Below are 57,671 nucleotides of genomic sequence, written 5' to 3'. Positions count from 1 at the left end.
TTTTACGAAATAAGAGTGCTCTGTACTTGGCACGTTTGGTAAATGGAATTCTTCAATTTTCGTTGTTTTATATTTTTTCTCTTTTCGGTACCAATCGATAAAGGCGTTGTAGGCAATTGTAAATAACCATGGTCTAATTTCTTCGCCTTTATAATAGTCAATATGGACGAGCATTCGGTAAAAGGTTTCTTGCATGAGATCTTCAGCAAAATGAGAATCTCCGGTGAGGGAGAGAAGATAGCGAAATAAATCATGCATATGCTCTGTATAAATGTCTTCTAATGATTGTTTGCGTTTCACTAATTTCCCTCCCTTCATACATAACAACGAAATACATATAAAAAAGTTACATTTGTTTTTAAAATTATAGTAAAAAACGTCAAGAATTGGATAAGATTCTCTTTTATCATAATACATATAAGGCGGGTGAACAGAGATGGAAAGTTATGAAACACAAATTCAAAGATCCATTGATTATATTGAGGAAGATGTAATGGAAAAACAGACGCTGCGTAATTTAGCGCGTATTGCAGGTTTTTCTGAGTCGCATTTTCATCGTGTATTCCAGGCGTTAGTAGGTGATACGGTAATGGAGTATGTTCGAAAGAGGAGGCTAGCCCGGGCAGCTTATCAACTTTCTCATACGGATGAAAAAATTATTGATATCGCATTTGAGCATGGCTTTCAATCTCACGAAACGTTCACGAGAGCCTTTAAAAAATTATTTCAAATGACACCGAGTGAATATCGAAAGCAAGAAATAGAAACACCGATATATTACAGTGTGAATGTAAAGCAAAGAAAATTAAATCCGTATTTAGGAGGCATACAAATGGAATATCGTATTGTAAATAAACCAGAATTTTTAGTGGCGGGTTATGAACTGAAGACGACGAGTAAAGAAGGAAAAAACCATCAAGACATTCCAGCATTTTGGCAAGAATATTTACAAAAAGATCTTGGAACGACAATTCCGAATCGTAAAGATACGAGCCAATGGGTAGAGCTTGGATTATGTACTGATTTTAATTTAGAAACAGGGGACTTCACGTATATTATTGGAATGGAAGTTACAGACTTTGAAAATGTACCAGATGGAATTGCGAAGCGTACGTTCCCATCGGCTACATATGCAGTATTTACAACGCCGAAAGTTCCTCATGAAGAAATGGTATCGTCTATTCACCAAACGTGGAACGCAGTATTCTCAGAATGGTTCCCCCATTCAGGCTATGAACATTGCGGCGTTACAGAGTTTGAACTATACGATGAGCGTTGCCACGAAGATAAAAGTGAGTTCGCTCAAGTGGAACTTTGGATACCGGTGAAGAAAAAATAATAGAGTGAGGGCGAGTCATTGAGAAATGGCTCGCTTTTTTATTTCGTGAAATTTCAATTGGCGTGGGCGGAATCGTTGTTTTTCAGGAGCTTTGCATATAAGATGGGGTGCTATTGTTGTCGATTTTTGTCGGTAAGTCGATATATTCAGAAAATCGCTGATATATTTTGATTTGCGCCGATATATTTGAAAAATCGCCGATATAATTCGAGTTGCGCTGATATATTCGCAAAATCGCCGATATAATTTCATATACCGCTGAAACAACTCATAAAGATGGTCTACATCATTTCATATACCGCTGAATTCTCCCAGAATAGAAAAAAGAAAAGACGCCACATAGCGTCTTTTCTATGAACGAAACGGAAACACAAGTATAATTGTTGTTCCTTTTCCTAGTTTGCTATCGATAGAAATCGTTCCGTTATGAGCATGGACGAGCTGTTTCGTAATAGCGAGGCCAAGTCCCGTTCCGATGTTGCTTTCTTCTGTATTTGTTCCTCTGTAATATCGCTCAAATAGAAGCTCTTTCGTTTTATCATCCATTCCTTTTCCGTTATCGGAAATAGATAGTGTAAATGAATTTTCATTTTGCGAAAGTTTTACGATGACATTAGTCGTTTCGTTATTATGTTTTACCGCGTTTACGAGTAAGTTTTCGATAATACGCTGGAACCATTTTTCTTCAATGAAATATTGAATTTTGTTTGAGCTTGGTACGAATTCAATATTTTGATTTTGAAGTGTCGGATTATTAATGAATTGTAATAATACTTTTTGAACGAATTGATTCATTTCAATATTTACGTGTTGCGCAGGAAGACTGTTATTTTTTAATTGATACGTTAAGCTTAAATCATCAATTAATGTCGTCATATATTGAGATTTCTCTTTCATAACACTACCGAATTGTTGAATGTCACGATCAGTCCAGTTGTACTGCTTTGATTCTAGTAATAATGCGTAACCATATATAGAGCTTAGTGGTGTTTTTAAATCATGTGTGAGACCGGTAATCCATTCCTCACGTGTTTGCTGCAGTACTTGCCTCATCGCATCATTTTTTTTGAGTGTAATAGAAAGGTGCTCTAGTGAACTTGTAACATCTCGAAACAAGCGGAATGACCATTTTTCTTTACCAGATCGCCTGAATCTGATAGGTTTCCCTTTTTTACTAACAGGTTCTTCGTACTTTCCGCCAGCTATGTTTTTAAGCCAGCGCATCGCATGTAATAACGGTTTTCCAAATTTATTACCGTACCAAATAGAAAGAATAACTAAATAAACAAATACGATAAGAAGGATTAATCCGCATCCAATTAGAAACTTTTTAGTAAATACATCTTCTATTTCATCATCTGGGTAGTAGTGCTCATTTTTGGCAGTTACAACAAGGAGATGATTGCTATTTGTGTCATAAAAGCTAGACGTGTTTTCTTTATGATTCCACGGTTCTTTTTCACTAAGAGCGGCTTGTATAACAGAAAATGTTTTTTTCTTTCCGTTTGGATAGGAGAATACTTCTTCGCCAACGCTATTAAAGATTTGAAGTGTTGCTTTTTCTTTAGTAAGTAAATGCTGTTCTTCTTCTGTTAATGTGAACGAATCTGTAGATACAGAAGGGTGCGTTTTCTGGATTGTTTTTAGTAATTCATTGCTTTTTAACATACTGCCATAAATAACAAGCACATTCTTGTCTTCTAATTCAATTTCCCAATACGTAAATGTATAAGGGCTTTCTATGTGATTCTGTATATATGAGAATAAAGATGCCTTCGTATAAGATGTCGGTACGTCACTAGGTGTATTAAAGTGATAGAGAACTTTTCCGTTTTCCTCTACAACTTGAATCCAATCATTTTTCTCTTTCATTAAGTCTTTTACTTCAGTTTTTAACGAAATATCGCCATCTTCTGAAGAGATATATCTTGCAATCATAAAATTATCAGCATCTGGAATATTCGGTTCATATGAAGTACTAGTAACAAGAAAAATTAAATAAGTGAAAGCAGCTACTACAGCAATTAGTAATGTAACTAAAACAAATACGTGTTGCAGAATAAACTGGATAATGAGTCGTTTATTAAAATTCATATCGTCACCTTACTTTGTAATGAACTTATAGCCAAGTCCGCGAACGGTTTTTATATATTCTGGTTTACTTGGGTCTTGTTCAATTTTTTCACGTAGTTTTCGAATGTGAACCATAACAGTATTGTCATCGCCATTATAGGCTGGTGCTCCCCAAACTTTTTCGTATATTTCTTCCTTCGAAAATACATAGTTCGGATTCTCGCAAAAGAAGAGTAGTAGCTGAAATAGCTGGGCTGAACATTCGACAACATGTCCATTCACTGTCAGTTCTGCGGAATCGCGATCAATTGCAAATCTACCAAATGAACTAGAGTGTGCTTTTTGTTCATGTGTCATTACTTGCTTCATATGTCTTCGGAGTTGTGCTTTCATACGAGCTACTACTTCAAGTGGATTAAATGGCTTCGTAATATAATCATCTGCACCGTGTGCAAATCCAGATATTTTATCTAAATCAGATGCTTTAGCTGTGAGGAAGAAGATAGGGCAATCTGTTTTCTGTCGAATGATGGGACAAATATCAAAACCAGATTGTCCAGGAAGCATGACATCTAAAATAATTAAGTCGTAATCGTTTTGCTGCGTGAGAGATAAAGCTATTTCAGCTGATGTTGCAGTTGTAATATGAGAAAAACCTTCTTTTTCAAGAATGGTAGTTAGTAATTGTAAAATTGCTGTTTCATCATCAACGAGCAAAATATTTGCTTCATACATAAAAATCCCTCCTAATTTCCTCGAATATCATATCATCTTTCGGTAACTTATGGAATTTTTAAGGAAATTTTAAGGTTTTCTTTCTCAAAAAATTAAGAATCAAATGATATGATAAAAGTAACATAGGGGAGGAGATGAGTGTGAATCCGTTTCAAACGATGCGAGCTAGATATTTTTTAATTGTATTTGCACTATTAACTGTAGTTGCAAGAGCCAGTAATGAATTGATAGAAAATACATTTCATATGCAAAATTCTACTTTTATAAATATTCTTATATTCTATATCCTGCCGATTACGTGGATTTATTTTGCGTATAAAAAACACCGTGTTGCATTTTCATTATTTATTAATAGAAATGAAACATTTAACCTGGTGCAAGTTTTATACATTACGATCATGTTATGCGTGTTTAGTTATGGATATCTTATTTTGTACATGTATAGCTTTGCATGGATTACACCGACATTTATTATGAATGCATTACGTGAACCGATTATGGATAGCACTGGGGGATATGTTTATCAAGTTATTATGGTCGTATTCATTGCACCAATTATTGGGGAATTTGTTTTTCGTGGATTTTTACTGCAACGCTTCGCAGCAAAATGGGGAACGAGTATAGCGATCATTGTTGTAGCAATATTGTTTGCATTGTTACACGTTGATTTCCTAGGTGCAATTGTATTTAGCGTTGTACTATCAATCGTATATATTCGTACGAATAGTTTACTCATGCCAATTGCTATTCACATGTTAAACAATGCATTTGTAATCGGTGCTTCTTTTTTAATAAATAAAGAAGAGATAATGAGTTTTGCAGATTTCTCAAATTATACGACGTTCTTTCCAGGACTTATTATTTTTATAACAGGATTAAACTTAGTACTCATCTTTTTATTTGTTAACCGCAAATATTGGAGTAAAGAAATGCCCGCTATATATGTAGAGCAGGAAAAAAGCTTTTCAGACGTCGTGGGGAGTAAATGAGATCAAGAAGACGATTGGAAAAATATTGAAAGACATTATAGATGCTACGTCTATTACAGATATGTGTGATAAAAGCGTTTGTCATTGGCTTCAACCTGTAGTAGATACGATTGTGTTTCCGGAGTATTATTTGTTCTCTAGTAATCATTTAAAAGAAAATATTATTTCTCTTCTTATTGTGCTAGGGGTTTTACTAATATTTGGTCTAATAGTAGAAGAAATGATGAAGCGCATATTCAGAAAAAATGAAGAGAAGTATATGTGGGTTCATAAAGTATTCGAGAAAGTAATAGTGGCTTTCCTTTTGTTTTATAGTATGAAAACAATCATTTACTTTATAGCTTTGAAACATCATTCATTCTAAATTTGAAAGGGATGTATAAAATTATATGAATGAAACAATATCATCAAATAAGTTTTTTTATTTGATTGTGCTTAGTATAGTGCTAATAACGACAGTCAACGTTATTCTTCGCTGGGAGGAAGCTTATTTCTTTATGTATTTAGCACTTCATTTGCTAGGGATTTTATGTATTAGTGGCGGTGTAGTTGCTGAAAAAAAGAGTGAAGAAAGTGTTAATTATATGTGTGTGACCGGTCTTATTTTACTTTTAGCTGTACAAGGTATTATGAAATATAGTTCTTTTTCTTTACAAGATTTTAGCTTATTAATGGATATACTTCCTTAAGGAGGCACGCTATGTTATCTAAGAAGCAAATAGGATATGTACTAGTTTTAATTGGATTTTTTACGCTTATTGTAACGACTTTATTTTTTCAAGACTATGAATATATACGCTATATAAAAGGCGTTGGTTTAATATGTTGGGTTGTAAGTACGTTTCTTATCCCAGAGTATGAACCGAAGAAAGCGTCTAAAGGTAGGTAAAACTCTTCTATTTGTAGAAGAGTTTTTTATGTAAATAAAAGGCTCTCGAGCAATTCGCGTAATAAGCTTGTTCTAATTTAGCATGTACGAACTTACAATAATAATAGACAGGCAGCATAGAGGAGGGAATAGCGTGAGGAAGGTTATCGGGTGGTCGCTTTTTTTGTACGTTGGGTTTGCGTTATTTATATATTGGTATTTATTTGGATGGAATCATGAACTAATTCCTGACATGTACAAAGGAACGAGTGCAGATCCAGAAACGTTTATGAATGCAAGAGAGCTTACGCTAAGCCAAGATTATTCGCGCGTGAAAAATTTACTGTATTTTTTAGCGACGCCTCTTGAATGGATTATTTTATTATTTGTACTTGTGCTCGGTATTTCAAAAAAGTTTGAGAAATGGTCGAAGGAAACGACGAAAATAAGTGTCCTGCAAGTTGCGATTTATTTCTTTTATTTATCATTACTTACAACAGTTCTTGCCTTGCCGATGCAATGGATTAGCCGAAAAGTTTCCGTTGATTACGGCATTTCAACGCAAAGTACACAAAGCTGGATAAAAGATCATGTTATCGGTTTTTGGGAAAGTTATGCAACTATGTTAATTGTAGTTACGGTTCTTCTCTGGCTTATCCGTAAATTCCCGAAGAGATGGTGGTTAGCAGGCTGGGCACTCTCTGTTCCGTTTACAATCTTTTTAACATTCATACAGCCTGTCGTGATTGATCCACTGTATAACGACTTTTCGACGCTGAAAGATAAAGAATTAGAAACGAAAATTTTAGCGATGGCAGACAAAGCTGATATTCCAGCAAAACATGTATATGAAGTCAATATGTCGGAAAAAACGAATGCATTAAATGCCTACGTAACAGGAATAGGACTTAACTCGCGTATTGTAATGTGGGATACGACGCTTAAGCAATTAAAAGATAAAGAGATTTTATTTATAATGGCCCATGAAATGGGGCATTATGTTATGAAACATATATATTGGGGCGTTGCGAGTTATGTGTTGCTATCGTTTATAGGGATGTACCTCATTAGTCGTATTATCAATATGTGTATTCGAAAATGGGGAGATACGCTGCAAATTCCAAAAGCAGCATGTTTCTCAATTTTACCTTTATTTTTCTTAATTTCTTCTGTCCTCTCTTTTGTATCACAACCAGCAACAAACTACGTTTCTCGTATAGAAGAACGAGCAGCAGATCAATATGCTTTAGACATGACGAAGGACGGGAAATCTGGTGTAAAAACGTTTCAATATTTATCAAAAACGAGTTTAAGCCAAGTAAATCCTCCTGCGTTAGTGAAGTTTTTCTTATACACACATCCACCAATTTTCGAAAGAATTCATACGTTTGAAAAATATGAAAAGGAAAAGAAGCGGTAGTGTACTGCTTCTTTTTTATGCGTTATTCGAGTTTTGGAAAATTATAGTGTATAATATATGGAATATTCAGTGAAATGTTTAGGAGGTTAATATTTTGTTTCATTCAAAATCAATGCCGGCTATAAAAATGATCCTTTCGATGTCTATTTTCGGATCAATTGGATTTTTCTCTATTCAAACAGGTTTACCGTCTTTTGAATTAGTATTCGTTCGTTGTATTTGTGCGACTATATTTTTAGCATTATGTTGGCTCGTAACAGGACAATATAAAAGTGAGCAATGGAATAAAAAAGAAATCATGCAAATATTAGCATGCGGTGTATTTCTCGTTTTTAACTGGGTATTTCTATTTAAAGCGTTTGAAGTTATGTCGATTACAATTGCGATTTCAGTTTATCATCTAGCACCCATTATCGTATTAATGATTGGTAGTATCGTATTTAAAGAGAGACTTACAATGTTTGCTGTTTTGTCCATTGTCATTTGTTTTATCGGTACAGTGTTAGTGGCTGGAGTAGATGGAAGTCTATCACTTGAAAAACTGATGTCATCTGGCATGGTATGGGCACTACTTGCGGCACTATTTTATGCTTTTACCACTTTACTAGGAAAAGGAATTCAGCATACGAGCGCATATGCGATGACATTTTTACAAACGTTTTTAGGTATATTTTTATTGCTACCATTCGTAGATTTTGGCAAGTTTCAAGGATTAACAGAGATGAATTGGATGATGATTACAGCGACAGGTCTTATACATACTGGATTTGTATATTACTTATTTTTTGACAGTTTAAGAGATTTATCTACTAGAATGATTTCTGTATTAGTATTTTTAGATCCTGCGGTTGCAATACTATTAGATACCGTCTTTACTGGGTTTAGACCGACTAGTATGCAAGTAGTAGGGATTATCCTTATATTTGTAGGAATGGCATTTACTTTTCGAAAAACGAAGGATGAGGAAATAGCAGTAAAAGAAAAATTGTATTCGTAATTGTAAATAATTAGGTTTAATTGCATTTGAAATTTTCAGATTTATTGTATAATATAATTTGCAGGGAAATAAAGGAAAAGGTAGATGAGAGGGATGAAAAAGCTAGTAAAGATCGCGACATCACTAACTTTAATGGGGGGAATATTTGTAAGTGCAAATGGTGTGTCTGCAAATACAGATGTTATCCAAAAATCTAGTCCTAATATTATGATAAAGTTTGATGATGTAACAACAGATTATTGGGCATATGATGAAATTACAAATTTAGTATATCATCGCATTATGTATGGCTATGGAAATGGTAAGTTTGGGACAGAAGATCATATAACACGTGAACAAGCGGCGGCAGTATTGTACCGCGCACTTCATGTAAAAAGAAGTGCGACTATTGGAAATCCATATGGAGATATTAGTGCGAAATCAACCATGTTCCCTTACGAAATTTTACGCTTAACACAGCTTGGTATTTTTAAAGGAGACGAAAATGGGAATTTCCGTCCGAAAGATACATTGACTCGTGCAGAATTAGCACAAATTTTAACGAAAGCATATGAGTTGAAAACAAAGAGTCCACATACATTTACAGATATACCAGAAAATCATTGGGCAAGGGATGCAATTAGCGCATTGCAGTCTAATAAAGTAGCGGTAGGAACGGGAGATGGCAAGTTCCAGCCTGAAATGCTCGTTACACGTGGGCAATTTGCAAAGTTTTTACAACGATCAATTGATAATTCTCCAGGGAAAATGGAATAGATAAAGAGAAAGCTCATAATTTGTGGAAGAGGTATCTTTCGCTCATTATGAGCTTTTGTTAATAGAGAGGTTACTATTGTCGTATGTTGTAGTTAAGTCGATATAATTGCATTTTTTGTCTAGAAAATGAACTCTTAAAACGTGAAGGATTTCTTTAAAAAAAAGTAGAATATTTATATTATAGAAACACCTTTACATGAATACAGGAAAGAAAATTAGTTTGCGTACAATTCGGTATAAAAGTTGAAATTGAGAGCGAATTGGCTCTCCTTTAGTAGTGATTTTCACAATAATAGATTTTTTAAATGTAATATATTGCATAAATGGTGCAAAGGCAACATATGTAATATTGGAAAGGATTTCAGTCTATTATTTTCCGTTTTTTCAAATGGAGGTAAAGGGGAGAGGGCAATGAAGAAGAATATGTTACGTATAATGGCAACGGTAACTATTATGGGTGGTTTGTTTGTAAGTACGAATGTTCCAAACGTAAAAGCAGAAGAATATCCAGAAATGATTGTGTTTGATGATGTTCCAGTAAACTACTGGGCATATGACGATATAATGGATGTAGTATACAATAAAGTAATGTTAGGGTATGGAAATGGTAAGTTTGGTGTAGGTGATAATGTAACAAGAGAACAAGTAGCAGCAGTGCTGTATCGTACATTGAATTTGAAAAAGGAAGGACCTTTAAAAAATCCATACAAAGATATTTCTGAGAGAGCAACAATGTTTTTAGATGAAATTTTAGTATTAACAGAGCATGGTATTTTTAAAGGTGATGAAAAAGGAAACTTTAGACCAACTGCACCAGTAACACGCGCAGAAATGGCACAAATTCTTACGAATGCATTTACATTTGAGGTGAAGAAGAACCATACATTTAAAGATGTACCAAATAATCATTGGGCAAAAAATGCGATTAGTGCACTACAGTCTAATCATGTCATAGTAGGAACAGGAAATGGGAAATTTGAACCGAATAAAGTTGTAACACGTGAGCAATATGCAACGTTTTTAAATAAAGCTGTTTTTTATTTTCCAGTAAAAGATGAAGATTATGAATGAAAGTTAAAATATAAGGATGTTTAAATTATATTAATATAATATATATCGAGAAAAAAGCGCGGGAATTCCACGCTTTTTTCTTATTTAAAATTATTTGTAATTATATCGATTTTCTATTCGTAATTTAGTTTTTCGAATTTAGTGGATAAGAAGAGATTGAATAAAGTGACTTTTTATTGTTTAAATATACGGTTTAGTAACTTTATTATTAATAAAGTGTAAATAAAAGTATGTGAAATATAGTTCATAAATTAGACAAAACTCACATGAAAATTATATTGTTACGCTTCCATTAATTCTTTATATTAGAAAAAAATATGTTTTTTAGGGAGAGAATACTTTGAAGAAAAAAGTTTTAAAAGTAGCAACAGCTTTAACAATTATGGGTGGAGTAGCATTTAGTGCTGAAGGGACAACAGCAAAAGCTGAATTAGCTGCAAAGCCACAACAAGCAAGTCAGGCATTCTTTAAAGATGTACCAGCAGGACATTGGTCTTATGAAGCAATTCAAACTTTAGCAGAACAAGAAATTATGCTTGGTTATGGAAATGGTGTGTTCGGTTTTGGACATAACGTAACACGTGAACAAGTAGCCGCTTTAATTTATCGCACAATGGATTTCAGTGAAGTATTCGAGGAAGGCGATATTCTTGAAAATCCATATAAAGATATTAATGAAAGATCAACAATGTTCTTAGAAGAAATTTTAGTATTAACAGAATTAGGTATCTTTAATGGTGATGGAACTGGAAACTTTAGACCGAAAGATACATTAACACGTGCAGAAATGGCACAAGTGCTTACAGTAGCATATGAGTTAGAAGTAAAAGAAACAAAAGGATTTAAAGATGTACCAAAAGGACATTGGGCAGAAAATGCGATTAATGCAGTAGGTTCAAATGGTATTTCAGTAGGAGATGGCAAGGGTAACTTTGCTCCAAACATGAAAGTAACACGTGAACAATATGCGCAATTCTTATTTAAAACAATTTTTGAATAAATAATAGAACAAGAAGCTGGTGTTGTATAACACCGGCTTCTTTTTTATGTGTAAGACCGGTGGAAGAATACAGTTTTACAAAAAAAACGATTAAATTTTCAAAAAAAACTTCCTTTTCTGAAGATTTGTTATATAATATAAAACATAAAATCAAATCTGTTATAAAACAGTTTAAGAAGGGGATGCTAATATGTCGACGCAAACTTCACGGGTTACACTCGTGGGAGAAATGTTACCAGCGTACAACGAAATATTGACACCTGAGGCGCTTAGTTTTTTAAAGAAATTACATGAAAATTTCAATGAGCGCCGCATAGAACTTTTACAAAAGCGTGCGGAGAAACAAAAGAGAATTGATGCAGGAGAGTTTCCGAAGTTTTTAGAAGAAACGAAGCACATACGTGAAGCGGATTGGACAATTGCTAAATTGCCAAAAGATTTAGAGGATCGCCGCGTAGAGATTACTGGTCCAGTAGATAGAAAGATGGTTATTAACGCTTTAAATTCAGGAGCACATCTTTTTATGGCGGATTTTGAAGATTCGAATTCACCAACTTGGGAAAATGCAATTGAAGGTCAAATAAACTTACGAGATGCAGTAAAGGGAACGATTTCACATAAAAATGAAAACGGAAAAGAATATCGTTTAAATAGTAAAACAGCAGTATTAATTGTGCGTCCAAGAGGATGGCATTTAGAAGAAAAACATATGCAAGTTGACGGGAAGAATATGTCTGGTAGCTTAGTAGATTTTGGACTTTATTTTTTCCATAATGCGAAAGCTCTTTTAGCAAAAGGAAGCGGTCCATACTTTTACTTACCGAAAATGGAAAGCTATTTAGAAGCAAGGCTATGGAATGATGTTTTCGTATTTGCTCAAAAATATATCGGTATTCCAAACGGAACGATTAAAGCAACAGTATTATTGGAAACGATTCACGCTTCGTTTGAAATGGATGAAATTTTGTATGAGCTTAAAGATCATTCTGCTGGATTAAATTGCGGAAGATGGGATTATATTTTTAGTTTTTTAAAGGGTTTCCGTAATCATAATGAATTTTTACTTCCAGATAGAGCGCAAGTCACGATGACGGCGCCGTTTATGCGCGCGTATTCTTTGAAAGTCATTCAAACGTGTCACCGTCGTAATGCACCAGCTATTGGAGGAATGGCAGCACAAATTCCAATTAAAAACAATCCAGAAGCGAATGAAGCAGCTTTTGAAAAAGTGCGTGCGGATAAGGAGCGCGAAGCTTTAGACGGTCATGATGGGACTTGGGTTGCCCACCCGGGACTTGTACCAGTCGCGATGGAAGTATTTAATCACATTATGAAAACGCCAAATCAAATTTTTAGAAAACGTGAAGAAATACATGTTACAGAAAAGGATTTATTAGAAGTACCAGTGGGAACGATTACAGAAGAGGGTCTTCGTCTGAATATTAGCGTAGGTATTCAATATATTGCATCTTGGTTAAGCGGCCGGGGAGCAGCACCAATTTATAACTTAATGGAAGATGCAGCAACAGCGGAAATTTCTAGGGCACAAGTATGGCAATGGATTCGCCATGAAGGTGGAAAATTAAATGATGGTCGTAATATTACACTTGAATTAATGGAAGAGCTAAAAGAAGAAGAGTTAGCAAAAATAGAAAGAGAGATTGGTAAAGAAGCCTTTAAGAAAGGGAGATTCCAAGAGGCAACAACGTTATTTACAAATCTCGTTCGGAATGATGAATTTGTACCATTTTTAACATTACCGGGTTATGAAATTTTATAAAAAGTGAAAAGGGGATGGAACAAATGAAAAACGAAAGAATCGAGAAATTACAAGAGAGCTGGGAATTAGATACGCGTTGGAAAGGGATCACACGTCCATATTCGGCAGAAGATGTAATTCGCCTGCGTGGATCAATTGATATTGAGCATACATTAGCGCGCCGCGGTGCTGAAAAGCTTTGGGCGTCGCTTCATACGGAAGATTATATTAACGCACTTGGCGCATTAACAGGAAACCAAGCGATGCAACAAGTAAAAGCTGGGTTAAAAGCAATTTATTTAAGTGGATGGCAAGTAGCGGCGGATGCGAACCTTTCTGGACATATGTATCCAGACCAAAGTTTATATCCAGCGAATAGCGTACCTGCTGTAGTAAAACGAATTAATCAAACACTGCAACGTGCGGATCAAATTCAGCATATGGAAGGAAGCGGTGATACAGATTATTTCGTGCCAATTGTAGCAGATGCAGAAGCTGGATTTGGCGGACAATTAAACGTATTTGAGCTGATGAAAGGTATGATTGAAGCAGGCGCATCAGGTGTGCACTTCGAAGATCAATTATCTTCAGAGAAAAAATGCGGTCATTTAGGCGGAAAAGTATTACTACCGACGCAAACAGCGGTACGTAATTTAATTTCAGCACGCCTTGCTGCTGACGTAATGGGAGTGCCGACAATTATCGTTGCAAGAACAGATGCGGATGCAGCTGATTTAATTACGAGTGATATTGATCCGGTTGATAAAGCGTTTATTACAGGAGAAAGAACACCAGAAGGATTTTATCGTACGAAGGCGGGCCTTGATCAAGCAATTGCACGTGGTTTAGCATACGCTCCTTATGCAGACCTTGTTTGGTGCGAGACGTCTGAACCAAATTTAGAAGATGCAAAACGATTTGCGGAAGCAATTCATAAAGAACATCCAGGGAAATTGCTTGCATACAACTGTTCACCTTCATTTAACTGGAAACAAAAACTAGATGAGAAAACAATTGCGAGCTTCCAAAAAGAAATCGCATCTTACGGTTATAAGTTCCAGTTCGTAACACTTGCTGGATTCCACTCATTAAACTACGGCATGTTCGAATTAGCACGCGGCTATAAAGAGCGCGGCATGGCAGCGTACTCTGAACTACAACAAGCGGAATTCGCAGCAGAAAAACACGGTTACTCTGCAACTCGCCATCAACGAGAAGTAGGAACAGGTTACTTTGATGAAGTAGCACAGGTGATTACAGGTGGTACTTCATCAACGACAGCATTAAAAGGATCTACAGAAGAAGCACAATTTACGAAATAAAAGGAAGGGGCCCCTTTTTGAAGGATGCCCCTTATTATTTTTCGCACGATTCGAGAGTAAATGAAAATATATCAACGATTTTTCAAATATATCGACTTACCGACAAAAAAAGACAATATGATCAAATCCACTCAGCTCCATGATCACGAATAAACTTCATATCTTTTTCATAATGCTCTAAATGTCCTTCATCAATCATTCTTTGGAAATTCAAGTCGCCTTCTTGCGCTTTTCTTTTCATATACGTACATAACGCTTCTAGGCGTAGTAGTACCATTCCTAAGTAATCTTCGTCCATACTTTTCCCGTAGGACTGAACAAACAATTGCACTCTTTCTTTTATACGATCAGCATGTTGTGTTGATTCATAACGAATTGCCTCGCCTGATTCCGTATAATACACTCTACTTAAAGGCACACAAGTATAAAGCGTATAAGCGATATCCCAAATTCTTGGGCCAGGAGCAGCAACATCGAAATCAATAATACCTACTGGTTTCTCGTTATTAAATATAATGTTATATATGGCAAAATCATTGTGGCATAAAACCTCAATGTTATTTGGGGTATGGTCCATAGGTTTCCAATCATCTAATAACGGAAAGTCACTTACCGCATCATGATAAAGGCGAAGCATCTTTGCTATTTCTTTTAACACATCATTAGATCGCATATATTCTTTTAAAGGATAATTTCCAGCATCTCCTTCAATAAAAGATAAAGTCTCTCTATTTTTTTCATCTATACCTAAAAACTTTGGTGCGTAATGAAAACCTTTGTTTTCTAAATGCTGTAATAACTTATGAACTTTTGCACTGTCTGGCTTCAATTCTCGTCGAACAGTATTTTTAGAACGATATACGTTTGAGACGTTTCCCCCTGTAAGCTTTTCTTCTTTGGCGTAGTTTGACATGTGAAAATTCCCCCTGTGATTAAAAAATCCAATTCCAAATAGTGAATAGACCAACAATGGTAGAAAAGAGAAGGGAAGCAAGCAATGCTAGACAGCCAAAAGGAACTAGCTTATCTTGCCATGTTTCTTTATAATCATAAATTAGCTCCTCTGCTACTTTCATCTGCACGGAAGATAACGGTTGAGCTTTATACAAACCTTTTAAATGGTTAGAATCGCCTTTAAACTTTAAAGCACGTGCAATATGATGAGGATTATTTCCCATTGATTTTTCAAATAATAAACATGATTCATGTATAATATCTGTTTTATGCTTCTCTAGATACCAGTAACGTCCAGCCATTTCTGGATATTGTAATTTATAATAAATATCTCCGAGTTGTTTTCGAAGATGTAATTCATTTGGGTATGTAAAGATGAGGCCATGCAATCTATCTCTTGCTTTTCCAAGATTATTCTTTTCAATATCCTCTTCAATTCTTTTTAATGTTTTTCTAGGGATTTTATTGGTCATAAACTCCTCCTTATTTTGGATAGAGATAATTATATTTTATAAGAAATACTAAAAATTAGAAATTCTATTTTCAAAAAAGATTGTACATTTTATTTTAAGTATGCTATGATAGTGTCAGTTGAATAGTTAAATTAAGCAATCCATATATTATCAAGTGCTGAAAACGAACGAGAAAAAGTATGTGAGAACTAGTTTATGTTTCGTATTTGATAATGTGTGGATTCTTTTTTTAGATAGGAAAACTAAAAATTAAAAAAAATGTATTTTCTTAGGAGGAAATAATCATGGCAGTAACAGGACAAGTAAAATGGTTTAACAACGAAAAAGGCTTCGGTTTCATCGAAGTTCCAGGCGAAAACGACGTATTCGTACACTTCTCTGCAATCGAAACTGAAGGTTTCAAATCTCTAGAAGAAGGTCAAAAAGTTAGCTTCGAAATCGAAGAAGGTAACCGTGGACCTCAAGCTAAAAACGTAATCAAACTATAATTTTATAGTTTATTATGGAAAAAGGATGGCAGCTGCCATCCTTTTTTTGTTGTGGAGAAAGTCTTTCCATCTTAAAATTCGGCGGGAGACCAACTCCCTGTTAACGCCCAATTGTTGAGGGCTGATTAAAGTTTCACTTTATAAATAAGAAAGTATTAAGTTTATTTGTTCTTAATTTTTTCTTTACAATTCATTTTTTATCCCGCGTTAACGGGCAGTAAGACCCCCACCTCAAAATTCAGTGGAAGCAAAGAAGTTAGGTGGGGGATCAACTGTCCGTAAAAGTCCGATTGGTTCAACTAATAATCAGTGGGGGATGAACAAAACCCCCACTGATTAAAGGTTCACTTTATTTGTTGTTCTGTCTACATCTGAAATGGGTAAATCTGCGCCATATAGGTTTTGAGTAACATCTTTTTTGTTAGCATTGTTGTTAGAAGTTTGTTCGTCTTGAGATGATGTTTCTAACATTTGTTCTTGCTCCTTACTAGAGGTATTCAGAGCATCTGATGGGACGCTATTAATCTGTTGTCTTAATAGACTTTTTTTCTCCATACTATACAGCTCCTTTTTGGAATTAGATAAAAAACTAATGTAATCATAAATAATTACTTACATATTTTGTGTTTTGAAGTGGAATTATATACAAAACTTATATTGCAGATTTAACGAGTTAAAAAGTTGCTAGTGATGTATAAAGTTGAAGTTCTTAATAAAAAATAAAAACGGGTAACATGTGCAAGTATTTTTAATGTAGTCGATAATTTTTTATCATATTTTTACTATGTAATAATATTAAAAATAAAGGGGATATAGAGACACTTGGAAGAAAATATGAAGAAGAGTAAAAGGCTTTCCAAAATAGAAAGCCTTTTACTCTTCTTTTTCAACTTTTTTCTTCGCGCGTTTCTTACATTCAGAGCATTTTGATTTACGAAAAGGCTTTGCAAAAAATAATAGAATGAAAAATAAAGCGAATATAATGCTAGCTGAGTTTTTCACGATTACGATGTTGTTATTTTTCATGTGAATCGTTGGTTGCATTTCTTTTTCTTCCATAGCGGACCTCCATATATTGGATTTTTATTTTAATTATAGCAAAGTTAATTGTCTTAATGATGCGAAATGAGGAAGTAGTTGTAAATATTTATAGTTAGTATAAATAGATTTTGTATAGGTTTATCATCATAAAAACAATATATTTTTATTTTATAATTTAAAAGATGTTTGACAAATAATAAAGTATTGTAAAAAAGCGGAATCTGTAAGCCATTTCCTTTTCATAGATGCTAAAATTATACATGCAGCTGCTAATATAAATAGAAAAAAGGAGATAGTGGAATATGGAAAGTAAAGTAGAACGCTACGTCGAAAACTATGTTGTAAATAAAAATACAATGGCCTTACTTCCTGTAATTCTCAGTGAAAAGAAAATTGTTACGCGAGTTGTTGAGGTGCAAGACTCTTTTTTCGTATTTCAAAAACCTCTAGATATTATAGAAAGAAGTTGTCGCAAGCATGGTTCTAGTTTCTTAGGCAGAAAAGAAGGAACGAAAGAGTTAACTCATATTACACATAAAGCACCAATTGCAATTAGTCCGACCGATCAACTTTATTTTTTCCCTACCTATTCGTATTCTAGAAAAGAGTGCGCGTGGTTATCTCATTTTTATATTGAAAGCAATAAAGAATTAAAAGATGGAAACATTATTATTAGATTTATAAATGGCTTTGCGGTGAAGTTAGAGATATCGAAAACTAGTTTTGAAAATCAACAAAATCGTACTGCGAAATTGCGAACGGAGTATGAAGATCGTAGGAAAAAACAAGGGAATCCTTGTTTTAAAGAGGTTGATCAAAGGGATGAATCAACATTAAGACCAGCTTATGAGAAAGTGTATTTTGTTAGAGAAGAGGATCTGTAAAAAGGGATTTTAGAAGTAGTTTAAAATATAGTATGGGGTCTTTTAATATATGCGTCTTTCCGAAAAAAGTATTTCGGAAAGACGCATATATTTTTCGGGAGAATATATATTTTTTTATAATATAATATTAAAAGAGATTATGTCGATTTCAAATTATAGAATTAAAAAATAGAAAGTGGGTATTAATTATGAAAAAAGTTAATTATAATTTATATTTCAAGTATATGACTTCTAGCTTTGTTGTATTAGTAGTGGCGCTGCCTACACTGCGTAATATGTTATGGCCATAAACAAATGCAGTTCTGAAAAGGAGTTATATTGATAACTCCTTTTTTTGTTGTATACTCGGCAAGATTTCTTATTCTGGGAGGGTTTTGATGAAAAATATCCATAGTTATAAAAAAGAAATAAATTTTATACTTATTTCTTTTTTATTAGTAGTTTATTTTTCGACTATTATTGTTAAATATCCAATGCTGGGAATTGAAGTAGAGAAGATAGATGGAAATTATCAAATAGTAGATTTGGATGATGATAAATGGGCTGCAAAACAAGGAATTAAGAGGGGAGATATTATAAAGAATTTAGATAGAGAACCCCCGGAATTCAATTCATCTGTAAGCATGTTTTCTAGAGTGGAAAAGGTACAAACTATTCATGTTCAACAAGGTGAAACTGAAAGGAAATATAATGTAATGTATGAAAAGGGTGATAAACAATTTACATATCATTTGTTTATGCCGTTGTTATATTACTTAATATTTATTAGTAGTTGTCTATTTATAATAATTTATAACGGTAGAAAAAATAATGATTGGTCTAACTACTTGTTGCAATTCCTTACATTGTTTAGCCTGACATATATTAGCTCAATTGCCTATGGGAGAATGGATGTATTAGGTATGATTGTTATGTCAAGTAGCTTCAATTACTCCCTAGTGTTATTCCTATTATTTTTAAATGCGTATTTTAACAATAGGAATAAGAGGATTATCAATGCTAAAACCCTTAATTTTCTGCAAAAAACTGTAATTATTCTATTAATATCAACGAATGCACTGCGATTTTTTTATAATAGATTAGGTTCATTAATAAACGGAATTACCTTTTTAATATTGTTATTTACTATAATGTTTCTCTTAGTGCGCTTTATTTTTCGGAATAAACAAAATGTAAAATTGGAGTTTATTAAAGCTATTATTATTAGTTTTTTGATTTCTTTAATACCGTTTATATTCTTTTTTGTTATTCCCAGCTTATTTTTAGGGGAAGAATTAATAGAATTTGAAATATCTATAATATTTTTCTTATTCATTCCAACTTATTTTTTTTATTTATTGATTTCAAGGGATTTATTTGATGTGAATTTTATCATTAGTAGATTTAAATATTACTTATTTATATCATTGATTGTTTCAGGATTAATATTGATAATGGAAATAATTGTTTTTGATAAGAAGTTTGAGTTGGAAAATGTATTAGATTTTATTCAAGTAAATATTGTTACTTTTATTTTTATTATTGTGAGTTATTATTTTAAAGACTATTTAGATTTTAAGTTTCGTAAGGTCTTATATGACCATAAGAAAATTTATTCAAATAGTTTAAATAGATTTCTTCATCAAATGAAAAGTGAGTACAAACAATCTGATTTAATAAAAGTAATTAAACGAGAGTTTATAGACGTATTAGCGATAAAGGAAATAATTTTTCTACAAATTAATAATGCCAACCAAGAAATAGAACCTATTGAGGGAAAAGTGTCGCTAAATTATGAGGTATTAAAAAAAGTAAAGTGGTGCGAATTCACAGTAGGATCCGTGATATGGATAGAAGGATATTTTATCGTTGTGGTTTCAGATTTAAATGCAAGTAAAGTAGTATTAATTTGTGATAGAGAGAGTTTAAGTATTGACGAGATTTTATGGTTGGAAACAATTTCAAATTATATCCATTTGCAATTTGAAGCTGCCAAAAATTTAGAAGATTTTATGGATGAAATATCTCGTGAAAATTCAGAAAAAGAGTATGTCAATCGATTTGCTCGTTTATCTGTAATGATAAGTGAAAAGGAGCGAGGGGATTTGTCTCGGGATATTCACGATGGCGTTTTACAAGATCAGTTACGTTTGTATCGAAAAATGGAAGGATATAAAGAATTATTTGTAGATGAAAAAGTAGTAGAAGTATTAGATGAAATCAAAGAGGAATTAATGGATCAAATATATATTGTTCGAGAAACATGCAACAATTTAAGACCTCCATTTCTAAAGGAGTTAGGTTTGCAACAATCACTTCAGCGATTGTTTAAAAAGATAAGTTTCGAGGCGAATTTTCATTTGAATTATGACATTCAAGAAAAGTTTAATATGAGAAATTTAGAGTATGAAAATGCTATATATAGAATTATACAAGAGTTGTTAAATAACGCATTAAAGCATTCGCAAGCTTCTGTTGTATATCTATATGTGTTCGAGGAAGCGGAATCGATTTATCTTGTATATAAAGATGACGGTATCGGAATGAAGATAAGTGCAATAACTGAATCCTATACAACCATGGGAATATCAGGGGTTGTTACTAGGGTAAAAAGCTTAAATGGGGAAATACAAATAAACTCGAATATAGGTCAAGGATTAGAGATAGATATTAAATTTAATTAAAGACTATATGTGATGTGCAAAAAATTGTTAATAGGAGGATGGAAATGATAGAGGTTCTTATTATAGATGACCATATGGCTGTTGGAATGGGAACAAAGGCACTCATAGAAACAGAAGATATTTGTGCAGATGTTTTGTTTGACAGTGCTGAATATTTAAGTTGTATTACTAAAAAAAAATATGATGTTTATTTAGTGGATTTATTTATGCCTAATTTAAATGGGTTGGAAGTTACAAAGGGGATTTTAAAGCATGATCCGGATGCTGCTATAATAATTTATACAGGTTTTGACATAGAGCCGCATTTTAATCTACTTCTAGAAAATAATATTTCTGGAATTATCAGTAAAACTGCGTCTAAAGAACAGATGATAACTACGATTCGTTGTGCTAAACGAAAAGAAGTGGTTATTCCATTAGGCTTATTTAGGCAATTGCGAATTCAGCAGTTTTCAGCAAAATCAGTGTTACAATCTGAAAAAATAAATGAAATTCCTATTACTTTAACTCAAAGAGAGCGAGAAGTTTTAATTTTTGTACAGCAAGGAATGACTAATAAAAATATTGCAGTAACATTGAATTTAAGCCAACGCTCTATAGAATATACGTTAACGGAGCTATTTAATAAGTTAAGAGTATCTTCTAGGGTAGAGGCTGTAGAAAAAGCAAAGTCTCTGGGGATATTATCTAAAATTAATTTGTGATATATGTAATAAAAGATCAAAAATTTAGTTTGTTGAAATAACCTTCAATCACTTCTTTTTCTTGTTTTCCTACAAGTTTACTTTTTCATTCCCTTTATTATGATGTAGAAAAGTAAATTTGTATTTTTCCGAAACTTGTATTTCGGAAAAATACAATAAACTCTTCGTATGAAACTTACATTGTTTTTAATATAGTTATGTATAGAAACCAAGATGAAGTAACTTGGTAAATATTAAAAACGACGTTATGTCAGTTTAATAGGGGGAAATTGTGATGAAAAAGAAACTATTTAAAGGTACAGCGTTAATGCTCTCAGCTGCAATTTTAGGTGGAAGTCTAGCAAATACAACTTCTGTAAGTGCGGCAGAAATTAATCCACCAACTTATTCATTAGAAGAGAAGGCTGAAATGGACAAAGCATTTAAGGTGTTAAGTGTTATTGAATCAATTCCTGATAGTGTATTAGCAGAAGGTAGTGATTCTGTAAATCAGTGGATGGCGGAAAATAATTATGATGGCTTATTCCAAGTTATGGATGCTATTGAGAATGATGAAGCTGTAGCATATGGGGTGGCAGGTTGTGTTTCAGCTGTCGGGTTTGCATTAGTTTCTAATGTATTCTCAATTACTAAGCTTACAAAAATTAAAAGTGCATTACAAGCACTAGGTGGGGCAAAAACATTTGTGAATAAATTGATTCCAGCATATAATGCAGCTAGAGCTAGTGGACAAAGTAAAAAAGCAGCCGCAACTTCTGCAGTGAAAAAAGCAGCAAGTGCAGCAGGACCAGAAGCTAAACAAGCGTTGCTAGATTTCTTTGCTTTAGGAAGTATTTATTCTGCTTGTTTTGAATAATGATATAGGAGTGAAATATGACTATCATCAGTACGATTTTCTTCTTTAGTTTTTCAGTGTTTTTTGTAATTCGTTACTTAAAATTAAAAAAGATATACGATTTATTAATGATATTTGTAGGTTTGTATGCAGGGCTTATAAATATGAAATTAATGAGTTTAAGTACAACGGTATCATATGTTTTAGATACCATAGTTATTGTTCTAGTGATTATTTCTGTAATTCTTTTTCTTAAGGATAAAAAGAATTATTAAATTTTATTATTAAGATTATATTGAAGTTCAAAAAGAGTTTGACCCAAAAGTAGCTGAATAGCTACTCGGGTCAAACTCTTTTTTATTTATAGGGTGTATTGTTGATATAAAATAGCATTATGCACAGCAAATTTATTTTTGAAAAATACTGATTGTCACTATGTATATCATTCCTTTCTAAATATTGTCGAATATTGATAGATTATCATAGCATAATAATGAAGGAATTCTCATGAAAGATATGGAAACTTAATAATTACATCTCCATATGTCGTATCTACCATTTCCTCTTTCATATAGGCAATGATACAGTAGAGGTAGTACTTAGAGTAAAGGGGTAAAGTGTAGAATGGATTTTCAGACAATCAAAGAGTATTTTTCACCAGAAAATATGGATCATATTGTTGAAAGCTATAAAGCGTTCGGACCACTTCTTGGTATTGGGCTACCGATGATAGAGGCGCTAATTCCAGCATTGCCACTTATCGTATTTGTACTGGCGAATGCTGTTGCATTTGGATTTTGGCTCGGTTTTCTTTATTCTTGGCTTGGATCAGTAATGGGTGCCTTACTTGTTTTTTTCATAATCCGCCATTTTGGCCGAAGTCGTTTCTTTTCTTTTGTGAATAAGCATGAGAAAGTACGAAAGGCAATGGGATGGATTGAAAGGAAAGGGTTCGCGCCGATTTTCGTCATCTTTTGTTTTCCGTTTACACCGTCTGCGCTTATAAATGTTGTCGCTGGTCTATCGCGCATTAGTGTAAAACAGTTTGGTCTTGCGCTCGCGTTCGGAAAGCTTGTGATGATTTTTATTTTAACGTATATCGGTCATGATTTAATGTCATTTATTCATAATCCGGTGAAATCAGTCATTGTAGCGATTGGTATTTTTATTTTATGGTATGTCGGCAAGAAAATTGAAGTAAAGTTAGAACTGCATTAAGAATAAGTCTTCTTTGTAAAGGAAAGCTTCATTATTAAAGGATAAGGGGAGAAGCGGATGAAGAAAACTTTGAAAAAAGAAGGCATAGAGTGGATACGAACAATTTTAATTGGTGTATTATTAGCTGTATTTTTTCGAACGTTTTTCTTTTCAACGTATGTTGTAGAGGGGAAGTCAATGATGCCGACATTGCAAGATGGCAATATGCTCGTTGTAAATAAGGTGAGTTATCAAGTGGGGGACTTGAATAGGTTTGATGTTGTTGTATTTCATGCGAACAAAAAAGAGGACTACGTAAAACGAATTATCGGTTTACCTGGGGATCATATTGAATATAAGCATGATAAACTATATATAAACGGACAATTCGTGGATGAACCTTATCTAGAGAAATATAAGAAAGAGATAAATGGACGACAACTAACAGGTGATTTTACGCTAGAAGAGTTAACGAAGGAAAAAACGGTGCCACCTGGATATATTTTTGTAGTAGGTGATAACCGCCTCGGGAGCTGGGATAGTAGACATTTTGGTTTTGTAAAAGCTGATACAGTTGTCGGTAAAGTTGATTTACGATATTGGCCAATTCAAGAGGTGCAAACGAATTTTTCAAAAGGTTGATATAATAGGTAGAAGTATAGAAAAAGACAAACTACTCCGTTTGTCTTTTTTCGTGTCCTATAATACAATTATAGTAGCAAACTAACGTTCGTTATGTAAGTGAAAGGTGGGGTTACATGTCACTTCGATTTGTGATTGGTAGAGCGGGAAGTGGAAAAAGTACACTTTGTTTACACGAAGTGCAAGAAGAGTTAAAGCAGCGCCCAAGAGGGGAAACAATATTATATCTTGTGCCAGAACAGATGACATTCCAAACGCAGCAGGCGTTAATTGGTAGTGAGGATGTTAGAGGTTCTATTCGGGCACAAGTTTTTAGTTTTTCACGATTAGCTTGGAAAGTATTGCAAGAAGTTGGCGGAGCGAGTCGTCTTCACATTGATGAAGCGGGCGTACATATGTTACTTCGTAAAATTGTAGAGTCTCGTAAAGATGGATTATCGGTATTCCAAAAAGCAGCGGAGCAAAATGGTTTCTTTGAACATCTTGGCAGTATGATTGCGGAGTTTAAACGATATAACGTGACGCCATCAAACGTATATGAAATGTGGCAACAATTAGATGCGCATAGTAGCAGTGCCGAACAAAAGCTATTAGCGAATAAAGTGTATGATTTACAGTTATTATATGATGATTTTGAACGTGCTTTAATCGGAAAGTACTTAGATTCAGAAGACTATCTGCAATTGCTAGTGGAAAAGCTTCCGCAGTCTGAATATGTAAAGGGAGCTGAAATTTATATAGATGGCTTCCATTCGTTTTCACCGCAAGAACTAGAAATTGTAAGACAGCTTATGATTTGCGGAGCGAGAGTGACAATCACGTTAACGCTAGATGAAAAAACGTTAGCGCAGCCAGTAAATGAACTAGATTTATTTTATGAAACGACGTTAACGTATGAAAAAATAAAACAAGTAGCGCGTGAAGAGAAGATAGAAATTGAAAAAACGATTCCACTTATGGAACAGCCGCGTTTTCATTCTCCGGCGTTAGCGCATTTAGAAGCTCATTATGAAGCGCGTCCGAATGAGAAATTTAACGGGGAAGCAAGTGTAACGATTCATACAGCCGCGAATTTACGAGCGGAAGTAGAAGGCGTTGCTCGTGAAATTCGTAGACTTGTGGCAGATGAAGACTATCGTTACCGAGATATTGCAGTTCTTCTTCGTAACGGAGAAAGTTATTACGATGTAATGCGGACTCTATTTACAGATTATAATATCCCGCACTTTATCGATGAAAAACGCCCGATGTCACATCATCCGTTAGTAGAATGCATTCGTTCTGCACTCGAGATTATTAGCGGGAATTGGCGTTATGATGCAGTATTTCGCTGCGTGAAAACAGAGCTTTTATATCCATTAGACGTAAGAAAAGAAACGATGCGCGAAGAGATGGATGAGTTTGAAAACTACTGTTTAGCATACGGTGTACAAGGGAAAAGATGGACTTCTGAGGATCCATGGATGTATCGCCGCTATCGTTCTCTTGACGATACGAACGGGATGATTACAGACAGCGAACGTGAAATGGAAGAGAAAATAAATCGATTGCGTGACGTTGTAAGAACGCCCGTTATTCGTATGCAAAAAAGACTGAAGCGTGCGGGAACGGTTATGCAAATGTGCGAAGCTGTTTACTTATTTTTAGAAGAGCTTGACGTTCCGAAAAAATTAGAAGCATTACGTATTCGTGCAGAAGAGAGCGGAGATTTCTTATTTGCGACAGATCATGAACAAGTATGGGAAGAAGTAATGAGTCTTCTTGATACGTTTGTTGAGATGCTTGGCGAAGAAAAAATGTCACTTTCTATGTTCACAGACGTTATGTCGACAGGTCTTGAGGCGCTTCAATTCGCAAACATTCCGCCGTCATTAGACCAAGTGTTAATTGCGAATATTGATCGTTCTAGATTATCAAATGTGAAAGCAACATTCGTCATTGGAGTGAATGAAGGTGTGATTCCAGCAGCACCGATGGATGAAGGTATGCTTTCTGATGAAGAAAGAGATGTTCTTAGCGCTGCAGGTATTGAACTCGCACCAACGACGAGACAAACTTTATTAGAAGAACAGTTTGTTATGTACCAAATGGTAACGAGAGCAACTGAGAAATTATACATTTCATGCCCGCTTGCAGATGAGGAAGGAAAGACGTTACTTGCTTCTAGCTTTATTAAGAAAATAAAAAGAATGTTCCCTGATGTGAAAGATACATTTATTACGAACGACGTAAATGATTTATCACGTTCGGAACAAATTTCATACGTAGCAACACCAGAAGTAACGTTGTCATATGTTATGCAGCAACTTCAAACGTGGAAGCGATATGGATTTGAAGGCAACTTAGACTTTTGGTGGGATGTATATAATTTCTACGTTACTTCAGATGAATGGAAGCAAAAAAGTAGCCGCGTATTATCAAGCTTATTCTACCGAAATCGTGCGCAAAAGCTAAGTACAGCTGTAAGTAGAGATTTATACGGAGACAAAATAAAAGGAAGCGTTTCTCGTATGGAATTATTTAATCGTTGTGCGTACGCTCATTTCGCGCAACACGGTTTATCGTTAAGAGAGCGTGATATTTTCAAACTGGATGCGCCAGATATTGGGGAACTATTCCATGCAGCACTGAAGAGAATTGCGGACAGGCTATTACGTGAAAACCGTACTTGGGCGGATTTATCAATAAAAGAGTGTGAGCATCTTTCTGCTGTAGTAATAGAAGAGATTGCACCGTTATTACAAAGACAAATTTTATTAAGTTCAAACCGTCATTTCTATTTAAAACAAAAACTACAACAAATCATTTTCCGTACGTCAATCATTCTTCGTGAACATGCGAAGTCTAGCGGTTTCGTACCAGTTGATTTAGAAGTGCCATTTGGTATGGGCGGTACAGGATCGCTTCCGCCAATGGAATTCTCATTACCAAATGGTGTGAAGATGGAAGTAGTTGGCCGTATTGACCGTGTTGATAAGGCAGAAGATGAAAACGGAACATTCCTACGTATTATTGACTATAAATCAAGCTCAAAAGCGTTAGACTTAACGGAAGTGTATTACGGATTAGCACTTCAAATGTTAACGTATTTAGATGTTGTTACTTCAAATGCGCATACGTGGATGAAAAAAGGCGGCACGGCATCACCAGCTGGTGTATTGTATTTCCACATTCATAACCCAATTGTGGAGGTAAAAGGTGACGCATCTGAAGCAGAAATTGAAAAGGAAATTTTAAAGAAATTCAAAATGAAAGGTCTCGTACTAGGAGATGCTGACGTTGTTCGTTTAATGGATAATAAACTTTCAACAGGAAGCTCTGATATTATTTCTGCTGGTCTGAAAAAAGACGGTAGTTTTAGTGCGCGTTCAAGTATTGCAAGTGAACAAGAGTTTAACGTCCTGCAAAAATACGTACACCATACGTTTGAAAATATCGGAAAAGACATTACAGAAGGCGTTATCGATATTGCTCCTTACAAAAAGGGGAATAAAGCGGCGTGTACGTTCTGTAACTTCAAATCTGTTTGCCAGTTCGATGAATCACTTGAAGATAACCAGTTCCGTACGTTAAAAGATATGAAAGATAGTGAAGCGATGGAGAAAATTAGAGAGGAGGTTGGCGGAGAATGATGGAAAATTGGCCTAAAAAACCAGAAGGTAGTCAATGGACAGATGACCAGTGGAAAGCCGTTGTAGCGAACGGACGTGATATTTTAGTCGCGGCAGCAGCTGGTTCAGGGAAAACAGCAGTATTAGTTGAACGTATTATTAAAAAGATTATAAATGAAGAAAATCCAGTCGATGTCGACCGCCTGCTCGTTGTAACATTTACGAATGCAGCGGCGCAAGAGATGAAAAACAGAATTGGGGAAGCGTTAGAAAAAGTATTAATTGATGAGCCTGGCTCTCAGCACATCCGAAAGCAGCTGAGCTTATTAAATAAAGCTTCCATTTCAACGATCCATTCCTTTTGTTTACAAGTTATTAGAGGATACTATTACATGCTTGATGTTGATCCTCGTTTCCGCATAGCGAATCAAACAGAAAATGAACTATTAAAAGAAGAAGTGCTAGATGACATATTAGAAGAAGAGTATGGAATTGAAGATAATACGATATTCTTTGAACTTGTTGATCGTTATACGAGTGACCGTAGTGACGATGATTTACAACGTATGATTTTAGCGCTTCATACAGAATCAAGAGCACATCCAAATCCGGAAAAATGGCTTGATAAATTAGTAGAAGCATACGATGTGGAAGGAAAGACAATTGAAGATTTAGTGTACGCTTCCTACTTATTAGAAGATGTGAAATTCCAACTTGAAACAGCGGAACAGCATATTCGGAAAGCAACGGAACTCGCAATGCTTCCTGACGGTCCAGCGCCTCGTGTTGAAACACTGCAAGCGGATTTAGCTTTACTTGGAACGTTATCATCAGCTGCTCGTGAGTCATGGACAAGCGTGTATGAAGCGATGCAAAACGTATCGTGGCAAACGTTAAAGCGTATTAAGAAAAGTGATTACAACGAGGATGTTGTGAAACAAGTAGACTCTCTTCGTAATAAAGCGAAAGATGAAGTGAAGAAATTACAAGAAGAGCTATTTAGTCGCAAACCTGAAAGTTTCTTACGAGATTTTCAAGATATGCATCCTGTATTAGAAAAACTAGTACAGCTTGTAAAAGTATTTACAGAACGTTTCCAAGCGATGAAGCGAGATAAAGGAATGGTCGATTTCACAGATTTAGAGCATTTCTGTTTACAAATTTTAAGCGAACAAAGTGAAGAAGGTGAAATGAAGCCATCAGCTGTAGCACTTCAATATCGTAATAAATTTGCTGAAGTATTAGTCGATGAATATCAAGATACGAACTTCGTACAAGAATCGATTATTAAATTCGTAACGAAAGATTCTGAGAGTGAAGGAAACTTGTTCATGGTAGGTGACGTGAAGCAGTCGATCTATCGTTTCCGACTAGCAGAACCAGGATTATTCTTAGGAAAGTATAAACGCTTCACGCAAGAAGGATTAGGCGGCGGAATGAAGATTGATTTAGCGAAAAACTTCCGTAGTCGTCATGAAGTGTTAGCGGGTACGAACTTCATCTTCAAACAAATTATGGGCGAAGAAGTTGGGGAAATTGATTACGATGCTGATGCTGAATTAAAGCTAGGTGCTAGTTATCCAGAAGGTGAAGATGTAACGGCTGAGCTATTATGTATTCAGCAAACGGAAGAAGAGGTAATAGACGGAGAAGAAGGTGCGGAAGTAGAAAAAGCGCAGCTTGAAGCTCGTCTTATGGCGCAGCGCATTAAAGCGATGGTCGATTCGGGTTATGAAGTGTATGATCGTAAAACGGATAGTATGCGCCCTGTACAATACCGCGACTTCGTTATTTTACTTCGCTCCATGCCGTGGGCACCGCAAATTATGGAAGAGTTAAAGCTGCAAGGAATTCCAGTATACGCTGATCTTGCGACTGGTTACTTTGAAGCGACAGAAGTAAATATTATGATGAACGTATTCCGCGTGATCGATAATCCGATGCAAGATATTCCGCTTGCAGCAGTACTTCGTTCACCAATCGTTGGATTAAATGATGAAGAACTTGCAACGCTTCGTGCTCATGGGAAGAAAGGCTCGTTTTATGAAGTAATGAGCTCCTTCTTAAAAGGGGCACCGCTTGAAGAAGAAAAAGAACTACATGACAAATTAGAATGGTTCTACAACTTACTGCAAGGGTGGCGTGAATTCGCGCGCCAACAGTCTCTTTCTGATTTAATTTGGAAAGTGTACGGTGAGACAGGTTATTATGACTTTGTCGGTGGTTTACCAGCTGGAAAGCAAAGGCAAGCAAACCTGCGTGTACTATATGACCGCGCAAGACAATATGAAGCAACATCGTTTAGAGGACTATTCCGCTTCTTACGCTTTATTGAGCGTATTTTAGAACGCGGTGATGATATGGGTACGGCGAGAGCTTTAGGTGAACAAGAAGATGTCGTTCGCATTATGACAATTCATAAAAGTAAAGGACTTGAGTTCCCAGTCGTATTCGTAGCTGGACTAGGTCGCCGCTTTAATACACAAGATTTAATGAAACGTTTCTTACTGCATAAAGACTTCGGTTTTGGTTCGCAATTTATTGATCCTCGAAAACGAATTAAATATACGACATTATCGCAACTTGCGATTAAGCGTAAAATGAAAATGGAATTAATCGCGGAAGAAATGCGTGTATTATACGTAGCGTTAACACGTGCAAAAGAGAAGTTAATTTTAATTGGAACGGTTAAGGATGCAAATAAAGAAATGGAAAAATGGCTGGATGCGAGGGAGCATAGTGAATGGTTATTACCAGATCATATACGTGCCGGAGCGTCTTGTTATTTAGACTGGATTGCACCTTCCTTATATAGACATCGTGATAGTGAAATACTTCTTGAATTAGGACAAGGGAGCATTCCAGATGAAATTTATGGATACGACACGAGCTGGAAAGTAGAAGTTGTTGACGGTAACACGTTACTCGCGCCAGAACCCGTTCAAGAAGAGAAACAAGAATTATTAGAAGCACTTCGTGAGAAAAAAGCTGTTCCCCTGCAAAGTGAACGAAAAGAAGAAGTGTATGATAGATTAATGTGGAAGTACGGATATGAGGAAGCAACATCTCATCGTGCGAAACAGTCTGTTACAGAAATAAAGAGAAATTATCAATCTGAAGAAGGTAGCGATAACGCCTTTATTAAAAAATTACGTGCACCAATTCAAACACGTCCTCGTTTTATGGAGAAAAAGGGATTAACATACGCAGAGCGCGGAACAGCAGTACATGCCGTTATGCAGCATGTTGATTTGAAGAAGCCGATTACAGAAGAAGTGATTCGGGAGCAAATTGCTGGAATGGTAAATAAAGAATTATTAACATTCGAGCAGGCGGAAGAAATTGCAATTGAAAAAGTGATTTCATTCTTTGACAGTGACCTAGGTAAAAGGGTATTAGCGGCGAAAAGTGTTGAGCGTGAAGTACCATTTACGATGATGCTTGCAGCAGAAGAAGCATATCAAGATTGGCAAGGGAAGAGCGGGGAATCCATTCTTGTCCAAGGGGTTATTGACTGCATGATTGAAGAGGAAGATGGTATTACGTTAATCGACTTCAAAACGGATACGATTGCAGGGAAATTCCCAGGCGGATTTGATCAAGCGAAACCAATTTTAGAAGAGCGATATAAAGTGCAACTTTCGTTATATGCAAAAGCGCTCGAGAAAAGCTTACAACACCCTGTGAAAGAGAAATGTTTATACTTCTTTGATGGTAATCATGTTGTAAAAATCGAAGAATAGAGGAACTTGAAAATGGCAACAGAAAAAACGTTAAGAACGTGTGAAAAAGGACATGAATACTACAAAAGTAGCGATTGTCCAACTTGCCCAACCTGTGAGAACGAGAGAGCGCCGAAAGAAGGTTTTCTCGCTCTTCTTTCAGCACCAGCAAGAAGGGCGCTAGAACATCATGGAATTTACACTGTAGAAAAACTCTCAAAGTATAGTGAGAAAGAAATTTTAAAATTGCATGGTATGGGACCTGCGTCGATGCCAAAGCTTAGAAAGGCTTTGGAAGAGAGTGGTTTATCATTTAAATAAAATGAAACAGTAAACAGTGGAGATTTTGATAATATCAAATGAGGTAAAAGAAAAAAGTAGGAGATATTCTCCTACTTTTTTTACGCTGTTCCAATCTGATCTTGATCCGCCACATCAGAATCAAATGTATTTGTTGCACTAACACCGTTAAACGTATTCACGACAAATCCAACATTGGAAGCTCCGGAACCATTATAAGCTTTCGTATTTTCTTTCGGAGACACGTTATAAAAATCTCCTAAATTAAAAGAACCATTACTGTTTTGAACGACGAGATTTCCAACAACGGAAGGCATACCATCCACCTACTTTACTAAGCTTTTTAATTACTATATGAATTATGGAGCGGAAGGTTCATCCGTAATATATTGGCGAATTTGCATAATACGAGAGTTATTAAAAACATAATCAACATTTCCAATTTGAAATCCACCAGAGTTTAAAAGTGTGCGCAATTCAACATTGTTTACTTCAATAAAAGGGCATTCATTTAAAATGTTTAATTTTACATCTGTCGTTCGTTTCGGGATTGTAATGTATTCATCGGTAAAGATTTCAAATGCATCTAAGCGACCTTCGTCTTTTATATAACAAGGAATTTCTCGGTGAACAGCAAGAGCTCTACTTTTTAACTCCATTTGATTTGCATCTCCAACTTGAAATACGGCAGCAATACCTAAAGAAATAATAGAAACATTTTCGACAATAGACACATGATGTAACATAATTTTTCAGTCTCCTTAACCTGGAGTAGGAGGGACATCTGTGACTAATGGTACAAATGGCCCCTCTGTAACAGTTTCAAACGGCGTATCAAGAATAGAAGATAGTATGAGGAAATTTGCATCTCCAATTAAAAAGAGTGCGGACGACGATACACCGTTCATTTTAATCTGTCCGACTTTCAATTCACGATTTACAACGTTAACATTCATACATACTTACTCCTTTCGGAAATTGCCCGGTATGTGTTGAATAAACGAGAGGAAGGCCTTGTCGATATCATGTTTCATAGCTTGAATAATGATATCTCGTAAATAATCTGGATCTGTTGAAATCCCTTCATGTGATTGCGCTTGTGATAAGTAATAAGGGAGTCTATGCTCCATCTGTTTTTTGATGTCGTCAACCATCATTTGTCGATACATTTCATCGAGCGGCGTTCTCTCTTCTTGTTCAAAATGGAGAATTCGATTATATGCTTCTTCATCTAAGTAACGATGCATTTCTTGAAGGATGCTTTGGTAAAAATCTGGATTTGTGTCGGTTTCAGGATTGACCTTCAAAGTTTCTGTATCTACTTGAAAATCTTCAATTTGTTGTCCTTTTGCTGAAAACGGATTTAAACCAATATTTAAAGTGCCATTTAAATTTTCTACTTTTAATTGATCGAATTTGTATTCCACTTTTCCTACAGAAGAGGAGGGGCGATTTTTTAATTCGTTAAGCTCTTCTTGTAATAGACGTACTTGATCTTCTAAATTCAGGATGGCTGTTTGTTGTGCTTGAAGAGCTTGTTGAAGTTGGTGTAAGTAAGTATATATATCTTGATTCATTCTGTGAAACCTCCTTTTCAATAGGGAGGGTAAATATATTCCTGCTATATATTTATGACAAGGATGTCTTAAGAAGAACTAGTTGATGGTTTGATAGAAATAATTTGTCCTTTCGCCTGTAATGGGCGAAGGGGCTCTGTAAATCCGCCAGTATTTGAGAATTTAGATAGGGCTTTAATACTTCCAGCAGTACCAATTTGGAATACAGAAGAGGTTGTAATGCTATCGATTTTAATGCTGTTAATGACGATGCTTTGGTTTACATAAAAATTCAATACAATCGCCTCCTCTAAGTTGAACCAATGATCGCTTGATCAATTACATCGGAGTCATTAACGGTCGTTGCGCTTTGATAATTGTAGACAGAAACGTTATCTCCAACATTAAAAGAGCCGGCCCCAGCGAAAGCGCGTGAATAACTAATAGGCCTAATCGCAAATACATCTCCAATATGAAAAATACCACTTGATCCAATATTGACGATACGAATATGTCCGACCATAGCTGGCATACAAAACACCTTTCGTTTTTAAAATTTTCTTTTCTACTATTGTATGGGCGTTTTCAATAAAATGTGTTTTTTTTGAAATAAAAGAAACACACACGTTATTGCGTGTGTGTTTCGAGTGTTTGATTAGGGTGAAAATCCGTATGTACATGCCAAATTACATTTAAGAGCCTGTCCAGTTCTTGGCTACAATCCACTGTTTTTTGAGAAGTCATTCCATAGCGTTCAGCAAAATAAATCATTTTTTCACGTTTTTTTTCAATCGCTTGCTCAAACATTGAAATCGGCTCCATCTCTAAATGAAATTTTTAGTATATATGTAGTACATATTATACAAAAAAAACATAAAAAAGAAATGCATTCGCTAAAAAAAGTAAAATTTCTACATTTTATGCCAAATGATAAAGGAGTAACGAATCGGATATGAGAAGAATATTGTAAAAATTAGCGTGTATGAGAAGGTTTTTTTCTTGCGGATGCGAATACAATTAAAGTGTATGAGTTTTAGGATGGAGAGTGGAAATATTGCGTTTGGTAACGGCGAAAAAAGATGAAAAGGTATTTGTAGGTATTGTGGATGAAGAGGAAGAAAAGGTATTGCATGTAAGAGAAGCGCAAAGACAAAAAGGGGAAAAGGTTACGATTCCAATTACAATGTTAGAGTGTATTGAAAGAGGAACCGAATGTGTTGAAAAAATGTGTGATATTGTCAATTGGGCGAAGAAAAATGAAGGAACCGCGTATTACCCGTTAACTGAGGTGAAAATATTAGCACCAATTCCAAGGCCAAGGAAGAATATTTTGTGCGTTGGAAAAAATTATCGTGAGCATGCGATAGAAATGGGCGGAGTAGAGTCAATTCCAGAAAATATAATGATCTTTACGAAAGCGCCAACGACAGTTATTGGCATGGATGAAAAAATTAATAGTCATCCCCACGCAACGAATGAATTAGACTATGAAGGAGAACTAGCTATCATCATTGGTAAGCGAGGGAAACAAATAAAAAAAGAAAAAGCACTTGAGCATATTTTTGGTTATACCATTATAAATGATATAACTGCTCGCGACATTCAAAGGAAGCATAAACAATTTTTCCTTGGAAAAAGTTTCGATACATTTTGTCCGATGGGACCGTATTTAATTCATAAATCGATGATTAGTGCGCCAAATGCGTTACACATTGAAACGGTAGTAAATGGGGAAGTAAGACAAACTTCAAATACAAATAAAATGATTTTTTCAATAGAAGAAATCATTTCAACGATAAGTAAAGGAATGACATTAGAACCAGGAGATATTATCGCAACAGGAACCCCGGCTGGTGTTGGAAAAGGTTTCACACCACCGAAGTTTTTGCATGCCGGTGATGAAGTAGTCATTACAGTAGAAGGAATTGGTACTTTGCGAAATGTGGTGAAGTGAAGAAAAGAAAAGAGCTATCTTATTAATAGATAGCTCTTTTCTATGGCCATGGGTTATTGAAAAAATCTAAAATAGCAACAATATATAATCCGATGAGTATTAATGTACAAATCCCGATTAGTATAACGGCAAGAGAACTTCTTTCACGGCCAAACCCGATAGCTGTAAGAAAAACGGAAGCCCAAAATGAGATTTTAAGTAGCATGAATGTATGAGGTGTTGAGTAGTGACGGAGTAATGTTGTATATAATAAGAATCCGATGAATGTAATGGAAATGAGAATAGTAGCTAAATAGTTAATATGTTTGCCGTATTTCAAAAGCATATAACTACCTCCTCTATAAAATAAACAGAATATTGAAATTTATTTTACGATAAACTACTAAAAAAAGAAAGAGGCTGCCCTAACATGTAGGACAACCTCTCTATTATTACGATAATACCGCTTTAATTTTTTGGAATGCCCACTCTAAATCTTCTTCAGAGATTACTAGAGGTGGTGCGATACGAATTACATTTTCGTGTGTTTCTTTACATAATAGACCCGCTGCTTTTAGTTGTTCACAGTAAGGACGAGCTGGCTCGTTTAATTCGATACCGATAAATAAGCCTTTACCACGAACTTCAGTAATCATTGGGTTATCAATTTCTTTTAATTGTCCAACTAATTTTTCACCTAATTGAAGAGAACGCTCTGTTAATTTTTCTTCTTCTAACACTTCAAGAGCTGCGATAGAAACAGCACATGCAAGTGGATTACCACCGAATGTAGAACCGTGAGAACCTGGCTCAAATACACCTAAAATGTCGCGGTTTGCTGCAACGCAAGAGATTGGGAATACGCCGCCGCCAAGTGCTTTACCAAGTATGTACATGTCAGGAGTTACACCGTCCCAGTCACAAGCAAATACTTTACCAGTACGACCTAAGCCAGTTTGGATTTCATCTGCTACGAATAAAACGTTTTCTTTTTTACATACTTCAAGAGCTTCTTTTAAGAAACCAGCTGGTGGGATGTTAATTCCTGCTTCACCTTGGATTGGCTCTAAAATGAATGCAGCTGTGTTTGGTGTAATAGCAGCTTTTAACGCTTCTAAATCACCGTAAGGAATTACAACGATGCCAGGAAGCATTGGACCGAATCCACGCTTGTACTCTTCGTTTGAAGACATAGAAACAGCACCCATCGTACGTCCGTGGAAGTTATCTTCACAAACGATAATTTCAGCACGGTTTGCTTCTACTTTCTTCACATCATAAGCCCATCGGCGAGCTGTTTTAATTGCAGTTTCAACAGCTTCTGCACCTGTATTCATTGGAAGTACCATTTCTTTATTAGTTAGTTTCGCAACTTTTTCGTACCAAGGACCTAATTGATCGCTATGGAAAGCACGAGAAGTTAACGTAACACGATTAGCTTGGTCAATTAAAGCGTTAATAATTTTTGGGTGACGATGACCTTGGTTTACTGCAGAATATGCACTTAATAAGTCCATATAGCGGTTTCCTTCAGGATCTTCTACCCAAACGCCTTCTGCTTTAGAAATAACGATTGGAAGTGGGTGATAGTTATTTGCCCCGTATGTGTCTGTAAGTTCGATAATATCCTTAGTTTGAATCATGATTGTTCCCCCTTTTGTTATTACAAGAAGTTTGTAAATACTCTAAATATTATAGCATTTAAATGTAAAAAAGCGAAACATTTCCTGAAAATAAATGAACATGTTATCATATAGAATGAAAAAGTGTGAAAAGAGGAGGCAAGGGATACGATGGTACATATGCATATTACAGCATGGGCGTTAGGTTTAATTTTATTCTTCGTTGCGTATTCACTTTATTCAGCAGGAAGAAAAGGTAAAGGTGTACATATGGGGCTTCGCCTAATGTATATCTTCATTATTGTGACGGGATTCATGTTGTACATGAGTATTGTGAAAACAGCAACAGGTAGCATGCACATGTGGTACGGTTTAAAAATGTTAGCTGGTATATTAGTAATCGGTGGAATGGAAATGGTTCTTGTAAAAATGAGCAAAAACAAACCAACAGGGGCGGTTTGGGGCTTATTTATTGTCGCGCTAGTAGCGGTAATTTATCTAGGACTGAAATTACCGATTGGTTGGAAAGTATTCTAATAAAGAAAATAAAACCACCTTATAATCTCAAAGACTTGGGAGATAAGGTGGTTTTTTATTTTATGTCGCATCGATATGCAACTCTTCTCCGTTCACTTTTGTAAAACGAAACATATTTTTATTTGATGTAGCGTGACGAACGAAATGGTGCTGTAGTGTACAAATCATCTCTTCGTTATCAAACAAAAGAATATTTACTCCTTCACATGCTTCCTCTTTCGGTAAAAAGGATAAATAATTATGACAATACATACAATCATATAAAGAGTAATGAAGTGATTGCAATGCCTCTGTTAATAAGGCAAAGACAGAGTCAGGTAATTCCTCAAGCCATTCTGTATAGCTAAGAAGTAATTTTTTACGAATACGTATCATTTCCCCATTTTGCAAATGGTGCTGTTCGTTGGCGATTTGTAATACATCTTGTTCATAAAAACGAGCTGGTAGCCAGTTATTGTTATATAAAATCTCAAATCCATCTTCGGCAATATCTTCTAATAAAAATGCTTCTTCATTTTCATCATCAAAGAATACCCATTCATTGTTTATATATTCTACATTACCGACCGTATGAGCACGAGGTTGGTTATACAAAATATGTTTACGTTGTATCATACACGATTTCTCCTTTATGAAAAGTAGTTATTTCTGTTATAGACAGTTCGTGCATTCTTTATAACTAGACACATCTACACATAGGTGGGCATACAATAAAACACGTTTTACTGAGTGAAAATGCTATTCCATATGTGGATAGTAGGTTATCGTCAAGTTTTTCATTTTTTAATCCGCACCTCTTAGGGTGGGGATTACTGCACGTTCAAGAAAAGAAATAAGATGGAAGGATGATTTATATGTGCGGGATTACAGGATGGGTGGATTATAAACGCTCATTAGAAGGAGAACGGGACGTCGTTACGAAGATGGCTGAGACGTTAGCGAAGCGTGGCCCAGATGATAATAAAGTTTGGATTAAAGGGAATGTCGCATTTGGGCATAAACGGTTAATCGTTGTTGATCCTGAGGGTGGTAAACAGCCGATGACTTGTTTAAAAGATGAAACGAATTATGCAATTTGCTATAATGGCGAACTGTATAACACGGAAGATATTCGAAAGGAACTATTAAGAAGAGGATATACGTTCAAAGGTCATTCTGATACGGAAGTACTATTAGCATCATATATGGAATGGAAAGAAGAATGTGTCGATCATTTAAACGGTATATATGCGTTTGCTGTATGGGATGAACAGAAAGAACAAGTGTTTATTGCGCGTGATCGATTAGGTGTAAAGCCGCTATTTTATAAATATGACAGTGGGCGATTACTATTTGGATCAGAGTTAAAAGCGATATTGGCGCATCCAGATGTGAAGGCGGAAGTGACGTTAGAAGGATTATCTGAAATATTCGGACTTGGACCATCTAGAACGCCTGGTCACGGTATTTATGCTGGTATAAAAGAATTACGTCCAGGTCATGCGATGACATTTTCAAAGAACGGTTTATGCATATGGAGATATTGGAATGTGGAAAGTAAAAAGCATGAAGATTCTTTTGAAGAAACAGTAGAGAAAACGCGCTTTTTATTACAAGATGCGATTACAAGGCAGCTCGTTTCTGATGTACCACTGTGTACTTTTCTATCAGGTGGTGTAGACTCGAGCGCGATTACAGCAATTGCTGCGAAAGAATACGAAAGATCAGGAAAAGGGCAATTGCACACATATTCGATTGATTACGAAGATAATGACAAATACTTTAAAGCAAATGCGTTTCAGCCAAATTCAGATGCACCATTTATTCATTTGATGACTGAAACGTTTCAAACAATCCATCATCGCTGCGTCATTTCAAATGAACAATTAGCGCAGTATTTAACAGAAGCGGTGCTCGTTCGCGATTTACCTGGTATGGCAGATATTGATTCGTCATTATTATGGTTTTGTCGTGAGATTAAACAAGATTTTGTCGTCGGTCTATCTGGGGAATGTGCAGATGAAATATTTGGTGGGTATCCGTGGTTTTATAGAGAGGATGATTTACAATCGAGTGCATTTCCGTGGATGCGCTCTACAGAAGCACGTGAACAACTGCTAAAGAAAGAATGGAGAAATAAATTAAACTTACAACAATATGTACAGCAGCGCTATGAAGAGTCCATTCAAGAAGTTCCTATTTTAGAGGGAGAAAGCCCAATTGAAGCAAAGAGACGACAATTATTTTATTTAAATATGGTATGGTTTATGACAACATTATTAGACAGAAAAGATCGTATGAGTATGGGTGCAAGCTTAGAAGTACGCGTTCCATTTGCGGATCACCGACTTGTCGAATATGCGTGGAATATTCCTTGGGAAATGAAAATGTATAAAAATCGCGAAAAAGGTCTATTGCGTAAAGCACTAGAAGGATTACTTCCAAATGACATCTTATATAGAAAGAAGAGCCCGTATCCGAAAACGCATAATCCGCACTATACGAAAGCAGTAACGGTGTGGCTACAAGATTTATTAACGGATAAAGGCTCGATTTTACACGAACTATTTGATAAAGAACAGCTGAGCGGATTAATTGAGTCAGGCGGCAGCGCATTTCAAACACCTTGGTTCGGTCAATTAATGACTGGGCCTCAGCTTTTAGCTCATTTAGCGCAAATTCATGTTTGGTTTAAAGAATACGGGGTAAATATTAAAGAATAGAAGAAAAGCGACTTACTTTATATGTAAGTCGCTTTTTATTAAAAAAATTGTCATATAAAATTCAAAATCATATTATAAAAAATCTTTATTTATAATAATTATTTTGACGTAATTATTATTAGTTGTTATAATTGGAAACAAATGTTCTTGAAAAAGATTCTCATTTATCCCGCTTTAATGGGCAGTAAGACCCCCACCCCAAAATTCAGCGAAAGAAAAGAATTTAGGTGGGGGATCAACTGCCCATAAAAGTCCGATTGGTTCAACTAATAATCAGTGGGGGATGAAGAACCTCCCCACTGATTAAAGTTTCACTTTATAAAATTGAGGTGTTATATAGATGGCAAAGAAAAAAATAGGTTTACTCGTAATGGCATATGGAACGCCAGAATCATTAGAGGATGTAGAAGCGTACTACACACATATTCGCCACGGGCGCAAACCTTCTGAAGAAGCACTCCAAGATTTAATTGGGCGTTATAAAGCGATTGGCGGAATTTCACCACTTGCAAAAATTACGAAAGAGCAAGCGCATAAATTAACAGATTCAATGAATAATATATTTACAGAGTATGAATTTAATTGTTACTTAGGATTAAAACATATAGCCCCATTTATAGAAGATGCAGTAGAAGAGATGAAGCGTGATGGGATTGAGCAGGCGATTAGTATCGTATTAGCACCGCATTATTCTACATTTAGCATTAAAGCGTATAATGACCGTGCTATTCGTCTTTCGGAAGAAATTGGTGGTCCTGTTATTGAACCAATTGAACAATGGTATGATGAACCAAAATTTATTTCGTATTGGGCAGATCAAATAAAAGAAACATTTACAAAGATTGAAGATAAAGAGAAAGCAGTTGTCATTTTTTCTGCGCATAGTTTACCAGAGAAAATTATTGCGGCGGGTGATCCTTATGTGAAGCAATTGCAGCATACGGCGGATTTAATCGCAGCAGCTGCAAACATTCAAAATTATACAATAGGTTGGCAAAGTGCCGGAAATACACCTGATCCATGGATTGGACCGGATGTGCAAGATTTAACGAGAGATTTATTTGAGGAGCATAGATATGAATCTTTCATATATTGCCCAGTTGGCTTTGTCGCAGAGCATCTAGAAGTTTTATATGACAACGATTACGAGTGTAGAGCTGTAACGGATGAAATAAATGCTACGTATTTTAGACCGAATATGCCAAATTCACAATCTATATTTATCGATTGCTTAACTGAAATTGTTTCCAAAAAAATGAAAGAAGTAGTTGACAAAGATTTAGTTTTGAATAATAATTAGATTATAATAATTTTAAATAAATAATAATTACTATGAAAGAAAGAGGAGGATCCCCCTAGATGAATCCAAATAATCGTTTAACAACAAACCAAGGTGCTCCGGTTGGAGACAACCAAAATTCTCGTACAGCTGGTCGCCGTGGACCGGTATTATTAGAAGACTATCATTTAGTAGAAAAATTGGCTCACTTTGATCGTGAACGTATTCCAGAGCGTGTTGTGCACGCACGTGGTGCAGGTGCTCATGGTGTATTCGTTACGAAAAATAGCATGAAGCAATATACGAAAGCAGCATTTTTACAAAATGAAGGAACTGAAACGCCTGTATTTGTTCGTTTTTCAACGGTTATTCATGGTCAAGGTTCTCCAGAAACAGCTCGTGATCCACGTGGGTTCGCTGTTAAATTTTATACAGAAGAAGGAAACTATGATATCGTAGGTAATCATTTACCGGTCTTCTTCATTCGTGATGCAATTAAATTCCCTGATATGGTGCATTCTTTAAAACCAGCACCTGATACAAATATTCAAACACCAGATCGTTACTGGGATTTCATGACGTTAAGTCCAGAATCTACACATATGATGACATGGGTATTTTCTGATTACGGTACACCAGCGAGCTATCGTGAAATGGAAGGTTTCGGTGTACATTCATTTAAATGGATTAATGCAGAAGGTAAAATTGTCTACATTAAATATCACTGGAAACCACAGCAAGGTGTACGTAACTTAAGTGCAAAAGAAGTGCAAGAAGTACAAGGAAAAGACTTCAACCATGCAACTCGTGACTTATTCGATGCAATCGAAAAAGGAAATTATCCGAAGTGGGATTTACACGTACAAGTGATGCAACTAGAAGAAACGGATTCTTTAGATTTCGATCCGTTAGATCCAACGAAAGTTTGGCCAGAAGATCGTTTTCCATTAATGGAAGTAGGGACAATGACGTTAAATCGTAACCCGAAAAACTTCTTTGCTGAAGTAGAACAAGTGGCGTTCTCTCCAAGTGCAACTGTAAATGGTATTGAACCATCTGAAGATAAATTATTACAAGGTCGTTTATTCTCTTATCCAGATACACAGCGTTATCGCCTTGGTGCAAACTACTTACAAATTCCTGTAAACTGCCCATATGCAGCTGTTCATAACCAACAACGTGATGGTGCGATGCAAATCAATCAAAACCCATCTACAATCAACTACGAACCGAGCCGTCATGCTGAAAATCCAGTTGAAGACCCAGCTTACCGCGATTCAACTATGAAAGTAGAAGGCTATGTATCTCGTGAGAAAATTGACAAACCAAATGATTTCAAACAAGCTGGTGAGCGTTACCGTTCATTCTCTAAAGAAGAGCAAGACAACTTAATTGCAAACTTAACAAATGACTTAAAAGACGTAAATGAACGCACGAAATTACTAGCTGTTTGTAACTTCTTCCGTGCAGATCAAGAGTACGGTATGCGTTTAGCGCAATCATTAAATGTTGATATTACGCAATATGTAGGAAATGCTCCGAAATAAATTGGAAAAGACGACTGTTAAACGGTCGTCTTTTTTTGTAAAATTATTCTGGGGTATTTTTCATTTTCGACATGTCGAAATTTGCTGGTAAATCGATATCCTGTGTCGAAACGTCGATATATTGAAATAATCGCTGATATATTTGAAAAATCGTCGATATATCCGAAGAATCGCCGATATATTCTACCAAATACTAGATGGGGTATTTCGAGATGCGAATATAAACAATATGTAACGGTTCCCCTACATTCAATAAAGCTAAGCAGCCTGAGTTCTACAATAGATAGGAACTCAGGCCTTTTTATGCGAAAAATTTATGAAATCTTTTTGGGACAAAACTGAGGACGAGGAAAATTGCGATTTCACCTAAAATAGCGACAATGATATTAAATAAGAAGGTGCGGAAATTTGTAGTGATATGATTAAGAATTGCGTATTTCCAATAGGATAAGCTCATGAAAATCACTCCCTGAGGCATTTTTTATAGTATATAAAATTTGTTTTGTAAAAGTGCATGTCTTAGTTTGTGATTTGTAAAAAAACAAAACGAATTCTCAATATAATCTCAATAATTGAGCAAGAATAATGTGGAATATATTACCTGTATACTTGCATAAGAATAGAAAAGTTTACAAAACATTTTTCTGAATTAACATAAAATTTACAAAAAACTAATAAATTGTTGAAATAATGCAAATGAAAATATATACTCGATATATACTTTTTACAAAAAAAGGATGTGACAAAATGGATTACACGTTTACTTAGCTTGGATAGGATTGATTCAGTTTACAGACTCAAAAATAATGAAGTGAGGAGAAATGTACATGTTTCGATTTATGAAATCACCAATCGGTATAGCTGTTGGGGTAGCAGCAGTTATATTGGCGTCACCGAAAGCGAGAACGGGGTTAAGAAAATTAGCGGTAAAAACAGTATCTGCTTTTCTCGGTGCAAAAGAACAAATGAAAAGTGCTGGTTCAGAAATGGAAGAAGCTCTGCCGAAAGTTAAAGAAGCGGCACGAAAAGCGGCGGTAAAAACAGTATCACCGATTATCGGAGCGGTAGAAGCAGTGCCGATTACAATTTCTAAATTCCAGGAAAAATGGGCATCTCGTGTAAATGCATATCATTCGAATGAGAGTGTAGATTATGAAAGCCTACCTGTTACTCCTTAAATAGTAAGTGATGTTATTTCATTTACAAGAATAAGGAGGATGATGATGCAGAGTAAATCATTGAAAACGAGATTTATACGATCGTTACCTGGAAGAATTCGAATTGAAATATATAAACTGAAATACAATACAAATATGGCGAACTTGATAGTAGAACGTTTTCGTGACGTGGAAGGTATTTATCAAGTAAGTCCCTCTATTTCTACGGGAAGAGCCCTTATTACTTACGATATCAACAAGACCTCTCTACATACAATTTGTGAAATAATTAAACTCCTAGAAGAACAAATTACAAAAAATAATAACCTTAATAATATGGAAGAAACGAAGAAAGTAGAAGATTCTTCATCTAGTGTAATTTCTTACGAGAAAAAAGGTGAAGGTGTCCCGTTACCGTTAGCGCTTTCTGTCGCTGGATTAGGTGCATTTGGTATAAAGCAATTATTTATGGGAAGGTCAGCTTTAGCTAGAAGTCCAGGGCTTTTTTATGTATCGGGTGCTTTATCCGTTGTAACAGGATATCCGTTTCTTAAACGAGGATTCAAAAAAATGGTTGCTAGCAAAAAAGTGAATTCTGATTTAGTGCTTGGCATAGGAACGCTAGCGCTAGCACTTGCGCGAGAAAATATTATCGTATTAGCGGGACTTAGTCTATTAAACTATTTAAATTGGAAGCGTAGTCAGGCGAATATAAATGAAGAAACAGATTCGTACAAAGAAAGGATTTTATCCCCGGAGATTAAAGCATACAGTGAAAGACAATCGAAATGGGGTATGCTTTTTGGCGGAGCAACATGGGCATTTACGAGAAATCCGTTACGCGGAATGGCGGTTTTATTAGCTGCGAATCCAAAACCTGCTGTTTCATCTGCTGAGTATGCGTGGCGACAAGGGGATCTCGTTGCGCGAGAAAGAGGATACGTTATTCCAAATGAAGGGTCATTATCTCAATTGTCTCGAACGAGAACGGTCGTATTTGACGATGTGTCTCGTATATTCCGTAATGAAGAAGCGGAGATTAGCTGCGTTTCAGAAGATGAAGGGCAAGTTTTGTGCACGGCAGCTTCGTTACTAGAGAAAAGTGAGCATGATTGGAAAGATGAGGTTGTGCAACGAGCGAAGCAAACAAGAAGAACGTTAAGGAAAGCTTTTGAAGTTGAAGCTGATGATGAAGGGATAAAAGGTGAAATACAAGGTATGCCATCTTTTGTCGGTAGTAAAGAATTTGCAGAACGAAATGGTGTAGATATAAGCCTATATGAGTTAGAAGCGAAGAGACTAAGCAAAGAAGGATTTAACATTCAGTTTGTAGCAAAGGGTCAAAAATGCCTCGGATTGTTAGTTGGATCAAAAATAACAATTGTTCCTGAGTTTGCACATATCTTTCATAAGTTAAACGAAAATAAATGGGCAATAGCTGTTATGGGAAATAGTTTAAATATAAATGAGGATGTTCTTACGCAATACGGTATAGATACAAGCTGGCGACATAGCGATGTTGTAGAACGTGTAGAGCGTATCCGTTTGAATGGGGAAGAAGTGTTATTTGTATGTGAGGAAAAGATTGAATTTCCGTCAGTAGCTCACTATGAAATGAAAAATATTTTCCAATCAATAGCGTATGCAAAACGAATAGATATGCTAGTGAAGGAACATTTTCGAGTAGCAAAAATGTGGAATATTGCTGGAGAGATGTTGGCTGTTTGGTCTATATTTACTGCACCTGTCATCGCTTTAATGGCGAATGCTCTATCTTTAACATTTTTATCTAGAGCAAAGCGGGTGAGTGAGAAGATTTTTTCTAATAAAGAGATAGTAAATAAGAACGACTCGTCAGTGAGAGAACCTTCTACTAAATGGTATACACTCTCGCAAGAAGATGTAATAAATGATTTGCAAGTGGAGAAACAGCGAGGATTAAGTGAGCAAGAAGTGCAAGTGCGACAAGAAAAGTATGGGGTGAATACAATTGAACCGAAGCAGTCTGTTCCTTGGATTGTTTCATTTATGGGCCAATTTAAAGAGTTTACATCGCTTATTTTACTTGGAGCAGCTGGATTGTCTGTATTATCAGGCGGTGTGTTTGACGGGTTAGCAATGGGCATAATCCTCGTTGTCAATGCGGTAATTGGAACTCTTCAAGAGCGGAAGGCCGAAAAAGTAGTGGAAGCTTTAAATCAATTCCGTGCGCCGAATTGTACAGTACTTCGAGAAGGGGAAGAAGTAGAAATAGCAAGTAGTGAGCTTGTTCCCGGTGATATTGTTTGCCTGCAGGCTGGAGACCGTGTACCTGCTGATCTTCGTACTATACATTCTTGGAATTTGGAAGTGAATGAAGCAATGTTAACGGGGGAGTCTCTACCTGTTGAGAAGAAAGTGGATGCTATAGGAGAAGAATGTTCGTTAGCGGAGCGGAATAATATGCTCTTTATGGGTACGTCTGTAACGCGCGGTAAGGCGAAAGCTATAGTAGTGGAAACAGGGATGAATACAGAAATGGGCTATATGATTTCCTTGATGAAAGGAGAAGAAACAGAACCTACACCACTCCAGCAAAAGGTGACGTCTATTAGTAAAACGTTTATTAAAGGGGCTTTTGTAGCTGGTGGTATTGTACTTGTAGCGGGGTTACTACGTGGTTTACCAATTACGCAAATGATTACAACATCGGTTGCCCTTACAGCATCAGCTGTTCCAGAAGGTTTGCCGATTATGATTACAATCGCTTTAAGCGCAGGGATATTCCGTATGCAGAAGCAAAATGCGCTCGTTCGGAAGCTTTCCAGTTTAGAAACGTTGGGTAGAACAACGGTTATTTGCTCTGATAAAACAGGTACTCTTACGAAGAACGAAATGACGGTTAAAGTGATCGCTACGCCAAATCGTGTATGGAGTGTATCTGGTGACGGATATGAACCAGTTGGTAAGATTTCGGATGTAACGTCATCTAAAGTCGCTGCTGCTGTAGAGATGGAAGTAGAAGAAGTGACTTATCATGAAAGTGAAAACACACCATTAGAACATCCAGATTTAGTTCGCGTTCTGCAAATTAGTGTTCTTTGTAATAATAGTAAATTAGAACAAGAGGAGGATCAGTGGATTGTGAAAGGTGACCCGACTGAAGGAGCTTTGTTAAGTTTGGCCTCTAAAGTGGGGGTGTCACATGAAGATATGAAATCATTTGAACGACATCATGAAGAACCGTTTGACTCTGAGACGAAAATTATGAGTGTCGTTTGTAAGGAAAATGAATCAATCTATAAGTTTTCGAAAGGGTCTGTAGAGGCGATTCTTACTAGATGTAAATGGTATCAACATAATGGCGAAATCTATCCGTTATGTGATGAGGAAAAAGAAGTGATTTTACAACAAAATGAAGGTTTTGCAGAACAGGCGCTGCGAGTATTAGCGTTTGCGTATAGTAATGGTGAAAATGATGACCTTATTTTTGTTGGATTAGTTGGTATGATTGATCCGCCGAAACCTGAAGTGGAAGAGAGTATTCGTGAAGCGATTGAACTTGGTGTAAAACCAGTCATGATTACTGGGGATCATCCGACTACGGCGATCTCTATTGCGAAGCAGACTGGCATTTGGAATCGTGATGATCGTGTTTTAACAGGGATAGAAATTGATAATTTAACAGATGAAGAATTGGAAAATATCGTGAAAAACACGTCTGTGTTTGCGCGAGTAACACCAGCCCATAAATTACGCATAGTAACTGCATATCAAGCTGACGGTCAAATTGTTGCGATGACTGGAGATGGTGTGAATGATACGCCTGCTATAAAGAAAGCGAACATCGGTATTGCAATGGGGCAAACGGGAACAGAAGTAACGAAAGAGGCTGCCGATCTTATATTGAAAAAAGATCATTTCGGTTCCATTGTGGAAGGGGTAAAAGAAGGTAGAACGATCATTGGTAATATTCGAAAAGCGGTTGGGTGTTTATTAACGGGAAATTTAGCTGAAGTATTAGTGACAAGTGCAGCAGTTATTGCAGGAATGCCCATTCCGTTAGTGCCAATTCAAATTTTATTAATGAATCTTATTACAGATGCTTTACCAGCGATGATTTTAGCTGTAAATCCTGGAAACAAAACGAAGCAAACGAAACGTCAAGATATTGTTGATAAAGAGCTATACAAAAAGGTTGTAACGCGAGGCATACTGCTTGGAGCGGGTTCACTTGCTTTATTCGGTATGAGCTTAGCGGCTGGCGTGCCTCTTGCGGTAGCGCAAACATCAGCATTTGCTGCATTAGTTGCAGGTCAACTTATTCAAACATTTTCTTGGAGACAAGAAGGGTCAGATGAAACGATGCGTGATTGGTCAAAAGATCGTTTCTTTGTAACAGCATTAGGAACGTCTTGGCTTGTATTATTATCAACTATATATGTTCCGCCGTTTGCTCGTATATTCCATACCGTTCCATTGACATTTATGCAATGGGTACCTGTTCTTCTTGTAGCGGGCACAGTATCTCAAATTTCAAAACCTATTATTAATTTAGTTTCATATAAGAATGATGATTCGAAAAAATTGGCAGTTAATGAACTAGCATTATTAAAAACAGTGTAAAGGAGTAATGAAGATGATACGAAAAATTGTTATTGGGTCTACTTTAGCGTTAGCGAGTGCCGCTTTATTACCTGTTGTAAGAAATACACTTCGTCCACTTGCTGAATCAGGTACAAAAGTTGTGAAATCTACTTTTGAAACAATTAAAGAAGAAGTAGAAGATATTATTGTAGAAGCGAAAATGGATAGAATGCAAAAACAATTTGAGAAAGAACTTTCTTATGTTGAAGATGATTATGCTGAAGAGCAAGAGGTAATAGAAGCGGCTGCAAAGGTTGAGGAAAAGGAGGAAGTAAGAAATGACGCATAAAGTTGTTGAACAAAATGTAGATTACCATTTAGAAAAAGCGTTAGAGCATTTTGAACAGGCGTTAGACTTGAGTGTAAAGGTAGCATCAGAAAATAAAGAGATGCAAAAAGAGATTGCTACTAAAATGGGGTCTTTTACAGGAGAAATTTTTCGATCTGTTCGTGAAAAAGGAAAGGTGAATCGCATGAATATAATGAAGTGGTTCACGCTACCACGTTTGTAAACAGGGCCGTTAATTGGAAGGGATATAGGGAGTTTTGTCTCCCTTATCCATATTCCGTACTATGTATGTCACGTTAGTTTCCGGAATGTTCAACAATATGAAGGGGTGAACGAAATGGCAGCATGGATAATGGTATTGGCATTAACATTTTCATCAAGTATCGATAACTTAGGAGTAGGAATTTCTTACGGCATTCGAAATATAAAAATTAGTCATCTATCAAACTTTATTATTTCGATAATTTGTTTTTTATTTAGTGTAGTAGGAATATATTTTGGCTTATGGCTGTCAAAAATTTTACCTGGGATTATGCCTGTTGTAATCGGTTCGTTCTTATTAGTGATAATTGGTCTCCGAATTATTTTACTAGCAATTCCTCGTAAAGTTCCGGTGCAAGAGACTGAGGGAGAAGTGGCAAGTACAGAAATAAATGGTTTAACGAAAAATATCGGTAAATCTGGTGAAATCGGTTTTGTAGAATCTATTTTTCTTGGAATTGGTTTGTCTGCGAATGCACTAACGAATGGTTTAGGCGCAGGATTATTTGGTTTGAATCCAATTGCGATTTGTATTGCCGCTGCAGTGGGTAGTTTTATTACAGTATGGGGCGGAGTTGCGTTAGGGAGAAAGATTGCTCACGTTCGTATCGGTAAGTTCACTTTAGGTCAGTTTGGTACATTGATTAGTGGAACATTATTATTAGTTATTGCGTTTGCTGCATTTTTTGATTAATTCATAGAAGGTGAGTGAAATTGAGATTACTGTATAAAAGGCTAAAGTACTCGGAGTTAGAGTCGGAGTTGCAGTTAGTAGAAAGTGTTTTAACTTCAGGGTACTTTATTTTATTAGATTTATTCTTTGTATCTTTCTTATTGATGATACTAACCTTTTCTCTACATCATTCATTTTTTATGGCCATCGTCATATTCGTGAGTTCTTATATAATTTGCGGTAGTGTATTTGTATTATTGCGGAAATGGTTAAAATGATTTTAAAAAGCTATCTTGAATAGAAGATAGCTTTTTTGTTTGTAAAATGTAAACATATAAAGGGACTTCTATCTTGTAAATGGTCAGAAAAATTTGTTAATATAAAATGTATAGTGATGTAGTTATTTTTCATATAATAACTATGGTTATTCTCGTGAATAAAGGGGAATGAGATATGTCTCAAGATAATGAAAAAAGTAATCTTGGATTGTTGTTGAAAAAATTACTTAAGGAAAAGTCTTTATCGATGCGAAAACTTAGTGCGCTCACTAATATTGATACCGCTACAATTTCAATGATTGTAAATGGTAAGCGAAAGGCGAATCCGAAGCATTTGCAAAAGTTCGCAGAGAGCCTTGATGTTCCGGTAGGTGATTTGTTTGTAGCGGCAGGTTATTCTATTGACACGAAACAGGAGGAGCAATCTGATATTCACGTTTCCATTAATAATATTGAACACTTACTTGAATCTGCTCAGCTATATGATCAAAAGTTTAGTATATCAAATGTAGAGCAGCAGTTAGCGAATTATGAACAATATTCGCAAACAGAAGAAGGGAAAGAAACAATTGAAAAGGGGTTTCTTGAAAAGATTCAAAAGGTAAGCAGTATCGGCCCATTTATTAATGATTTAAAAGAATTGTACGAGAGATTTTCGAAGAAGAAAGGAACGACTGCAGAACTTGCTTTAATGGGAAGTGCGCTCATTTACTTTATATTATCGGTCGATGTAATCCCAGATTATATATTTCCAATCGGCTATTTAGATGATGCGGTTGCGGTACAACTTGTTTTAAATGCACTAATGAAAAGATAAGATGTTTATATGAATAGATAGATAAAGATATTTATATACCAATAGTTTGGGATAATTGTATCGTTATGAATATACGAAAAAGGTGTACCCCGTGTTAGAACGGAGTACACCTTTTTCGTTTTAATTAGCCGATTTTTCTACATACTCATAAGCTTTCTCCCCATGCATTGAAATATCAAGTCCCATATGTTCCTCGTGCTCATCTACCCGGACAGGGAGGAAGAAGTTAATTGCTTTAATAATCGCGTACGTCATTATAATTGTGAACGCATATGTTGCACCGATTGCTACAAGTTGTTTAAACAGCAACGCGGCGTTTCCGTAAAATAATCCGTTAGCGCCATCGCTGTTTACGGTAGTAGTTGCAAATAGTCCTGTCGCAATGCCGCCCCAAGTTCCGCCGATGCCGTGACATCCAAATGCATCGAGTGTATCGTCGTATCCGAATTTTGTTTTTAAGAAAAAGACCGCTCCGAAGCATAATACGCCGCCAATTGCTCCGATAAGAAGAGCTGAGAAAGGTGTAACGAACCCGCAAGCTGGTGTAATAGCGACTAGACCGGAAACGGCGCCACAAGCAGCTCCCATCGCGGTCGGTTTTGATTGGAAGAACCACTCTGAAAGCATCCAAGTTAATGCGGAGGTAGCGGCAGCTATATTTGTATTAATAAATGCAGTTAAAGCTACATCATTTAAAGATAATGCGCTTCCGACGTTAAAACCGAACCAGCCGAACCATAGCAGCCCAGCGCCTAACATCGTAAATGGTAAATGATGAGGAGACGAACCGTTTATGTTTTTTCGTTTTCCAAGGAAAATAGCTAATACGAGGCCAGCCACGCCAGATGTAATATGAACGACATTACCGCCAGCGAAGTCTAATGCGCCAAGTTCTCTTAGCCATCCGCCAACGCCCCATACCCAATGAGCGACAGGATTGTAAACGATTGTTGTCCATAGAAGGATGAAAATAAGGAAAGCTGAAAATCGCATTCTTTCGGCAAATGCTCCTGAAATTAGAGCGGGGGTTAGAATAGCAAACATGAGTTGAAACATCATAAATAAATTGTGAGGAATAGTAGATGAGTAGTCTGGATTTGGTGCGTAGGTAACTCCGTTTAAACCGAACCAATTGAATGTGCCGATAAGTCCGTGCCAATCGGGTCCGAATGATAAAGAATAACCAATTACAATCCATTGAATCGAAACGATAGCCATTGCGCTATAACTATGCATTGTCGTACTGAGTACGTTTTTACTGCGAACCATACCTCCATAAAAAAGTGCTAATCCTGGTGTCATTAACATGACCATTACTGTCGCTACAAACATAAAAACCGTATCTCCTGTATTCATTCTCTCTCCTCCTATAATGTTAGAAAAAATAACATCAATTTGTTATGTTTCATATCATATTCGAAATAAAGAGGAAAATCAACTAAAAATTCAGAAAACTTTATATGTAATGTTAGAAAATCTAACATGGAGTAATTTAATAAGAATGAAATCAACGTATGCGATTCGTTTGGATAATTGGTATAATATTCTTACAATTAAAATACATGGGGGATGCGTGTGGGGAAAATACATACTAGGAAACTATTCATTTGTTTTTGTTTAGCTGTCGTTTTGTTTGTACCAATACATACATTTGCAGACGAAAAAAGAGAGTGGCGAGACGAAGTTATATATTCCATTATGATTGATCGTTTTAATAATGGGGAACCGAAAAATGACAAACAGTTAGAAGTTGGCAATTTAGAAGGATATCAGGGCGGAGATATAAGAGGTATTATAAAAAGGTTGGATTACATAAAAGAAATGGGATTTACTACTGTTATGCTTTCGCCGCTTTTTGAAAGTGTAAAATACGATGGGTTAGACGTGCGCAATTTTCAGAAGGTAAATGAACATTTCGGAACAGAAAATGATGTGAAAGAACTTGTGCAAGAAGCTCATGCAAAAGGAATGAAAGTTGTATTTCAATTTCCACTTGGAGAAAACGAACAACAAGTAATTGACTCGATGAAATGGTGGATCAAAGAAGTTGATTTAGATGCAAGTTATGTAATACATAGTGAAAAAAAGTCGCCTGCTTTTTGGGATGATGTGCAAAAAGATATGCAAGTGATAAAGAAAGATTTTCGAGTTATGACAAAAGAAGATAGTGAATACAACGAAAAAATAGTAGATGCGTTTTCCAAAGCGGACGTATCGGTGAAACCTTTATATGATGTGAGTAAAAAAGACGGAGCAGCCGCTACATTTTTAGATAATCAAGATACAAAAAGATTTGCTCGTATTGCAAAAGAGAATATGAATTATCCACCATCTCGTTTGAAACTAGCTCTTACATATTTATTAACAACACCAGGTATTCCGAATTTTTATTACGGAACTGAAATTGCATTGGATGGAGGAGGTACGCCAGATAATAGACGATTAATGGACTTCAAATCAGATGAAAAGTTTATGCAACACATAACGAAACTTGGTGAGCTTAGACAAGCGAGACCATCTTTACGCCGCGGTACGTTTGAGCTTCTATACGATAAAGATGGAATGAGTGTACTAAAGAGAAAGTATAAAGATGAAGTCACATTAGTAGCGATTAATAATACGAAAGAGACGCAAAAAGTTGCTTTACCTGCAAGTACGATTGGTGAAAAACAAGAGTTAAGAGGATTGTTAGAAGATGAAATTATAAGAGAAGAAAATGGAAAGTTTTATCTCGTTTTAAAGCGTGAAGAATCAAATGTGTATAAAGTTAATAGAGAAACAGGTGTGAATTGGTTATTTATCTCCTTAATAGTTGGTGTGAACGTATTGTTTATTGCTTTTTTAATTGCGGTTAAAAAGAGACGGAAATAAGTAACGATTTTCTTTAGTATCTCGTCTTCAGTTTAAGGTAAGGCGTTGCTCTTAATAAGTATAGGGGATCAGGTTAAAGAGAAGACTTTCTCCTTAACCTGTTTTTCTGCGAAGTAAGACTCGCGCCTCGAAATGCATCTGAGCAAAGAAGTGAAAAGAACAATAGAAAAAACAATAATTGCAACTATACTAATTTTACATTACATTAAAAGATGAAAACTAATTTTATACTCATTAAGGGTTATATTTGAGGAGCGAAAATGGAATTTTACGATTTGGGTATTACCATTAAAGAACTTAGAATTAAAAAAAATATATCACAATCCGAATTGTGTCATGGAATATGTTCACAAAGTCAAATTAGCAAGATTGAAAAAGGTGTGATTTATCCATCTAGCATATTGTTATATCAATTATCAGAAAGGCTTGGTATTGATCCAAATAATATATTTGCACTAACTCAAAACAAAAAATTAAAATATATAGAAAATGTAAAATTTGTAATGAAAGACTGCATAAGACAACATCAATATAAAGAGCTTTATGAAATAGTAACAAAAGAAAAAAACTTAAATAATTTTCGAATGAAAGAAGATAAACAATTTCTAATATGGCATGAAGCAATTGCTATATATCGTGTGAATAACTCAATAAAAACAGCTTTAACTCTTTTGAATAATGCATTAAAAATAACTGTAACGAATATTGATTTTTTAACAGAGAGAGAAATAGATATTATGCAGACAATGGCTATATTTCATGCAGAAAATAAAGAATATAAAGAGAGTATTAATATATTAAAAAGATGTTTAAATAATTTTGATAAGTTAGATTTTCCTAGAGATAAAGAAATTAAATTAAAAATTATTTATAATTTAGCAAAATGTTTAAATTACACATATCAATACGAAGAAGCAAAAAAATACATTGATAAGGGTATCAAATTAGCTATTAATCTAAATACTTTATACTTATTGGGTGAACTATACTATGAAAAAGGTTCGAATTTATTAAAGCTTGAACAATCTAATAAAGAAGAAGTTGCTGATAACATGAAAACAGCGTTATTTATATTTGAATTAACAAAAAACGAAAAAAAATTACAAATAATTAAAGAAGGATATTTCGAAAAACATAATTGCTAAATAACTACTTATAGTACAATAAAACCTACAGGAAAAGTTCCTGTAGGTTTTACACTTATAAACCTCTTAATATTTTTTATAAACTTGATTCTAAAATATTATTACTTAATATGAATTTTTTAATGAAAGTTTACTTAACGTACTTTCTATTTTGAAATCTGCATCCTTATTAACACTTTATACTTCTTTTCCTTCCATATTAAAATTAAGATGGTTCAAGTAAGAGGAAGGCAACTTAAAGTGTTTTTTTTATGAGCTTTATCATCAACTATTTAGTGTTTCTTTAAATTATTACATAACGTAGTTTTTTTGTACCAAGCTTTGTGAATGCAATTAGATTTATCATTTAGTGTAGTTACATTATTAGAACATCCTGTCATATGTAGAGAGAGTATAGCCAATAAAAAACATAATATTAACTTCTTCAAATAACCACTTCTAACTCTTTTATAATTAACTTTTTTTACGGAATAAGATTCCTTATTAATTTTACATTACATTGAAGGGTGGAAAATATTCTTATACTCATAAATTGTTACGCTTGAGTAGGAGAGGGATTTTGGTTTGGGATTCAATTGATAAAGAAAGTGCTTCAAGTTGAAGGGAAATGTTCTAAGGTGTCTTTTCCTTATTTTTAAAAGGTTATCCTCAATTCCATGTATAAAAAAATTCTACAATGAGACCTAGTCTAACAACGCGGTCACCTGTAAGATATTCGCATGAATAAACACTGTTCGCTCAGCAATTTTCACCGCAAATACCTTCTTGTCCTCGTCATATTGTTTCTACCCGCTAAAAAGAAAAACATCCTCTATGCAGAGGATGTTTTTCTTTTTAGCGGTAGTTAATAAATTGTACGTCAATTGGTAAATCAGCGCTACGAACTGCTGCGATAACTGCTTGTAAGTCATCACGGCTTTTCGCCGTAACACGTACTTGATCATCTTGTACTTGTGTTTTTACTTTTAATTTCATTTCTTTAATGATATTGTTAATTTTTTTTGCGTTATCTTTATCGATACCTTGTTGAAGTGTTGCGCGTTGGCGAACAGTGTTACCAGCCGCCGCTTCAACTTTTCCGTAATCTAAGTTCTTAATTGGAACGTTACGTTTTACGAGTTTAGAAATAAGAACGTCTTTTACTTGCTCTAATTTGAACTCATCGTCAGAAGTTAAAACAAGTACTTCTTTCTCAAGTTTAATATCACTTTTACTTCCTTTAAAGTCATATCGGTTTTGGATTTCTTTTAATGCAGTGTTAATTGCGTTTGTTACTTCAGGTAATTCTACTTTCGAAACGATGTCAAAAGAACTATCTTTTGCCATAGTTAGCACCTCCAAATAAATTTCTAATCTTTTTATGTACTGTACATACTAAAGTATAGCTGAAAACGAGCTTAGACTTAAGTGTTTTCATGCTTATAATGATGTAACCTCATTTTATTATAGTGAATTTTGGGCAGTTGGACAAATAAAGAGAAAATCGTGTTATAATTAACTTTTGTTTGGAATGATAAAAATATAAAAAGTTAAAAAAGTTCATTTTATATATATAGAAGGGAATTAAAAAAATATGTATTTACAAATAGGATCGATTGAGCAGGTAACTGTTTTACGCGAAACGGAAATCGGATATATGGTTGGGAATGAAGAAGAAGAAATTTTCCTACATAAAAATGAAGTAGCTGGAGAAATTGAAGAAGGCGATACGATTGATGTATTCTTATATCTTGATCACCAAAATCGTATTTCGGCAACAATGAAGGAACCAATTATTACAACGTATGATTGGAACTGGGTAAAGGTTGTAGAAGTCATTCCTAGTCTAGGTGTGTTTGTTGATATTGGTGTATCAAAAGATATACTAATTCCAGCTGATGAATTCCCAATTTATATGCCAGTATGGCCAGAAGTTGGAGACGAATTATATTGTACGTTAAAATTAACGAATCGTGATCGTTTAATTGCTCTTCCAGCAAGAGATAGTGATATGCAAGAAATCGTTGTAGATGCGACACCATCTATGCGTAATAAAAACGTAAACGGACGTGTGTATCGTTCACTTCAAGTTGGTTCGTTCGTATTAACAGATGAGCATTTCCGTGCATTTTTACATCATACAGAAAGAAAAGAGCAAGTTCGCATCGGTCAGCGTGTAACGGGACGAATTATTGATGTAAAAGATGACGGTACAATTAACATCTCTCTTCTTCCTCGTAAGGAAGAAGGAATGGAAGATGATGCTGCAGTGATTTATGCATATATGGAAGAACGAGGCGGAGCAATGCCGTTTTGGGATAAGAGCTATCCAGAAGACATTAAAGAACGTTTCAATATGAGTAAAGCTGCATTTAAGCGTGCACTTGGTAAGTTGATGAAAGAAGAAAAGGTTTACCAAGAAGAAGGTTGGACGTACTTTAAGAAATAAAGGAAATAAAAAGCACCACCTTATATTTTATGAACTGTACCCTATAAAATGGACAGTTTAATAAAAAAGCCCTGAAAAATCAAGCACTTAAAAGATGGTTCCGATAT

56 protein-coding genes (1 of these 56 running past the window's edge) are annotated in these 57,671 nt (G+C 35.4%); 37 read left to right on the top strand and 19 right to left on the bottom strand.

The features are described from left to right. Positions 1–318: the 5' portion of an RNA polymerase sigma factor gene (locus PDK19_RS20685; RefSeq protein WP_270707933.1), read on the bottom strand. It extends 186 nt beyond the left edge of the window; only the first 318 of its 504 coding nucleotides appear in the window; the start codon lies at positions 316–318; its stop codon lies beyond the left edge, outside the window. Positions 319–436: 118 nt separating this feature from the next. On the opposite strand from PDK19_RS20685, the gene PDK19_RS20680 reads away from it, so the two are divergent. Then, on the top strand, positions 437–1,339 hold the full coding sequence (locus PDK19_RS20680; RefSeq protein WP_049112947.1) for an AraC family transcriptional regulator: 903 nt from the start codon (positions 437–439) through the stop codon (positions 1,337–1,339). A gap of 351 nt (positions 1,340–1,690) precedes the next feature. On the opposite strand, the gene PDK19_RS20675 is transcribed toward PDK19_RS20680, so the two are convergent. Both PDK19_RS20675 and PDK19_RS20670 read right to left on the bottom strand, forming a co-directional pair. Beyond that, entirely contained in the window at positions 1,691–3,433 is a 1,743-nt protein-coding gene (locus PDK19_RS20675) for a sensor histidine kinase (protein WP_262723008.1), read from the bottom strand. Between the two features lie 9 nt (positions 3,434–3,442). After that, a complete protein-coding gene (locus PDK19_RS20670; RefSeq protein WP_000272685.1) occupies positions 3,443–4,147 on the bottom strand; it encodes a response regulator transcription factor in 705 nt (234 codons plus the stop codon). 134 nt (positions 4,148–4,281) lie between these two features. Here PDK19_RS20670 and PDK19_RS20665 point away from each other — a divergent pair, with 134 nt between their 5' ends. From PDK19_RS20665 to aceA, 11 genes are all read left to right on the top strand, one after another. Then, on the top strand, positions 4,282–5,136 hold the full coding sequence (locus PDK19_RS20665; protein ID WP_000115762.1) for a CPBP family intramembrane glutamic endopeptidase: 855 nt from the start codon (positions 4,282–4,284) through the stop codon (positions 5,134–5,136). A gap of 1 nt (position 5,137) precedes the next feature. Beyond that, complete coding sequence (locus tag PDK19_RS20660) at positions 5,138–5,500, top strand: hypothetical protein (protein ID WP_270707970.1); 363 nt, start codon at positions 5,138–5,140, stop codon at positions 5,498–5,500. Positions 5,501–5,525: 25 nt separating this feature from the next. Further along, positions 5,526–5,825 (top strand): hypothetical protein, encoded by a 300-nt coding sequence (locus PDK19_RS20655; protein WP_242294496.1) that lies wholly within the window; start codon positions 5,526–5,528, stop codon positions 5,823–5,825. 11 nt (positions 5,826–5,836) lie between these two features. After that, positions 5,837–6,025: a hypothetical protein gene (locus tag PDK19_RS20650; RefSeq protein WP_074615152.1), complete on the top strand. Its 189-nt coding sequence runs from the start codon at positions 5,837–5,839 to the stop codon at positions 6,023–6,025. A gap of 133 nt (positions 6,026–6,158) precedes the next feature. Next, entirely contained in the window at positions 6,159–7,424 is a 1,266-nt protein-coding gene (locus PDK19_RS20645; RefSeq protein ID WP_001233282.1) for a M48 family metallopeptidase, read from the top strand. Positions 7,425–7,518: 94 nt separating this feature from the next. Next, complete coding sequence (locus PDK19_RS20640) at positions 7,519–8,421, top strand: DMT family transporter (RefSeq protein ID WP_074615150.1); 903 nt, start codon at positions 7,519–7,521, stop codon at positions 8,419–8,421. Positions 8,422–8,505: 84 nt separating this feature from the next. Then, complete coding sequence (locus tag PDK19_RS20635; RefSeq protein ID WP_014893226.1) at positions 8,506–9,177, top strand: S-layer homology domain-containing protein; 672 nt, start codon at positions 8,506–8,508, stop codon at positions 9,175–9,177. A gap of 411 nt (positions 9,178–9,588) precedes the next feature. Next, positions 9,589–10,248: an S-layer homology domain-containing protein gene (locus PDK19_RS20630; protein ID WP_014893225.1), complete on the top strand. Its 660-nt coding sequence runs from the start codon at positions 9,589–9,591 to the stop codon at positions 10,246–10,248. A 340-nt stretch (positions 10,249–10,588) separates the two neighbouring features. Then, on the top strand, positions 10,589–11,248 hold the full coding sequence (locus tag PDK19_RS20625; RefSeq protein WP_014893224.1) for an S-layer homology domain-containing protein: 660 nt from the start codon (positions 10,589–10,591) through the stop codon (positions 11,246–11,248). 190 nt (positions 11,249–11,438) lie between these two features. Then, entirely contained in the window at positions 11,439–13,028 is a 1,590-nt protein-coding gene (aceB, locus tag PDK19_RS20620; protein WP_000107332.1) for a malate synthase A, read from the top strand. Between the two features lie 23 nt (positions 13,029–13,051). Continuing rightward, positions 13,052–14,329 carry an isocitrate lyase gene (aceA, locus tag PDK19_RS20615; RefSeq protein WP_000787356.1) on the top strand — a complete coding sequence of 426 codons (1,278 nt, stop codon included), beginning with the start codon at positions 13,052–13,054 and terminating at the stop codon, positions 14,327–14,329. A 121-nt stretch (positions 14,330–14,450) separates the two neighbouring features. Here the strand turns inward: aceA and PDK19_RS20610 are convergent, their stop codons facing one another. After that, positions 14,451–15,242, bottom strand: a complete 792-nt coding sequence (locus PDK19_RS20610; protein ID WP_000073781.1) for a phosphotransferase — start codon at positions 15,240–15,242, stop codon at positions 14,451–14,453. Between the two features lie 19 nt (positions 15,243–15,261). Continuing rightward, positions 15,262–15,756, bottom strand: a complete 495-nt coding sequence (locus PDK19_RS20605; RefSeq protein ID WP_270707930.1) for a DUF6584 family protein — start codon at positions 15,754–15,756, stop codon at positions 15,262–15,264. 284 nt (positions 15,757–16,040) lie between these two features. On the opposite strand from PDK19_RS20605, the gene cspA reads away from it, so the two are divergent. Continuing rightward, the gene (cspA, locus tag PDK19_RS20600) at positions 16,041–16,244 is read left to right on the top strand and encodes an RNA chaperone/antiterminator CspA (RefSeq protein WP_000301522.1); all 204 of its coding nucleotides are present in this window, start codon (positions 16,041–16,043) and stop codon (positions 16,242–16,244) included. A gap of 336 nt (positions 16,245–16,580) precedes the next feature. Here the strand turns inward: cspA and PDK19_RS20595 are convergent, their stop codons facing one another. Both PDK19_RS20595 and PDK19_RS20590 read right to left on the bottom strand, forming a co-directional pair. Then, complete coding sequence (locus PDK19_RS20595) at positions 16,581–16,799, bottom strand: hypothetical protein (RefSeq protein WP_049111297.1); 219 nt, start codon at positions 16,797–16,799, stop codon at positions 16,581–16,583. 318 nt (positions 16,800–17,117) lie between these two features. After that, positions 17,118–17,303, bottom strand: coding sequence for a hypothetical protein (locus tag PDK19_RS20590; RefSeq protein ID WP_000391433.1), 186 nt, complete (start codon positions 17,301–17,303; stop codon positions 17,118–17,120). 284 nt (positions 17,304–17,587) lie between these two features. Between PDK19_RS20590 and PDK19_RS20585 the strand changes: the two genes are divergently transcribed. The 9 genes from PDK19_RS20585 (at position 17,588) to PDK19_RS20545 (ending at position 31,864) form a co-directional block, all read left to right on the top strand. Then, positions 17,588–18,169 (top strand): competence protein ComK, encoded by a 582-nt coding sequence (locus PDK19_RS20585; protein WP_049111295.1) that lies wholly within the window; start codon positions 17,588–17,590, stop codon positions 18,167–18,169. A 377-nt stretch (positions 18,170–18,546) separates the two neighbouring features. Further along, on the top strand, positions 18,547–20,832 hold the full coding sequence (locus PDK19_RS20580; protein WP_049122597.1) for a sensor histidine kinase: 2,286 nt from the start codon (positions 18,547–18,549) through the stop codon (positions 20,830–20,832). A gap of 44 nt (positions 20,833–20,876) precedes the next feature. Beyond that, a complete protein-coding gene (locus PDK19_RS20575; protein WP_042874587.1) occupies positions 20,877–21,536 on the top strand; it encodes a response regulator transcription factor in 660 nt (219 codons plus the stop codon). A gap of 274 nt (positions 21,537–21,810) precedes the next feature. Further along, positions 21,811–22,392, top strand: coding sequence for a hypothetical protein (locus PDK19_RS20570; protein ID WP_049110949.1), 582 nt, complete (start codon positions 21,811–21,813; stop codon positions 22,390–22,392). A gap of 603 nt (positions 22,393–22,995) precedes the next feature. Further along, positions 22,996–23,589: a TVP38/TMEM64 family protein gene (locus PDK19_RS20565; protein WP_000347516.1), complete on the top strand. Its 594-nt coding sequence runs from the start codon at positions 22,996–22,998 to the stop codon at positions 23,587–23,589. Between the two features lie 57 nt (positions 23,590–23,646). Further along, on the top strand, positions 23,647–24,210 hold the full coding sequence (lepB, locus tag PDK19_RS20560; RefSeq protein ID WP_000751900.1) for a signal peptidase I: 564 nt from the start codon (positions 23,647–23,649) through the stop codon (positions 24,208–24,210). Between the two features lie 116 nt (positions 24,211–24,326). Next, positions 24,327–27,842: a helicase-exonuclease AddAB subunit AddB gene (addB, locus tag PDK19_RS20555; RefSeq protein WP_000058555.1), complete on the top strand. Its 3,516-nt coding sequence runs from the start codon at positions 24,327–24,329 to the stop codon at positions 27,840–27,842. Continuing rightward, the gene (addA, locus tag PDK19_RS20550; protein ID WP_000970455.1) at positions 27,839–31,564 is read left to right on the top strand and encodes a helicase-exonuclease AddAB subunit AddA; all 3,726 of its coding nucleotides are present in this window, start codon (positions 27,839–27,841) and stop codon (positions 31,562–31,564) included. Before addB ends, addA begins: the two co-directional genes overlap by 4 nt. A gap of 12 nt (positions 31,565–31,576) precedes the next feature. Beyond that, the gene (locus tag PDK19_RS20545) at positions 31,577–31,864 is read left to right on the top strand and encodes an RNA polymerase alpha subunit C-terminal domain-containing protein (protein ID WP_000179961.1); all 288 of its coding nucleotides are present in this window, start codon (positions 31,577–31,579) and stop codon (positions 31,862–31,864) included. 80 nt (positions 31,865–31,944) lie between these two features. Here PDK19_RS20545 and gerPF read toward each other — a convergent pair whose 3' ends face one another. From gerPF to PDK19_RS20510, 7 genes are all read right to left on the bottom strand, one after another. Next, on the bottom strand, positions 31,945–32,160 hold the full coding sequence (gene gerPF, locus PDK19_RS20540; protein WP_001141566.1) for a spore germination protein GerPF: 216 nt from the start codon (positions 32,158–32,160) through the stop codon (positions 31,945–31,947). 42 nt (positions 32,161–32,202) lie between these two features. Continuing rightward, positions 32,203–32,589 carry a spore germination protein GerPE gene (locus PDK19_RS20535; protein WP_000902317.1) on the bottom strand — a complete coding sequence of 129 codons (387 nt, stop codon included), beginning with the start codon at positions 32,587–32,589 and terminating at the stop codon, positions 32,203–32,205. Between the two features lie 15 nt (positions 32,590–32,604). Next, positions 32,605–32,799 (bottom strand): spore germination protein GerPD, encoded by a 195-nt coding sequence (gene gerPD / locus PDK19_RS20530; protein WP_001102341.1) that lies wholly within the window; start codon positions 32,797–32,799, stop codon positions 32,605–32,607. A gap of 6 nt (positions 32,800–32,805) precedes the next feature. Beyond that, a complete protein-coding gene (gene gerPC / locus PDK19_RS20525; protein ID WP_001070750.1) occupies positions 32,806–33,420 on the bottom strand; it encodes a spore germination protein GerPC in 615 nt (204 codons plus the stop codon). A 68-nt stretch (positions 33,421–33,488) separates the two neighbouring features. After that, positions 33,489–33,695, bottom strand: coding sequence for a spore germination protein GerPB (gerPB, locus tag PDK19_RS20520; protein ID WP_001012516.1), 207 nt, complete (start codon positions 33,693–33,695; stop codon positions 33,489–33,491). Between the two features lie 14 nt (positions 33,696–33,709). Then, a complete protein-coding gene (gene gerPA / locus PDK19_RS20515) occupies positions 33,710–33,931 on the bottom strand; it encodes a spore germination protein GerPA (RefSeq protein ID WP_001111187.1) in 222 nt (73 codons plus the stop codon). Between the two features lie 95 nt (positions 33,932–34,026). Continuing rightward, positions 34,027–34,206 carry an aspartyl-phosphate phosphatase Spo0E family protein gene (locus tag PDK19_RS20510; protein ID WP_000462846.1) on the bottom strand — a complete coding sequence of 60 codons (180 nt, stop codon included), beginning with the start codon at positions 34,204–34,206 and terminating at the stop codon, positions 34,027–34,029. 247 nt (positions 34,207–34,453) lie between these two features. Here PDK19_RS20510 and PDK19_RS20505 point away from each other — a divergent pair, with 247 nt between their 5' ends. Then, positions 34,454–35,353: a fumarylacetoacetate hydrolase family protein gene (locus PDK19_RS20505; RefSeq protein WP_014893221.1), complete on the top strand. Its 900-nt coding sequence runs from the start codon at positions 34,454–34,456 to the stop codon at positions 35,351–35,353. Positions 35,354–35,393: 40 nt separating this feature from the next. Here PDK19_RS20505 and PDK19_RS20500 read toward each other — a convergent pair whose 3' ends face one another. Both PDK19_RS20500 and rocD read right to left on the bottom strand, forming a co-directional pair. Continuing rightward, entirely contained in the window at positions 35,394–35,678 is a 285-nt protein-coding gene (locus PDK19_RS20500; RefSeq protein WP_000925339.1) for a hypothetical protein, read from the bottom strand. A 106-nt stretch (positions 35,679–35,784) separates the two neighbouring features. Then, positions 35,785–36,975 (bottom strand): ornithine aminotransferase, encoded by a 1,191-nt coding sequence (gene rocD, locus PDK19_RS20495; RefSeq protein ID WP_000616655.1) that lies wholly within the window; start codon positions 36,973–36,975, stop codon positions 35,785–35,787. 150 nt (positions 36,976–37,125) lie between these two features. Between rocD and PDK19_RS20490 the strand changes: the two genes are divergently transcribed. After that, complete coding sequence (locus PDK19_RS20490; protein WP_000233489.1) at positions 37,126–37,491, top strand: YisL family protein; 366 nt, start codon at positions 37,126–37,128, stop codon at positions 37,489–37,491. Positions 37,492–37,551: 60 nt separating this feature from the next. On the opposite strand, the gene PDK19_RS20485 is transcribed toward PDK19_RS20490, so the two are convergent. Next, positions 37,552–38,106 carry a DUF2777 domain-containing protein gene (locus PDK19_RS20485; RefSeq protein WP_000616055.1) on the bottom strand — a complete coding sequence of 185 codons (555 nt, stop codon included), beginning with the start codon at positions 38,104–38,106 and terminating at the stop codon, positions 37,552–37,554. Between the two features lie 239 nt (positions 38,107–38,345). Between PDK19_RS20485 and asnB the strand changes: the two genes are divergently transcribed. The 10 genes from asnB to PDK19_RS20440 all read left to right on the top strand — a co-directional run bounded on the left by asnB (position 38,346) and on the right by PDK19_RS20440 (position 51,120). After that, a complete protein-coding gene (asnB, locus tag PDK19_RS20480) occupies positions 38,346–40,193 on the top strand; it encodes an asparagine synthase (glutamine-hydrolyzing) (RefSeq protein WP_000334010.1) in 1,848 nt (615 codons plus the stop codon). Between the two features lie 340 nt (positions 40,194–40,533). Beyond that, positions 40,534–41,493 carry a ferrochelatase gene (gene hemH, locus PDK19_RS20475; protein WP_270707924.1) on the top strand — a complete coding sequence of 320 codons (960 nt, stop codon included), beginning with the start codon at positions 40,534–40,536 and terminating at the stop codon, positions 41,491–41,493. Between the two features lie 59 nt (positions 41,494–41,552). Beyond that, the gene (gene katB, locus PDK19_RS20470) at positions 41,553–43,019 is read left to right on the top strand and encodes a catalase KatB (RefSeq protein ID WP_001069174.1); all 1,467 of its coding nucleotides are present in this window, start codon (positions 41,553–41,555) and stop codon (positions 43,017–43,019) included. A gap of 827 nt (positions 43,020–43,846) precedes the next feature. Then, the gene (locus tag PDK19_RS20465) at positions 43,847–44,197 is read left to right on the top strand and encodes a YtxH domain-containing protein (RefSeq protein ID WP_049113328.1); all 351 of its coding nucleotides are present in this window, start codon (positions 43,847–43,849) and stop codon (positions 44,195–44,197) included. 45 nt (positions 44,198–44,242) lie between these two features. Beyond that, entirely contained in the window at positions 44,243–48,781 is a 4,539-nt protein-coding gene (locus PDK19_RS20460; RefSeq protein ID WP_001190926.1) for a cation-translocating P-type ATPase, read from the top strand. Between the two features lie 13 nt (positions 48,782–48,794). After that, positions 48,795–49,091 carry a hypothetical protein gene (locus tag PDK19_RS20455; RefSeq protein ID WP_000619722.1) on the top strand — a complete coding sequence of 99 codons (297 nt, stop codon included), beginning with the start codon at positions 48,795–48,797 and terminating at the stop codon, positions 49,089–49,091. Beyond that, positions 49,081–49,314: a hypothetical protein gene (locus tag PDK19_RS20450; RefSeq protein ID WP_000149057.1), complete on the top strand. Its 234-nt coding sequence runs from the start codon at positions 49,081–49,083 to the stop codon at positions 49,312–49,314. Before PDK19_RS20455 ends, PDK19_RS20450 begins: the two co-directional genes overlap by 11 nt. 51 nt (positions 49,315–49,365) lie before the next feature. Further along, complete coding sequence (gene ytaF / locus PDK19_RS20445) at positions 49,366–50,046, top strand: sporulation membrane protein YtaF (protein ID WP_229130798.1); 681 nt, start codon at positions 49,366–49,368, stop codon at positions 50,044–50,046. 20 nt (positions 50,047–50,066) lie between these two features. After that, positions 50,067–50,303, top strand: coding sequence for a hypothetical protein (locus PDK19_RS27335; RefSeq protein WP_071713437.1), 237 nt, complete (start codon positions 50,067–50,069; stop codon positions 50,301–50,303). Positions 50,304–50,478: 175 nt separating this feature from the next. After that, positions 50,479–51,120 carry a helix-turn-helix domain-containing protein gene (locus PDK19_RS20440; RefSeq protein WP_049112533.1) on the top strand — a complete coding sequence of 214 codons (642 nt, stop codon included), beginning with the start codon at positions 50,479–50,481 and terminating at the stop codon, positions 51,118–51,120. Positions 51,121–51,240: 120 nt separating this feature from the next. Here the strand turns inward: PDK19_RS20440 and PDK19_RS20435 are convergent, their stop codons facing one another. After that, a complete protein-coding gene (locus PDK19_RS20435) occupies positions 51,241–52,476 on the bottom strand; it encodes an ammonium transporter (RefSeq protein ID WP_074614838.1) in 1,236 nt (411 codons plus the stop codon). A gap of 213 nt (positions 52,477–52,689) precedes the next feature. Between PDK19_RS20435 and PDK19_RS20430 the strand changes: the two genes are divergently transcribed. Further along, positions 52,690–53,991, top strand: coding sequence for an alpha-amylase family glycosyl hydrolase (locus tag PDK19_RS20430; RefSeq protein ID WP_049112534.1), 1,302 nt, complete (start codon positions 52,690–52,692; stop codon positions 53,989–53,991). A gap of 260 nt (positions 53,992–54,251) precedes the next feature. Further along, complete coding sequence (locus PDK19_RS20425; protein WP_000397888.1) at positions 54,252–55,136, top strand: helix-turn-helix domain-containing protein; 885 nt, start codon at positions 54,252–54,254, stop codon at positions 55,134–55,136. 834 nt (positions 55,137–55,970) lie between these two features. Here the strand turns inward: PDK19_RS20425 and PDK19_RS20420 are convergent. Continuing rightward, the gene (locus tag PDK19_RS20420; RefSeq protein WP_001040153.1) at positions 55,971–56,462 is read right to left on the bottom strand and encodes a YajQ family cyclic di-GMP-binding protein; all 492 of its coding nucleotides are present in this window, start codon (positions 56,460–56,462) and stop codon (positions 55,971–55,973) included. A gap of 247 nt (positions 56,463–56,709) precedes the next feature. On the opposite strand from PDK19_RS20420, the gene PDK19_RS20415 reads away from it, so the two are divergent. Then, entirely contained in the window at positions 56,710–57,564 is an 855-nt protein-coding gene (locus PDK19_RS20415; protein WP_000281266.1) for a CvfB family protein, read from the top strand. Positions 57,565–57,671: the final 107 nt, after the last annotated feature.

This window comes from Bacillus cereus group sp. BcHK124, from assembly GCF_027712065.1.
GTDB classification, from domain to species: Bacteria; Bacillota; Bacilli; order Bacillales; family Bacillaceae_G; genus Bacillus_A; species Bacillus_A pacificus.
Note: the sequence above shows the minus strand (reverse complement) of the source record. Positions and strands in the feature narration are given on the sequence as shown.

Excerpts from the sequence above, each read along its gene's own strand:
- PDK19_RS20425 (WP_000397888.1), top strand. The coding sequence starts at position 54,252 with ATGGAATTTTACGATTTGGGTATTACCATTAAAGAACTTAGAATTAAA.
- PDK19_RS20570 (WP_049110949.1), top strand. The coding sequence starts at position 21,811 with ATGAAAAAGAAACTATTTAAAGGTACAGCGTTAATGCTCTCAGCTGCA.
- hemH (WP_270707924.1), top strand. The coding sequence starts at position 40,534 with ATGGCAAAGAAAAAAATAGGTTTACTCGTAATGGCATATGGAACGCCA.
- PDK19_RS20650 (WP_074615152.1), top strand. The coding sequence starts at position 5,837 with ATGTTATCTAAGAAGCAAATAGGATATGTACTAGTTTTAATTGGATTT.
- PDK19_RS20585 (WP_049111295.1), top strand. The coding sequence starts at position 17,588 with ATGGAAAGTAAAGTAGAACGCTACGTCGAAAACTATGTTGTAAATAAA.
- rocD (WP_000616655.1), bottom strand. The coding sequence starts at position 36,975 with ATGATTCAAACTAAGGATATTATCGAACTTACAGACACATACGGGGCA.
- PDK19_RS20510 (WP_000462846.1), bottom strand. The coding sequence starts at position 34,206 with ATGTTTGAGCAAGCGATTGAAAAAAAACGTGAAAAAATGATTTATTTT.
- PDK19_RS20415 (WP_000281266.1), top strand. The coding sequence starts at position 56,710 with ATGTATTTACAAATAGGATCGATTGAGCAGGTAACTGTTTTACGCGAA.
- PDK19_RS20435 (WP_074614838.1), bottom strand. The coding sequence starts at position 52,476 with ATGAATACAGGAGATACGGTTTTTATGTTTGTAGCGACAGTAATGGTC.
- PDK19_RS20630 (WP_014893225.1), top strand. The coding sequence starts at position 9,589 with ATGAAGAAGAATATGTTACGTATAATGGCAACGGTAACTATTATGGGT.
- PDK19_RS20545 (WP_000179961.1), top strand. The coding sequence starts at position 31,577 with ATGGCAACAGAAAAAACGTTAAGAACGTGTGAAAAAGGACATGAATAC.
- PDK19_RS20580 (WP_049122597.1), top strand. The coding sequence starts at position 18,547 with ATGAAAAATATCCATAGTTATAAAAAAGAAATAAATTTTATACTTATT.
- PDK19_RS20465 (WP_049113328.1), top strand. The coding sequence starts at position 43,847 with ATGTTTCGATTTATGAAATCACCAATCGGTATAGCTGTTGGGGTAGCA.
- PDK19_RS20675 (WP_262723008.1), bottom strand. The coding sequence starts at position 3,433 with ATGAATTTTAATAAACGACTCATTATCCAGTTTATTCTGCAACACGTA.
- PDK19_RS20680 (WP_049112947.1), top strand. The coding sequence starts at position 437 with ATGGAAAGTTATGAAACACAAATTCAAAGATCCATTGATTATATTGAG.
- PDK19_RS20655 (WP_242294496.1), top strand. The coding sequence starts at position 5,526 with ATGAATGAAACAATATCATCAAATAAGTTTTTTTATTTGATTGTGCTT.
- aceB (WP_000107332.1), top strand. The coding sequence starts at position 11,439 with ATGTCGACGCAAACTTCACGGGTTACACTCGTGGGAGAAATGTTACCA.
- PDK19_RS20485 (WP_000616055.1), bottom strand. The coding sequence starts at position 38,106 with ATGATACAACGTAAACATATTTTGTATAACCAACCTCGTGCTCATACG.
- PDK19_RS20440 (WP_049112533.1), top strand. The coding sequence starts at position 50,479 with ATGTCTCAAGATAATGAAAAAAGTAATCTTGGATTGTTGTTGAAAAAA.
- addA (WP_000970455.1), top strand. The coding sequence starts at position 27,839 with ATGATGGAAAATTGGCCTAAAAAACCAGAAGGTAGTCAATGGACAGAT.
- PDK19_RS20535 (WP_000902317.1), bottom strand. The coding sequence starts at position 32,589 with ATGTTACATCATGTGTCTATTGTCGAAAATGTTTCTATTATTTCTTTA.
- gerPC (WP_001070750.1), bottom strand. The coding sequence starts at position 33,420 with ATGAATCAAGATATATATACTTACTTACACCAACTTCAACAAGCTCTT.
- PDK19_RS20450 (WP_000149057.1), top strand. The coding sequence starts at position 49,081 with ATGACGCATAAAGTTGTTGAACAAAATGTAGATTACCATTTAGAAAAA.
- PDK19_RS20420 (WP_001040153.1), bottom strand. The coding sequence starts at position 56,462 with ATGGCAAAAGATAGTTCTTTTGACATCGTTTCGAAAGTAGAATTACCT.
- PDK19_RS20590 (WP_000391433.1), bottom strand. The coding sequence starts at position 17,303 with ATGGAAGAAAAAGAAATGCAACCAACGATTCACATGAAAAATAACAAC.
- PDK19_RS20635 (WP_014893226.1), top strand. The coding sequence starts at position 8,506 with ATGAGAGGGATGAAAAAGCTAGTAAAGATCGCGACATCACTAACTTTA.
- PDK19_RS20575 (WP_042874587.1), top strand. The coding sequence starts at position 20,877 with ATGATAGAGGTTCTTATTATAGATGACCATATGGCTGTTGGAATGGGA.
- katB (WP_001069174.1), top strand. The coding sequence starts at position 41,553 with ATGAATCCAAATAATCGTTTAACAACAAACCAAGGTGCTCCGGTTGGA.
- PDK19_RS20500 (WP_000925339.1), bottom strand. The coding sequence starts at position 35,678 with ATGCTTTTGAAATACGGCAAACATATTAACTATTTAGCTACTATTCTC.
- lepB (WP_000751900.1), top strand. The coding sequence starts at position 23,647 with ATGAAGAAAACTTTGAAAAAAGAAGGCATAGAGTGGATACGAACAATT.
- PDK19_RS20670 (WP_000272685.1), bottom strand. The coding sequence starts at position 4,147 with ATGTATGAAGCAAATATTTTGCTCGTTGATGATGAAACAGCAATTTTA.
- PDK19_RS20605 (WP_270707930.1), bottom strand. The coding sequence starts at position 15,756 with ATGACCAATAAAATCCCTAGAAAAACATTAAAAAGAATTGAAGAGGAT.
- cspA (WP_000301522.1), top strand. The coding sequence starts at position 16,041 with ATGGCAGTAACAGGACAAGTAAAATGGTTTAACAACGAAAAAGGCTTC.
- PDK19_RS20460 (WP_001190926.1), top strand. The coding sequence starts at position 44,243 with ATGCAGAGTAAATCATTGAAAACGAGATTTATACGATCGTTACCTGGA.
- PDK19_RS20490 (WP_000233489.1), top strand. The coding sequence starts at position 37,126 with ATGGTACATATGCATATTACAGCATGGGCGTTAGGTTTAATTTTATTC.
- gerPD (WP_001102341.1), bottom strand. The coding sequence starts at position 32,799 with ATGAATGTTAACGTTGTAAATCGTGAATTGAAAGTCGGACAGATTAAA.
- gerPA (WP_001111187.1), bottom strand. The coding sequence starts at position 33,931 with ATGCCAGCTATGGTCGGACATATTCGTATCGTCAATATTGGATCAAGT.
- aceA (WP_000787356.1), top strand. The coding sequence starts at position 13,052 with ATGAAAAACGAAAGAATCGAGAAATTACAAGAGAGCTGGGAATTAGAT.
- gerPF (WP_001141566.1), bottom strand. The coding sequence starts at position 32,160 with ATGCCTTCCGTTGTTGGAAATCTCGTCGTTCAAAACAGTAATGGTTCT.
- PDK19_RS20430 (WP_049112534.1), top strand. The coding sequence starts at position 52,690 with ATGCGTGTGGGGAAAATACATACTAGGAAACTATTCATTTGTTTTTGT.
- asnB (WP_000334010.1), top strand. The coding sequence starts at position 38,346 with ATGTGCGGGATTACAGGATGGGTGGATTATAAACGCTCATTAGAAGGA.
- PDK19_RS20455 (WP_000619722.1), top strand. The coding sequence starts at position 48,795 with ATGATACGAAAAATTGTTATTGGGTCTACTTTAGCGTTAGCGAGTGCC.
- addB (WP_000058555.1), top strand. The coding sequence starts at position 24,327 with ATGTCACTTCGATTTGTGATTGGTAGAGCGGGAAGTGGAAAAAGTACA.
- PDK19_RS20610 (WP_000073781.1), bottom strand. The coding sequence starts at position 15,242 with ATGTCAAACTACGCCAAAGAAGAAAAGCTTACAGGGGGAAACGTCTCA.
- PDK19_RS20665 (WP_000115762.1), top strand. The coding sequence starts at position 4,282 with ATGAGTGTGAATCCGTTTCAAACGATGCGAGCTAGATATTTTTTAATT.
- PDK19_RS20565 (WP_000347516.1), top strand. The coding sequence starts at position 22,996 with ATGGATTTTCAGACAATCAAAGAGTATTTTTCACCAGAAAATATGGAT.
- PDK19_RS20595 (WP_049111297.1), bottom strand. The coding sequence starts at position 16,799 with ATGGAGAAAAAAAGTCTATTAAGACAACAGATTAATAGCGTCCCATCA.